Consider the following 57,671-nt stretch of genomic DNA (forward strand, 5'->3'; position numbering starts at 1 on the left):
GACGATCGCCGAAGTCCTGCGGGACCGTCCGGAGGTGACGGGGCTGCGCTACCCGGGACTGCCCGACGACCCCTCGTACAAGATCGCCTCGCAGCAGATGCGTCGTTTCGGATGCGTGGTCTCCTTCACGCTGCCCTCGCGCGAGCGTGCGGAGCGCTTCCTGGACGCGCTGCGCCTGGTGGACGACGCCACCAGTTTCGGCGGGGTGCGGTCCACGGCCGAGCGGCGCGGCCGGTGGGGCGGCGACGCCGTCCCGGAGGGCTTCATCCGCTTCTCCGCCGGCGCCGAGGATCCCGAGGACCTCGTGGCGGACATCCTGCGGGCCCTCGACGCATCTGCGGAGTAGGGCGTCCGTCGCGGCGGGATCGGTACCCCCGCTACGTACAACGGACGGTCCGAGCCTCCCCCCTCGTGGCTCGGACCGTCCCGGTTCTGCGCGCGAAGAACCGCGCGAACAAGGCTAGTTGACTCTGTGTCAGTGTCCAATCACAGTAGCGACAGAGACCTATCGACTTATTTATAGTTGGGCTCGCGCGGGGTGCTGAAAGGGAGGGGCATGCACCATGGACCTGGCCTTGTTGCGCACGTTCCTGACCGTGCACCGGGCCGGTTCCTTCACTCGTGCCGCCGCACTGCTCGGCCTGTCCCAGCCGGCCGTCACATCGCAGATCCGCACGCTGGAGCGCCAGTTGGGGCGGCCCCTGTTCCTGCGCCAGGCACGTGGGGTGACGCCCACGACCATCGGCGACGAACTCGCCCACAAGGCGGCGCCACATCTCGATGCCCTCGTGGAGATCACCGAGACCGGCCTCGACGAGGACTCGTCCCTTCGCACGCTGCATCTCGCCGGCCCCCCTGAGTTCACCGCGGAACGCGCACTGCCCGCTCTCACCGAACTGACCGGCGACGACGGACAGGGCTTCGCCCTGCGCGTCTCCTTCGGTAACGCGGAGGAGACGATGGAGGGGCTCGCCGCCGGACATCACGATCTGGCCATGACGACGGCCCAGCCACGGGGTGCGCTTCTCACCGCGACTCCGCTCTGCGACGAAGAGCATGTCCTGGTCGCCGCTCCGCGCTGGGCCGCCGAGATCGGCCCGGGCAAACTCCGCCGCAAGGGCGCCCACGCTCTCGAGGACTTCCCCATCGTCGAGGTCCACGAGTCGTTGCCGCTCGTCGCCCGCTACTGGGCCTCGGTCTTCGACTGCCGCCCCGCCGCCTCCGGCACGGTGATAGTCCCGGATCTCCGAGCGGTCCTCGCCTGCGCCTCCGCCGGAGCGGGCCTCGCCGTCCTGCCCAAATATCTTTGCTCCGACGCCATCGAGCGCGGAGACGTCGTGTCGCTCCTCGACCCCGCGGTTCCCCCGCTGCGTACGTACTTCCTGGTCGTACGGACCGGAACGCTGGCGATGCCTCACATCGCCCGAGCGCACGAATGGCTGCTGCGGGCAGCCTCCGGCTGGAGCTGAGGCCGGCACGGACGGGAAGATTCTTCGGGGCTTTCACGCGGAATCGCGGCCGCACGATGTTTCACGTGGAACCAGCCGGGCCACATTTCTCCCATGACCGTCCGACCCGTGGTCAAGCGCACCGCACGTGCCGTCCTGCTCGACGGTGACGACCTGATCTTGATCAAGCGCACCAAGCCCGGCGTCGATCCCTACTGGCTCACACCGGGTGGCGGGGTCGAACCGGAGGACACAACTGTCGTCGAGGCACTCCATCGTGAGGTGCACGAGGAACTCGGCGCCAAGATCGTCGATGTCGTGCCCTGTTTCGTCGACACAGTCGAGCACATCGGCGACGACGGCGGCGCGACCGGTGTGAAGGTCCAGCACTTCTTCGTCTGCCGACTGGAGTCCATGGACCCGTCGCTGCGGCACGGTCCCGAGGTGGACGAGCCCAGCGGCGAGTACGAGATCGTCCGCGTCCCGTTCACCCGGGTTGGAATCGCCTCCGTCCACCTCGTACCACTGTCGCTGAGGCACTATCTCGACGGAAACATCGAGGGTGTACGCGCCATGCACGCACCCGACCTGGGCTGACCCGGAAGGCACCGGCGCGGGCCGACCGCCCATGGCTACCCGGTGCGGCAGACCAGTTGATAGGCGGCACCCAGGTCCCGTCCCACGTAGGAATGCGTGGCGAGGCTGCGCAGATGCTGGTTCGCGTTGACCGCGACGGACACCGGTACGACGCCGAAGAGATCCTTGTCCGAGCCTGAGTCGCCATACGCGACGCAGTCGGCTCGGCTCACCCCGAACTCCGCACAGAGCAGATCCGCGATCTGTACCTTTGCCGCGGCGCTGAGAACGCCCGCCGGGTCCAACGGCTCCACGAACGGCACGGCCGGAAAACGCGAGCCGTGAGCCGCGTGCGCTCCCCATGACAGCAGGCGCTCCACAAAGAAGGACGGCGACAGAGAGACGACGGCGCAGTAGTCGCCGTTCCGCCGGATCTCCCTCCAGACGTCCTCGATCCCTGACATCCATGGCGCACCGTCGAACGCCGCCGTCACATGCGCCTCGGTGAGATCCGTCCACAGAGCATGCACCTGCGCCGCATACTCCGGAGGGCCTATGCGGCCCTCGGAGATGGCCGTTTCGAGCGCGATGGTCTCGGCCTGCAGGCCGAGTTGCCGGGAGATCTCCAACGGCGCGGTGCTGCCGTGGAGCAGCGTCCCGTCGAGGTCGAAGAGATGAAGTCTCGCCATGTCTGTCGAGGCTACTCGGGCAACCGGCCTTCAGAGGCGGGGGTTTCACGTGAAACCCCGGTCACGCGCCACTGTGATGCGCAGCTTGACCAAAAGCCGGTAGGAGTACCGGGAAAGCGGTGGACGGCAGAGCCCCACCTCGGACAGCCTGACCTGCGTGTCGACTCATTCCCTCACCGCTCTGCCCATTCGCCGTCTGACGCCCCGCGACCTCGTCGCCTGCGCCGACTTGTCCGAGGACCGGGGCTGGCCCCGTGAGGAGCACAAGTGGGGTCTGTTGCTCGCCGGGGGGACCGGTTACGGCATCGACGACCCCTCCGGCGGTCTCGTCACCGCGTGCGTGGTGACGGACTACGGACCACGCGAGCGTCCAGAACTGGCTGCGATCGGCATGGTCCTGGTTGCCGAGCGATACGCGCGCCAGGGTGTCGGCCGACGTCTGATGCGGTACGTCGTCGACGAGATGGGCGCGACCCCGCTGGCCTTGCACGCCACCGAGTACGGGCGCCCGCTCTACGAGGAGCTGGGATTCAAGGTCACCGGCCGGGCTGAGATGGTCAGTGGAGTCTTCGCGCCCGACGGCTCCGAGTCCAAGGTCTTCACCCGCCCGGCCACGGCAGAGGATCTCGCGCCCGTCCTGCGGCTGGACGAGGAGGTCTTCGGCAGCGACCGCACCCACATGATCACGCGGCTGCCCGCCTTCGCCGACCAGCTGCGCGTGGCCGAGGAGAACGGCCGGATCGTCGGCTATGCGGCTGCCTGGCCCAACATGACCACCCACGTCGTGGGCCCTCTGATCGCCCGGGACACGAAGACCGCGAAAGCGCTCGTCTGCTCGCTCGCCGCCCACACCGACCGTCCCCTGCGCACCGACATCGACACGCGGCACGAGGACCTGCTGAGCTGGCTGAAGGAACGCGGGCTGGCCTCCGTCGGCTTCAACGCGGTCATGACGCACAAGATCCCGGAACTGCCCGGTGACTGGACCCGCCGCTTCGCGCCGCTGACCGTGGCCGCCGGCTAGAGATCCGAGGGCTCCGGAAACACCGAGTGCCGGTCCCCCTGTACATGGGGGACCGGCACATCCGGAGGGTCGTCCGGCGGACGACCGCCGCGGCCGGTGGGATCAGACGAGGGACTCGACAGCGGCGACGGCGAAGCCGTGGTCCTGGTCGGGCATACCGCCGCCGACCCCGATCGCGCCGATCAGACGGCCGTCGCGGCGGACCGGAACGCCGCCCGCGATGAACAGCAGGGGACGGTCCAGCGCGGTGGGCAGGGTGTGGAAGAGACCGCCGGGCTGCACCGCGTCGACGAGATCGGCGGTGGCCGAGTCGAGCTGGAGTGCCGTGTAGGCCTTGCGTGTGCTGGTCTCTCCCGAGATCAGCACGGCCTGGTCGTCCCGCCGGAAGGCGAGCAGGTGGCCGCCCGCGTCGAGAACGGTGGCGCTGATCCGGACACCGGCGGCTTCGGCGGCGCGTCGGGCCGCGGCCACGAGGACCTCGGCGTCCTCGATGGTCAGGGGGGCGACGGCGGTGGTGGTGCTCATCAGGGTCTCTCCTTGTGGGGGTGTTCTGTGTCGAGTCGGGTGCGTGCTGGATCGAGTCGCCGCGGGAACGGCCCTGATTCTGCGGCGGCCCGGTCGGTCAGTGGTGGACGGCGGTCCGCGGTTCGGCGGGGACGCCTCCGGCGACCACGACGCCGGGGCGGGACGTGCGGCGTTCCAGAGCGGCCGAGATGACGGCCAGGACGAGCGCGCCGGCGGCGAGAACCGCACCGACCCAGTTGGGGGCGGTGTAGCCGAGGCCCGCGGCGATGACGACGCCGCCGAGCCAGGCCGCGAGGGCATTGCCGAGGTTGAAGGCGCCGATGTTCACGGCCGAGGCCAGGGTGGGGGCACCGTGCGCCTGGTCGAGAACGCGCTTCTGGAGAGGGGGCACGGTCGCGAAGCCCAGAGCGCCGATGAGAGCGATCGTGACGGCCGCCAGGATCTTGTTGTGGGCGGTGACGGTGAAGAGGGCGAGCACGACGGCGAGGCCGCCCAGAGAGGCGTACAGCATCGGCATCAGCGCGCGGTCGGCGAGCCTGCCGCCGATCAGGTTCCCGCCGACCATGCCGAGGCCGAAGAGGACCAGCAGCCAGGTGACCGATCCGTCGGCGAAGCCGGCGACGTGCGTCATCATCGGCGCGATGTAGGTGACGGCCGCGAAGACGCCGCCGAATCCGAGCACGGTCATCGCCATCGCCAGCAGGACCTGGACGTTCTTGAAGGCGGCCAGCTCATGGCGCAGACGCACGCCCTCGGGCTTCGGCATCTCCGGGACCAGCTTGGCGATGCCCAGCAGTCCGATGACGCCGAGCGCGGCGACTCCCGCGAAGGTGACGCGCCAGCCGGCGGACTGCCCGATCAGCGTGCCCAGGGGGACGCCGACGACATTGGCGATCGTGAGCCCGCTGAACATCATCGCGATGGCGCCAGCCTTCTTCTCGGGTGCGACCAGTTCGGCGGCGGCCACCGACCCGATGCCGAAGAAGGCACCGTGCGCGAGGGAGGCGACCACCCGGCCCGCGAACATCAGCCAGAAGGCCGGGGCCGCGGCGGAGATCAGATTGCCGAGGACGAACAGCCCCATGAGCACCATGAGCATCCGCTTGCGGGACACCTTCGTGCCGAGCGCGGTCATGATCGGCGCGCCGATGACCACCCCCAGGGCGTATCCGGTCACCAGCAGTCCGGCCGTCGGGATGGAGACCCCGAAGTCTCCGGCGACCTCGGGCAGGACACCCATGATCACGAACTCGGTCGTTCCGATTCCGAAGGCCCCGATCGCGAGGGCCAGAAGCGCGAGAGGCATGGTGGGTGCACCTTCCAGAAGATTGCATGGGCGCTTTGCCTGCGTTCACAATAGTTGCAGACGCGGGTTATATGCAACAGCGGGCTATTGCGCCTGTGCTCTATCCTGGTTTCAGCCGCTCCGGGACGGAGGAAACGCCATGACAGCCACGGACCCCGCGCTCACCGCCCTCTCCCAGGGATGGTGCGCACTCTCCCTGCTGCACGGGAGGATCGAGGCCCACATCGAGCGAGCTCTGCAGGCCGAGCACGGTCTCAGCGTGCGCGAGTACTCCCTGCTCGACGTGCTCAGCCGACAGCACGACGGCGTGGGCGGCCATCTCCAGATGAAGCAGGTCGCGGACGCGGTCGTACTCAGCCAGAGCGCCACCACACGGCTGGTCACCCGCCTCGAGGACCGCGGGCTGCTCGCCCGCTACCTCTGCCCGACCGACCGGCGCGGCATCTACACGAATGTCAGCGACGCGGGACTGAAGCTCCTCGCCGAGGCGCGGCCCACCAATGACGCCGCCCTGCGCGATGCCCTGGACGACGCGGCCAAGAACCCTGAACTGGCGCCCCTGGTCCGGGCCGTGGAGTCGGCCAGCATGCCCGTGCACCCTGTGCCTCCCATGAGCGTGCCCTCGTAGGCTGCGCTCATGGCAGATCTTGAGATACGAGCCGCGGACGTCGATGACGTGCCCGTCATCGTCGCGATGCTGGCCGACGACCCGCTGGGTGCCCGACGGGAATCCCCCGACGACCTGAGCCCGTACCTGGACGCCCTGGAGCGTCTGCGCCGGGACCCGAACCAGCACCTGGTCGTCGCCGTCCGCGACGGCCGTGTCGTCGGCACCCTGCAGCTCACCGTGATTCCCGGACTGTCCCACAGAGGGGCCACGCGCTCGGTCATCGAAGCCGTACGCATCCACGCCGACGAGCGCGGCAGCGGTCTGGGGACGGAGCTCATCGAGTGGGCGGTCGCGGAATCCCGCCGTCAGGACTGCCGATTGGTCCAGCTGACATCCGACGCCTCCCGCACCGACGCCCACCGCTTCTACGAGCGGCTCGGCTTCAAGGCTTCACACGTCGGCTTCAAGCTCCCGCTCTGAGGCAAGGCCGCCGACGGCCGCACGCCGGCCACGTCGTTGAAGGCTGTTCCCCACCGGTGCGAGGCGGTCTGTTTCACGTGAAACAGACCGCCTCGCACCGGTGGCGCCTACTGAATTCCTCGCCAGCCTTCCGGGTCCACCCCACCGGGCACCGGAGCGTCCTCGTCGTACGGCTGCCGCGTGAACACGAACGAGCCGAGGTCCAGATGGCTCACGGAGCCGTCAGTCCTTCGAACGGGCCGCAGAAGCTCGCCCGCGTAGTAGCCGTCGAGTCCTGTCCACGTCCCGTCGCCGTTCGCCCGGAAGCGGGCACCCCGGCCGACACCCGAGAGCGGACCCAGCACCAGCCCTCCGTCGGCAGGCAACCGCAGTCCGAATCCCTGAGTCCCCCAGTACCACTGACCCGCCAACTCCAAGGAGCTCTGGTCCACTTCGGTCATCGGGTGCCAGGGTTCGGGGATTCGCGGCTCCGCCTCGGCGACGATCCGCACCAGATCGGCGGCCACGGTGAACACGGGCGGCCCCGAGGTGCAGTTGGCCAGCACCACCGCCGCCACGTCGTCCTCGACGCTGATCACCAGTCCGGCGAGGAAACCCGGCAGGGAACCGGAATGCCCGACGAAGGTCCGGCCGTCACGGTGCAGGATCTGCAGGGCAAGCCCGTACGACGACCCCGCCGCCAGCTCCGCGGTCTCGGGCGGAGCGGCAGGCGCGCGCATCTCCCTGACGGACTCCGCGCTCAGCACCCGATCGTCACCATGGGCGAGAAAGACGGCGAAGCGGGCCAAGTTCCCCGTGGTGGACCACAATTGCCCGGCCGGAGCCATCCGTCCGAGGTCCTCGGACGGTTCGGGCATCATGGCGTCCGCCCAGGGGTGGACCGCCCATCCCCCCGCGTGCGGCGCCTGCGGGTGAGCGCTCGTACGGTGCAGGCCGAGCGGTTCGAGAATCTCGCGGCGCAGCACTTCGTCCCAGGGCGCGCCGCGCAACTCCTCCACCAGCGCCCCGAGCAGTGTGTAGCCGGGGTTCGAGTAGTGGTGCCGCCGTCCAACTGGATGCCGGAAGGGCTGCCGGCCCAGCACGTCGGCCAGTTCGGGACGCAGGGAGCCGGAGGTGCGCTCCCACCACGGCGCGGGCGACTCGGCGGCCAACCCTCCGGTGTGGGCGAGCAGTTGGGAGATGGTGACCTCCCCCGCACCAGTGCCCGGCACATGCTTCTCCAGCGGGTCACCGAGGTCCAGGACGCCCTCGTCGCGCAGCCGCAGTACCAGAACAGCGGTGAAGGTCTTGGTGATGGAGCCGATCCGGTACTGCACGTTCTCGTCCGGGCCGTGACCGGCCACCGAGGTCCGCGCCCCGTGCCATACCGCCTTCCCGCCCCGGACCACGGAAGCGACGAGTGACGGAGCCCGTCCCTCGCTCTGCGCGACGGCAATGCGGTGCAGCAGGGCCCGGCGCGTACCGGGGAGCAGATCATCGTGGGATGTCGTCATGACACCAGTCCACCCGCCGCGGCGCCGGACGTCGAGCGGATTGAACCGAAGCCCCCCGTGGGGCGGCGCTTGTAGGGTCTCGCCGCTCATGACATGTCGATCTTGCGTGCCCTGAGCGTTCTTGGCTGCCTCACGGCCTTGTCACCCATGATCAGTCTCAAATCCGTGGCATTTCCTCGCAAGGCCGAGGTCGAGATCAGGCGGCTTGCCCGAGTCGGCCGAGTACACCACGCTGAGCCCCAAGCACGAGGACGACCGGCGAGCCCAGATCGCGCACCGATGAGTTTCCCGCGCCGCGCTGGTCTATACGCCGGACACCCAAGGACGGAAGGCTGGGCCATGCGGAAACTGATCTACGGCATGAACCTGACCCTGGACGGCTACATCGCCGCGCCCGGCGACGACATCGGCTGGGGCGTGCCGAGCGACGAGCTGTTCCAGTTTTGGTCCGACCAGTTGCAGGCGACCGACCTGTCGCTGTACGGGCGCAAGCTGTGGCAGACGATGAGCTCCCACTGGCCGACCGGCGACCAGCAGCCCAATGCCACCTCGGCGGAGATCGAGTTCGCGCGCCGCTGGCGGGACATGTCGAAGGTGGTGTTCTCCTCGACGATCGACAAGGTCGACTGGAACACCCGCCTGGTCACCGGCGACGCGGTCGCCGAGATCACACGGCTCAAGGCCGAGGACGGCGGCCCGATGGACATCGGCGGCGCGACACTCGCAGGGGCGGCCATGCGGGCCGGGCTGATCGACGAGTACGTGCTGGCCACCGCGCCGGTCCTGGTGGGCGGCGGCACGCCGTTCTTCACCGCGCTGGACAACTGGGTGAACCTGAACCTGGTCGAGACGCGGACGATTCCCGGCGACGTGGTCCTGACCAGGTACGAGACGAGGCGCTGAGCAGCAGCACTCACGCGCCAATCTCACGGTGATGCCGTATACGACATCGGTACGACACGGCCCGTGAGATAACGGCATCAGCCGCGAGACCCTACGGGGCGCCCGATCAGGTCTGTGCCATGTCCACGAAGCGCGAGTAGTGACCCTGGAAAGCCACCGTGATCGTCGCCGTCGGGCCGTTACGGTGCTTGCCGACGATGATGTCGGCCTCACCGGCGCGGGGGGACTCCTTCTCGTACGCGTCCTCACGGTGAAGCAGGATGACCATGTCCGCGTCCTGCTCGATCGACCCGGACTCACGCAGGTCGGAGACCATGGGCTTCTTGTCCGTACGTTGCTCGGGTCCACGGTTGAGCTGCGACAGCGCGATGACCGGCAGCTCCAGCTCCTTGGCCAGCAGCTTCAGGTTTCGCGACATGTCGGAGACCTCCTGCTGGCGGCTCTCGGAACGCTTCCCGCCGGACTGCATCAGCTGGAGGTAGTCGATGACCACGAGCTTGAGGTCGGCGCGCTGCTTGAGGCGGCGGCACTTGGCGCGGATCTCCATCATCGACAGGTTCGGGGAGTCGTCGATGTACAGGGGGGCGGCCGAGACGTCCGGCATACGGCGGGCGAGCCGGGTCCAGTCCTCGTCCGTCATGGTGCCGGACCGCATGTGATGCAGGGCCACGCGCGCCTCGGCGGACAGCAGGCGCATCGCGATCTCGTTGCGGCCCATTTCGAGCGAGAAGATCACGCTGGGCATGTTGTGCTTGATCGAGCAGGCCCGCGCGAAGTCCAGGGCCAGCGTCGACTTACCCATGGCGGGTCGGGCAGCGATGATGATCATCTGTCCGGGATGCAGACCGTTGGTCAGCGAGTCGAGGTCGGTGAAGCCGGTCGGTACACCGGTCATCTCCCCCGAACGCGATCCGATCGCCTCGATCTCGTCGAGCGCGCCCTCCATGATGTCGCCGAGCGGCAGATAGTCCTCGGTGGTGCGCTGCTCGGTGACCGCGTAGATCTCGGCCTGGGCACTGTTGACGATCTCGTCGACGTCGCCGTCGGCCGCGTACCCCATCTGAGTGATCCGCGTGCCGGCCTCGACCAGGCGGCGCAGGACCGCGCGCTCGTGCACGATCTCCGCGTAGTACTCGGCGTTCGCGGCGGTCGGGACCGTCTGGACCAGCGTGTGCAGATACGGCGCGCCGCCGACCTTGGTGATCTCGCCGCGCTTGGTGAGCTCGGCCGCGACCGTGATGGGGTCGGCCGGCTCGCCCTTCGCGTACAGGTCGAGGATCGCTCCGTAGATCGTCTCGTGCGCCGGCCGGTAGAAGTCGTGACCCTTGAGCACTTCGACGACGTCGGCGATGGCGTCCTTCGACAGGAGCATGCCACCAAGGACGGACTGCTCGGCGTCGAGGTCCTGCGGCGGCACTCGCTCGAAGGCCGAACCGCCGCTCTCCCAGGACCCGTTGTCCCGGTCGTGCTGCTCGTCGCGGCCTCGGCCGCCGTTCCCGCGCCGGCGGGACGGGGGCAGACGATCACTGGGCCCACTGTCCGCCCAGGGGTCGTCCAAGGGCTCGGAAATAGTCACCGAGCCACCTCCTCCCGTCCGCAGAGCGGACCTAGCAGTGCCTTCAATTTCTACGGCACGGCACTGACAAGTGAGCGGCCCGACTCCGGATCTCGCGCGTCGGTTTTGCGTGCTTTCCGAGGACGGAAAGGAGAAGGGGCGCCGCACCACGTTAGGCCCGCGGGCACCGTCAGCCAATCCGGTTATCCACAGGCCATGTGGACGACGGCCCCGATGCTGTGGAGAACTCCGCGAAACCTGTGCACGACCCGGTGGACAGCCCTGTGAACAAGCCCTCAGCCCTTCTGAAGAACACGCCCTGACCTGGCGTTTTCCCGTCCACCGGCTGTGCAGAAGAAAAACTTCCCCAGCAGGATCAAGATCGCCTCGAACAGTGCGCCAGAACACACCCCGCACGCCTCGCGGTAAGGGTCTTTCTGCTTTTGCATCTCTTACCTGTGGAAGATTAGATTGATGCCCATGACACAGGCTCCCGCGGCACCCAGCGCCGCCCGACGCCGGCACGACCGAGAGATCGTCGCACTGGCCGTTCCCGCGTTCGGCGCACTCGTGGCCGAGCCTCTCTTCGTGCTGGCCGACAGTGCCATCGTCGGCCATCTCGGCACCGCGCAGCTGGCCGGACTCGGCGTCGCCTCGGCCCTCCTCATGACAGCCGTCGGAGTCTTCGTCTTCCTCGCCTATGCCACGACCGCCGCGGTCGCCCGCAGGGTCGGCGCCGGCGATCTTCGGGCTGCGATCCGTCAGGGCATGGACGGCATCTGGCTCGCCCTGCTCATCGGCGTGGCCGTGATCGTCGTCGCCCTGCCCGCCGCGCCCTCCCTCATGGAACTGTTCGGCGCATCCGACTCCGCCGCCCCGTACGCGACGACCTATCTGCGGATCTCGGTGTTCGGCATCCCCGCCATGCTCGTCGTACTGGCCGCCACAGGCGTACTGCGCGGACTCCAGGACACGAAGACCCCGCTGTATGTCGCCGTCGGAGGATTCGTCGCCAACGCGGTCCTCAATACCGTCCTCGTCTACGGCGCCGGCCTCGGCATCGCCGGGTCCGCCTGGGGCACGGTCATCGCCCAGTGCGGCATGGCCGCCGTCTATCTCCACGTCGTCCTCCGCGGAGCGCGCAGACACGGCGCCTCCCTGCGGCCGGACGCCGCCGGCATACGAGCCTGCGCCCAGGCCGGCACCCCCCTGCTCGTCCGGACGCTGTCACTCCGGGCGATCCTCCTGATCGCCACCGCGGTCGCCGCCCGGCTCGGGGACGCCGACATGGCGGCACACCAGATCATCCTGTCGCTCTGGAGCCTGCTCGCCTTCGCGCTCGACGCCATCGCCATCGCGGGACAGGCCATCATCGGGCGCTACCTCGGTGCGGACGACCCCCGTGGTGCCCGTGAGGCATGCCGCCGCATGGTGCAGTGGGGACTCGTCACCGGGCTCGTGCTCGGTCTGCTGGTCATCGCCGCTCGTCCCTTGTTCCTTCCGCTGTTCAGCGGCGACTCCGGTGTGCGGGACGCGGCGCTGCCCGCCCTGGTGATGGTGGCCGCCTCCCAGCCGATCTGCGGGATCGTCTTTGTGCTGGACGGAGTGCTGATGGGCGCGGGGGACGGACCGTATCTGGCCCGGGCCATGCTGCTCACCCTGGCGGTGTTCGCCCCCGCCGCCCTGCTCGTTCCCGTCCTCGGCGGCGGGCTGACCGCGCTGTGGGCAACGATGACGCTGATGATGACGATGCGGATGCTGACTTTGTGGCTGCGCTCCCGCTCGGGCCGGTGGATCGTCACGGGCGCGACCCGCTGACGTACGCCGGACGGATCCCGGGAAACGCACCAAACGCCTCCTGGAAGAAGCACCGGATGTTTCACGGGAAACACGGGCGCCGGTTTCACGTGAAACGACGGTCCCCGGCATCCACAGAACGACGCCTCCGCTCAAGCGCTCAGGGCAAGCAGAAGGGCCGCACCCGAGGGGTGCGGCCCTTCCTCTCAGCTATGCCGAGTGCTGCACTCAGGCAGCGACAACCTCGATGCTGACCTTGGCGGCAACCTCGGGGTGCAGACGCACGGACGTCTCGTGGGCGCCCAGGGTCTTGATGGGCGAGCCCAGCTCGATGCGGCGCTTGTCGACCTCGGGGCCACCGGAAGCCTTGATCGCCGAAGCGACGTCAGCCTGGGTGACGGAACCGAAGAGACGACCGGCGTCGCCGGAGCGAACGGCCAGACGGACCTTGACACCCTCGAGGCGGGCCTTGATCTCGTTGGCCTGCTCGATGGTCGCGATCTCGTGGATCTTGCGAGCACGACGGATCTGCTCGACGTCCTTCTCGCCACCCTTGGTCCAGCGGATCGCGAAGTTCCGCGGGATCAGGTAGTTGCGAGCGTAGCCGTCCTTGACGTCGACGACCTCGCCGGCGGCACCGAGGCCGGAGACCTCGTGGGTAAGGATGATCTTCATGTGTCGGTCACCCTTCCTTTATCGCGCGGTGGACGTGTAGGGCAGCAGCGCCATCTCACGGCTGTTCTTCACAGCCGTGGCGACGTCACGCTGGTGCTGCGTGCAGTTGCCGGTCACGCGGCGGGCACGGATCTTGCCGCGGTCGGAAATGAACTTCCGCAGCATGTTCGTGTCCTTGTAGTCCACGTACGTGACCTTGTCCTTGCAGAATGCGCAGACCTTCTTCTTCGGCTTGCGCACAGGCGGCTTCGCCATGGTGTATCTCCTGTGTGATCAAGAAGTGGGAGTACGGCCCACCCTCGGCCCTGAGGCCTAGAAGGGGGGCTCGTCCGAGTAGCCGCCGCCGGAAGAACCGCCGGAGCCGCCGGAGCTTCCGCCCCAGCCGCCGCCACCGCCGCCGCCACCCTGGTTGCCACCGGCGGGAGCGCCGGTCGCCCAGGGGTCGTCGGCCGGAGCGCCGCCGCCCTGCGGAGCACCGCCGGAGCTTCCGCCCCAACCGCCGCCCTGCTGGCCGCTGCCCTGCTGGCCGCCGCCGTAACCACCCTGTCCGCCGCGGCCCGTGGTCTTGGTGACCTTGGCCGTGGCGTTCTTCAGGCTGGCGCCGACTTCCTCTACGTCCAGTTCGTAGACCGTGCGCTTGACGCCCTGGTTGTCCTCGTAGGACCGCTGCTTCAAGCGGCCCTGCACGATGACGCGCATGCCGCGCTGGAGCGACTCGGCGACGTTCTCCGCCGCCTGACGCCAGACCGAGCAGGTCAGGAACAGGCTCTCGCCGTCCTTCCACTCATTGGTCTGACGGTCGAAGGTGCGGGGAGTGGACGCGACACGGAACTTCGCGACCGCCGCACCGGAAGGGGTGAAGCGCAGCTCGGGGTCGTCGACAAGATTGCCGACGACCGTGATGACGGTCTCGCCTGCCATGGGGGAACCTCTCGGCGGGTTTGCTGCTGGCTGCTGGTGCTACTCGATGCCCGAGTTCAGCTGAGCTGGAAGCTCAGTGGGTCTCGGGACGGAGGACCTTGGTCCGGAGGACCGACTCGTTCAGGTTCATCTGGCGGTCGAGCTCCTTGACGACCGCAGGCTCGGCCTGCAGGTCGATGACCGAGTAGATGCCCTCGGGCTTCTTCTTGATCTCGTACGAGAGACGACGACGGCCCCAGGTGTCGACCTTCTCCACCTTTCCGGCGCCCTCACGGACGACGGAGAGGAAGTTCTCGATCAGGGGGGCGACAGCGCGCTCCTCCAGATCGGGGTCGAGGATGACCATCACTTCGTAGTGACGCATGTGGAACCCACCTCCTTTGGACTCAGCGGCCACGGTCGTTCCGTGGCAGGAGGGTTGTGATGCGTACGCAACGGTATCGGCCGCCACTGACAATCGGCCCGCCGATCGGTTGAACCGAACGGCGATCCCTGTCGTGACCTGGCCATGAGCCTGGGCAGACACCGGTGCAGAGGGTACAGACTACCTGCACACCTGCTTCCGGTTGAAATCCGACCGGGTTGGCCGTCAATCTGTACACATCGGGTGTGTATGGCGCTACGATGCGCCGCCTTCCGCAGGAGGTGCCCTATGGCACAGGTAATGCGTCCCAGCACGACCGGCTCACTCTTCGCCACGGACGGCAAGCCCCATCCGCTCCAGGACACCCTGCTCGCGGTGACCCTGGTGTTCGGAGTCCTCGCCTTCGTCACGTCGATGTTCCACAGCCTCCATCTGCTCAGCTCATGGGCCGGCCTGATCGGGATCCTCGCCGGCGCCTACGGCCAGTTCATCTCCGAGACGACCCGGGAGCGCTTCGGCCTGATCGTCGGACTCGGTCTCTCGGGCGTCGGTTTCTACCTCGGCCTGGCCCACGGCGGCCTCTTCGGCGGTGTGATCTGAGTCGAACGTCCGTTTTCCCCTGGCCTCGGGACGCTTCACACCGCACCCCCGGGGCCAAGGTTCCATACGGCCATTCGGGGCGCTCGCAGGGCGCAGTAGGCTTCGGCGCGAGAGCCGGAGCCCTTGTACCCATGGGGACACACCAGCCCGAGGAGCGCCCCGAATGAGCCTGACCCTGAGGACCATCAGCCGAGAGCAGCATCTGGCATACATCCAGAGCCTGCCCGCGGCCAGCCACATGCAGGTCCCCGCATGGGCGGACGTGAAGGCCGAGTGGCGCTCAGAGAGCCTCGGATGGTTCGACGACAAGACCGGCCAGATCGTCGGCGCGGGCCTGGTCCTGTACCGCCAGTTGCCCAAGATCAAGCGGTACCTCGCCTACCTGCCCGAGGGCCCGGTCATCAACTGGTTCGCGCCGAACCTCGACGACTGGCTCCAGCCGATGCTCGCGCACCTCAAGCACCAGGGCGCCTTCTCCGTGAAGATGGGCCCGCCGGTGATCATCCGGCGCTGGGAGGCCACGTCCATCAAGGGCGGCATCCAGAACCCGGACGTGAAGCGCCTGCGCGACATCGAGGCCGACTTCATCGAGCCGCGCGCCTTCGAGGTCGCCGACAAGCTGCGCCGTATGGGCTGGCAGCAGGGCGAGGACGGCGGTGCCGGCTTCGGTGACGTCCAGCCCCGCTACGTCTTCCAGGTGCCGCTGGCCAATCGTTCCCTCGAAGAGGTCCACAGGAACTTCAACCAGCTGTGGCGCCGCAACATCAAGAAGGCCGAGAAGGCGGGCGTCGAGGTCGTCCAGGGCGGTTACCAGGACCTGGAGGAGTGGCAGCGGCTCTACGAGATCACCGCGATCCGCGACCACTTCCGGCCCCGCCCCCTCTCGTACTTCCAGCGCATGTGGACGGCCCTCAACACCGAGGACCCCAACCGCATGCGGCTCTACTTCGCGCGTCACAACGGGGTGAATCTCTCGGCCGCGACGATGCTCGTCGTCGGCGGACACGTCTGGTACTCCTACGGCGCCTCGGACAACATCGGGCGCGAGGTCCGGCCCTCGAACGCGATGCAGTGGCGCATGCTGCGCGACGCGTACGCCCTGGGAGCCACGGCCTACGACCTGCGCGGCATCTCCGACTCGCTGGACGAGACCGATCACCTCTTCGGTCTGATCCAGTTCAAGGTGGGCACGGGCGGAGAGGCCGCCGAGTACCTCGGCGAGTGGGACTTCCCGCTCAACAAGCTGCTCCACAAGGCTCTCGACATGTACATGTCCCGCCGCTGAGCCGTCCGGAACCGCGTCCTGGGCCGCCGATCCGCCCCGAATCGCATTCCGGGCCGCCGAACCGGCCCGGGACAGCCCCATCGGCCCGGCGAATCAGCGACAATTCCTTTTCATACCTCTGATACACGGCAGTCACGAGAAAGGTTCCGGGACCGGCCATGGCGCTCACGCTCTACGTCGACACCGCGCGCTGGCGGGCACACCACAAGCAGGTGTCCGAGCAGTTTCCGGGGCTCGTCCCCGTCTGCAAGGGCAACGGCTACGGCTTCGGCCACGAACGGCTCGCGGACGAGGCCACCCGCCTGGGCTCGGACATCCTCGCCGTCGGCACCACGTACGAGGCCGCCCGGATCAAGGACTGGTTCGGCGGCGATCTGCTGGTCCTGACGCCGTTCAGGCGCGGCGAGGAGCCCGTACCGCTGCCCGACCGCGTCATCCGTTCCGTGTCGTCCATCGACGGCGTGTACGGCCTCGTGGGCGCCCGCGTCGTCATCGAGGTGATGTCCTCGATGAAGCGGCACGGCGTGAGCGAGGACGATCTGCCGCATCTGCACTCCGCGATCGAGAACGTCCGGCTGGAGGGCTTCGCGATCCACCTGCCGCTGGACCGCACCGACGGCTCGGACGCCGTCGAGGAGGTCATCGGCTGGATGGACCGCCTCCGCGCGGCCCGGCTGCCCCTGCACACGATGTTCGTCAGCCACCTCAAGGCCGAGGAACTGGCGCGGCTCCAGCGGCAGTTCCCGCAGACCCACTTCCGCGCCCGCATCGGGACGCGGCTGTGGCTGGGGGACCACGAGGCCACGGAGTACCGCGGAGCCGTCCTGGACGTCACGCGCGTCTCCAAGGGCGACCGCTTCGGCTACCGGCAGCAGAAGGCCGCCTCGGACGGCTGGCTCGTGGTCGTGGCGGGCGGTACGTCGCACGGGGTGGGCCTGGAGGCCCCCAAGGCCCTGCACGGCGTCATGCCGCGCGCCAAGGGCGTCGCACGCGCCGGCCTCGCGACGGTCAACCGGAACCTTTCTCCGTTCGTCTGGGCGGGCAAGCAGCGCTGGTTCGCCGAGCCCCCGCACATGCAGGTCTCGATCCTCTTCGTGCCGCACGACGCCTCGGAGCCGAAGGTGGGCGACGAACTGGTGGCCCATCTGCGGCACACCACCACGCAGTTCGACCGCGTCGTCGAGCGCTGACCCCGGACCGGGCGCGCCCCGGACCGACGAAAGGCCGTACACGGACACCGTGTACGGCCTTTCACGTGGCCCTTCCCTGCCCCGTTCGCTCAGAGCGAACGGTCTCCGGGTGCCGCGTCCTCACGCCAGTCGGCCTGGGGGACCGCGTCGAAGTGCGCCGCGTGCCGCGCCGGATGCCCGGCCGGGCCGAGAACGAAGACGTCCTCCGCGCCGTCGAGAATCCCGCCCGACGGGTCGTCGTCGCCCGGGCGCCGCACCACGTCACGCTCCGGCAGGAAGATGTCCCGCACGACCACCGCGCACAGGTACAGCGTCCCCAGCAGGTGGACGGCGATGGCGACCTGGTACCCGTCGGTCGGCAGACCCTTGTGAGCGTCGCCGCTGGTCGTGTACGCGAGGTACATCCAGATGCCGAGGAAGTACCCGACCTCGCAGGCCTGCCAGATCAGGAAGTCCCGCCAGCGCGGCCGGGCCAGCGCGGCGAGGGGGACCAGCCAGAGCACGTACTGCGGCGAGTAGACCTTGTTCGTGAGGATGAAGGCCGCGACGATCAGGAAGGCGAGCTGGGCGAAGCGGGGGCGGCGGGGGGCCATGAGCGTGACGGCGCTCAGCCCCGCACAGATGATCACCATCAGGACCAGCGCCCAGGTGTTGGCCGTGTCGGGCGTGATCGCGATCTTCAGCCACTGCGAGAGGAACAGGAAGACCGAACCGAAGTCGACGCCGCGGTCGTGGCTGAAACTGTAGAACTTCGCCCACCCCTCGGGCGCGAGGTACATGACGGGAAGGTTCACGGCCAGCCAGGCACCGACGGCACCGAGCAGCGCCGTACCGAACTCGCGCCATCTGCCGGTGCGCCAGCACAGCAGGAAGAGCGGCCCGAGCACCAGGAACGGGTAGAACTTGGCGGCGGTGGCGAGCCCGATCAGGACACCGAAGGCCAGGACGCGCCCGCGGGACCACATGAGCATCGCGGCGGCCAGCAGGGCCACGGCGAGGAGATCCCAGTTGATCGTGGCCGTGAGCGCGAAGGCGGGCGCCAGGGCGACCAGGAGGCCGTCCCAGGGGCGACGGCGGTGGGTGCGCGCGGTGCATACGGCGATGACGGCCGCACACGCCATCAGCATCCCCGCGTTGACCATCCAGTAGATCTGTTCCTGGTGCTGGATGCTCCCGCCGCCCGGGGTGAGCCAGGCCGCGACCTCCATGAACACACCGGTCAGCACCGGGTACTCGAGGTACTCCATGTCGCCGGGGATCTTGTCGAAGTACGGCACGAGGCCGTCGGCGAAACCTCGCCCCTGATAGAGGTGCGGGATGTCCGAGTAGCACGCGTGCGTGTACTGCGAACTCGCGCCGAAGAACCAGCCGCCGTCGTAGCAGGGCAGCTTCTGGACCATACCGAGGGCGAACATGCCGATCATCACCAGCGCGACGACCCGCACGGGCGTCCACCAGGACGTCCCGAGCAGGGCCCGCCGCCCGATGGGACCGCCGATCAGCTCACTGCCGCCGGCGGCGATCTCGTCATCCCTGGTCGGCCGCACCAGCTCCGGCTCGTGAACGCTCGCTCGCGTCGTCTCTGCACTGGGCATGCCGCACATCCTGCCGTACGTGCCTGAGAACGGAAGCAGGGACAACCCTTGAAGTCCGGCTCACAGGCTCTTGCCCACCTGGCCGGACAGCAGGGCCCCGCGACGGGACCAGGAGCCGGAAACAGCTTCGCGCGTGCGCCCCGAGGGTGCGCACGCGCGAAGCTGGTCGGCGACTGTCAGCCGGAGCCGAAGAGGCCTCCGTTGCCGTTTCCTCTGGTGGTCCCGGTGGAGGCGGTCGCCGACGGCGAGGTGCTCACGCCGCCGTCCGTACCGCCGGTGTCCGTACCGCCGGTGTCCGTCCCTCCGGTGTCCGTCCCTCCGGTGTTGTTGCAGGTGAAGTCGAACTTCTTGCAGGTCTCGGTCGCCGAGGGCGTGGGAGACGTGAGCGTCGCACTCGGGGTCGGGGTCGGGCTCGGGCTCTCGGTCGCGCTCTCGGTGGCCGAGGGCGTCGGCGTCGGGCTCGGGGCGTCGTTGAGGATCTCACCGATCTCTTCGGGCACCGGGAAGGACTCCGCCTTCTCCCCCTTGAGCGCCACCATCATGTAGTCCCGCCAGATCTGGGACGGGAACGAGGCGCCGTGGATGGTCTCCTCGCCACCCGTGCCGTACATCTGCAGGAACTCGCGGTTCTTCTTGGTCTCGTCGTCGTCCAGGCGGTACATGCCGATCGCCGTGGAGAGCTGCGGGGTGTAGCCGACGAACCAGGCGGACTTGTTGCCGTCGGTGGTACCGGTCTTGCCGGCCACCTCGCGGCCTGGGAGCTGGGCGTTGGTACCGGTGCCCTTCTCGACCACGGTCTTCAGCACGTCGGTGACGTTGTCGGCGACCTTCGGGGTGAAGGCCTCCACGGTCTTCGCGATCTTGTCGTGCTGGAAGACGGTGCCGTCCTTGCTGGTCACCTTCTCGACCGAGTACGGGTCACGCTGCTTGCCGCTGGCCGCGAAGGTGGCGTACGCCCCGGCCATGCGGATCGCGCTCGGGGAGGAGGTGCCCAGGGAGAACGACGGGAACCTGGCGCTGGCGAGGCTCGACTCCTTGATGCCCGCGCGCAGGACGGAGTCCTTCACCTTGTCCAGACCGACATCCATGCCCAGCTGGACATAGGCGGAGTTGACGGACTCGCGCATCGCCTCACGCAGGTCGATCTGGTACGTGGGCGGGTTGAGGGACTGGCCGCCGTCGTTCGTCTGCAGCCACTCCTTGCCCTTGTCGTCCGTCCAGTCGGTTTTGTTGTAGTCCTTGATCTTGAGCTTGTTCTTGCCGCTGTACAGGCTCTTCGGCGAGACGATGGTGCGTTCGTCCTGCGCCTGGGCCGGGTCCCCCTCGGGGTCCCTGACTCCCCACGTCATGGCGGCGGCCAGCACGAAGGGCTTGAACGTCGAACCCACCTGGGCACCGGTCTGGTCGGCGTTGTCGGTGAAGTGCTTGGTCGCGTCCTCACCGCCGTAGATCGCCTCGATGGCACCGCTGGCCGGGTTGACGGACGCCCCGCCGAACTGGACGTACTTGTCGTTCTTCGGCCGCAGCTTGGGCTTGATGTTCGCCTTCTGGACCTTCTTCACCGCGTCTTCGAGCGCGTCGACCTTCTTCTTCTCGAAGGTCGTGTGGATCTCGTAGCCACCCTGGCGAAGCTTGGTCTCGGTGATCCCGGTCTTGTCGCTGTTCTGGGTCAGGTACGCGTTGGCCAGGTCGATCAGGTAACCGACCTGCCCGCCGAGCGCCGCGTTGGACCGCGGGGACTGGATCTCGGGGAACTTCGTGTACTTGGCGCGCTGTGCCGCGGTCAGGCGGCCGTCCTGGACCTCCTGGTCGAGGATCCAGCCCCAGCGTTCCTCGGCACGCTTGCGGTTGGCCTGCGGCGAGGCCGCGTCCCCGCCGATCGCCGCATTGCCCGCGGGGTCGTAGTACGTGGCGCCCTTGAGCACGGCCGCCAGGAAGGCGCACTGGTCCGGCTTCAGGTCCGTGGCCTTCTTGTTGAAGTACGCACGCGCCGCGGCCTGGATGCCGTAGGCGTTGCGCCCGTAGTACGCGGAGTTCAGATAGCCGGCCATGATGTCTTCTTTGGGCACCTTGGCCCCGACCTTGATCGAGACGAACAGCTCCCTGAGCTTGCGGGAGACCGTCTGCGACTGGTCCTCGAGCATGGCGTTCTTCACGTACTGCTGGGTGATGGTGGAACCACCCTGCGTCTGACCGCCCTTGGCCATGTTCACGAAGGCACGGGCGATACCCATCGGGTCGACGCCGCTGTCGGTCTCGAACGTCTTGTTCTCGGCCGACATCACCGCCCAGCGCATCTCCTTGGGGATCTCGGCGTAGCCGATGATCTGGCGGTTGGCCTCACCACCGGTGGCGACCATCTGGCTGCCGTCGGCCCAGTAGTAGACGTTGTTCTGTGCCTTGGCGGTCTTGCCAATGTCCGGGATGCCCACGAGGGCGTAGGCAACGCTGGCGGCCGCGACCATGCTGCCCAGGAAGCCGATGAACAGGCCCGACACGAGCTTCCAGGAAGGCACCCAGCGCGCGGCGCCGTACCTGCCCGCGCGCGGGTAGTCGATGATGCGTTTCTTGGCAGGCTCGGGAGCGCGGCCTCGACCGCGTCCGGGACCGCCCGGACCCGGGGGACCACCACGTCGGCCGCCCCCGCCTCCGGGACCGCCGCCGTGACCCGCGCCCTCGGCGGCTCTGCGACGGCTTCCGCCGTTTCCGCGCTGCGTGGCACGCCGCGCGTCGGCACGGCTGCCGTACGGACTCTCTTCACCCCCCGGGCCGTATGGATCGGAAGGAGACCCGGTGGCGTCTCGCGGTGCATCGCGGCGGCCTGCGGACGGGCCTGCCTGCGGCTGGCCGCGCCGGGCCGCGGCACGTCCGCCGCCCTGCGGCTGCGGCGGTTTGCGACGGTGCTCGCTCATCGAACGATTACTCCTCGGGCAGGCGCACCTTTGCGCGCCTGGAAACGGCGGCTGGTTTCCGGTCCCCCCGAAGTACGGATGCGGTCGATCGCGCATTCACCCGTACTGCACCAAAGACGTTGACGTACTCAGACGTCACTCGGTTCCCGGTGGTGTCCATCCCGCACAGACTACGCATCGCCAAAACCTGACTAACACCGAAGTTCACCCCAAATCAGGCAACTTGCTTCGTATGAATCGGTGATGTGACGCCGTTCACTCCGCTCCCTCTTGTCGCATCCGCAGGGTCGTTCTATCGTGCTGATGTATCGAGTCGATACATCAGCCCGGCATAAAGCCCGTGCCGACGAGACAGCGACAGGGAGGGGGCGACGATGAGCCGGCGTGCCGGGATCCTCGAGTTCGCCGTACTCGGCCTGCTCCGCGAGTCCCCGATGCACGGCTATGAGCTGCGCAAACGACTCAATACGTCACTGGGTGTGTTCCGTGCCTTCAGTTACGGAACGCTCTACCCGTGCCTCAAGACGCTGGTCGCCAACGGCTGGTTGATCGAGGAATCAGGATCCACACCCGAAGACGCCCTGTCGGCAACACTCGCGGGACGTCGCGCCAAGATCGTCTACCGATTGACGGCGGAAGGTAAGGATCACTTCGAGGAGCTTCTCGCGCAGACGGGTCCCGACGCGTACGAGGACGAGCACTTCGCTGCTCGCTTCGCGTTCTTCGGGCAGACGTCACGCGATGTACGCATGCGCGTACTGGAAGGTCGCCGCAGCCGTCTGGAGGAGCGCCTCGAGAAGATGCGCGCCTCGCTGGCGCGCACCCGGGAGCGCCTCGACGACTACACGCTTGAGCTCCAGCGCCACGGAATGGAGTCCGTGGAGCGCGAAGTGCGCTGGCTGAACGAGCTCATCGAGAGCGAGCGGGCCGGACGGGACGTCAAGCGTCCCGGTACGGATGGCTCCGCTCAGCAGGACAACACATCTGGAGAGACGGGCGGCCTGCCCCGGCACCGGGACAGCCCCCGGCCGGATCCGTCCGACGACACCGCCACGTGAGGCCCCGTTCGGGGTTTCACCGATAGACACAGGGAGCAACCGGAATGGGTTCGGTTCGCGTAGCCATCGTCGGCGTGGGCAACTGCGCCGCCTCGCTGGTTCAGGGCGTCGAGTACTACAAGGACGCCGATCCGGCGGCCAAGGTACCCGGCCTGATGCACGTCCAGTTCGGCGACTACCACGTCGGTGACGTCGAGTTCGTCGCCGCGTTCGACGTCGACGCGAAGAAGGTCGGCCTCGACCTCTCCGACGCCATCGGTGCCAGCGAGAACAACACCATCAAGATCTGCGACGTCCCGAACAAGGGCATCACGGTCCAGCGCGGTCACACCCTGGACGGTCTCGGTAAGTACTACCGCATGACCATCGAGGAGTCCGCCGAGGCGCCGGTCGACATCGTCCAGATCCTCAAGGACAAGCAGGTCGACGTCCTCGTCTGCTACCTGCCCGTCGGTTCCGAGGCCGCGGCGAAGTTCTACGCCCAGTGCGCCATCGACGCCAAGGTCGCCTTCGTCAACGCGCTCCCGGTCTTCATCGCCGGCACCAAGGAGTGGGCGGACAAGTTCACCGAGGCGGGCGTCCCGATCGTCGGCGACGACATCAAGTCGCAGGTCGGCGCGACCATCACGCACCGTGTGATGGCGAAGCTGTTCGAGGACCGCGGTGTCCGTCTTGAGCGCACCATGCAGCTCAACGTCGGCGGCAACATGGACTTCAAGAACATGCTGGAGCGCGACCGCCTCGAGTCCAAGAAGATCTCGAAGACGCAGGCCGTCACCTCGCAGATCCCCGACCGTGAGCTGGGCGAGAAGAACGTCCACATCGGTCCCTCGGACTACGTGGCCTGGCTCGACGACCGCAAGTGGGCGTACGTCCGCCTCGAGGGCCGTGCCTTCGGCGACGTCCCGCTGAACCTGGAGTACAAGCTCGAGGTCTGGGACTCCCCGAACTCGGCCGGTGTCATCATCGACGCCGTGCGCGCCGCGAAGATCGCCAAGGACCGCGGTATCGGCGGCCCGATCCTCTCCGCGTCGAGCTACTTCATGAAGTCCCCGCCGGTCCAGTACTTCGACGACGAGGCCTTCGCCAACGTCGAGAAGTTCATCAAGGGCGAGGTCGAGCGCTAAAGCACGCCTGCTTGCTCGCTGTCGAGGGTCCCCGGGCTTACCGCCCGGGGACCCTCCTCGTATGTGAGGCTGTGCCCCATGGCCGTCGTGCGTGACCTGCGCGTCCTCCTGCGCTTCCAGGGATTCAGACGCCTGCTCGGTGTACGGCTGCTGTCCCAGGGCGCCGACGGCGTCTACCAGGTCGCGCTGGCCACCTACGTGGTCTTCTCGCCGGAGAAGCAGACTTCGGCGGCCTCCATCGCCTCCGCCATGGCCGTGCTCCTTCTCCCGTACTCCCTCGTCGGCCCCTTCGCGGGCGTCCTGCTGGACCGCTGGCAGCGTCGGCAGGTCTTTCTGTACGGCAACCTGCTGCGCGCGGCACTGGCGTGCGTGACGGCGCTTCTGATGCTGAGCCCGGCGCCCGACTGGCTCTTCTACACCTCCGCGCTCTGCGTCACCGCCGTCAACCGCTTCGTCCTGGCCGGGCTGTCGGCCGCGCTGCCCCGTGTCGTCGACAGGGACCGTCTGGTGGTGGCCAACTCGCTCTCACCGACCGCGGGAACGCTCGCGGCCACCGTGGGCGCGGGTCTCGCGTTCGCCGTACGGCTGGTCGTCGCGGACTCCGACGCGGCGGTGGTCCTCGTGGGAGCGGGGCTGTATCTGTGCGCGGCCCTCGCCTCGCTGCGTATCGCCCCGGGAATCCTCGGGCCCGACCAGGAGCTGGTCCGGCCGTACGTGGGCACGGCCCTCGCCGGCACCGCGCGAGGCCTCGCCGGAGGCGTGCGCCATCTCGCGGAGCTCCCACGGCGGGAGGCTGCCTGGGCTCTGACGGCGATGACCCTGATGCGCTTCTGCTACGGCGCCTTGACGGTCATGGTGCTCATGCTCTGCCGCTACGCGTGGGCGTCCGGCTCGGACGACGGGCTCGCGCTCCTTGGACTGGCCGTGGGCGTCTCGGGAGCCGGCTTCTTCGTCGCTGCCGTGGTGACGCCCTGGGCGGCCGGGCGGCTGGGGCCGGGCCGTTGGATCGCCGTCTGCGCCGGCACCGCCGCGGTCCTGGTACCCGCGCTGTGCCTCCTGTTCGCCCCCTCACCCACACTGGGCGCCGCCTTCATGCTGGGCGTGACCACACAGGGCGCGAAGATCGCCACGGACACCATCGTGCAGTCCGCCGTGGACGACGGCTTCCGCGGCAGGATCTTCTCGGTCTACGACGTCCTGTTCAACGTCGCCTTCGTCGGAGCGGCCGCAGTGGCCGCGCTGATGCTGCCTTCTGACGGACGGTCCGTTTCCCTCGTCCTCACCGTTGCGGCGGTCTACGCATCAATTGCGGCCGCTATGGCCCGCTTTGAGACTCGGTGAGTGTCACATCAGGGACACAGAGCCACTTCTGACTACTGAGTTGTCACAGGGGCCCGATAACTTACGTGCGTCTTACGTTCGTGTCGCGCATCTATGTTCCAGGGGGAACTCCAGTGACAACTCCGCCGCCTCAGGGCCAGAACCCGTTCGCGCAGGGGCAGCCGCCGCAGGGCGAGAACCCGTTCGCGCAGGGGCAGCCGCCGCAGGGATACCCGCAGCAGCCGGGCGCCGACTTTGCCCCGGTCCCGCCGCAGCGCCCGAAGCGCAGCATCAAGCAGTACCTGCGCGGCGGCGTCGTAGTCGTTGCCGTCATAGCCGCCGGCGTGGGTTACCTGGCGAGCCGGCACGACCCGGAGACTGCCAAGGTCGGCGACTGCATGAGCATCAGCAACCCGGACAGCAGTACGGACCCGGGCCTGAAGGTCGTGGACTGCGGCGACGCCAAGGCGAAGTTCAAGGTCGCCCAGAAGAAGACCGACGACTCCGGCTGCGACCGCACCAAGTACGCCGAGTACACCGAGACGGGCAAGAACGACTTCACTCTCTGCCTGGAGGAGCTCGCCTCCAAGTAGGACCACGCACAGGCGCGAAGGGGCGGTGTTTCACGTGAAACACGCCCCTTCGCGTTGCCGCCCGTCATGTTTCACGTGAAACATGACGGGCCGGCCACCTCTCAGTCCTGCTCGGCCCACCACTCCTTGAGCGCCGCCACCGCAGCGTCATGCCCCATCGGCCCGTTCTCCAGCCGCAGCTCCAGCAGGAACTTGTAGGCCTGGCCGATCGCGGGGCCGGGTCCGATTCCCAGGACCTCCATGATCTCGTTGCCGTCCAGGTCGGGACGGATCGCGTCGAGCTCTTCCTGCTCCTTGAGCTGGGCGATGCGCTCCTCCAGCCCGTCGTAGGCGCGGGAGAGTGCGGTCGCCTTGCGCTTGTTGCGCGTGGTGCAGTCGGAACGGGTCAGCTTGTGGAGGCGGTCGAGGAGCGGGCCCGCGTCACGCACATAGCGGCGGACGGCGGAGTCCGTCCACTCTCCGGTGCCGTACCCGTGGAAACGCAGATGCAGCTCGACCAGACGGGACACGTCCTTGACGAGGTCGTTCGAGTATTTGAGCGCCGTCATCCGCTTCTTGGTCATCTTGGCGCCCACCATCTCATGGTGGTGGAAGGAGACCCGCCCGTCCTGCTCGAAGCGTCGCGTCCGCGGCTTGCCGATGTCGTGGAGCAGCGCGGCGAGCCTGAGCGTCAGATCGGGCCCGTTCTCCTCCAGCGCCATCGCCTGTTCCAGCACGATCAGCGTGTGCTCGTAGACGTCCTTGTGCCGGTGATGCTCGTCCCTCTCCAGTCGCAGGGCGGGAAGCTCGGGAAGCACGTGCTCCGCGAGCCCGGTGTCCACGAGCAGCGTCAGGCCCTTGCGCGGGTGGGCGGACTGGATCAGCTTGTTCAGCTCCTCCCGCACCCGCTCCGCGGAGACGATCTCGATACGCCCGGCCATGTCCGTCATGGCGGCAACCACCTCGGGCGCCACCTCGAAGTCGAGCTGCGCGGCGAACCGTGCGGCGCGCATCATCCGCAGCGGGTCATCGGAGAAGGACGCTTCCGGGGTGCCCGGGGTACGCAGAACGCGAGCGGCGAGATCGTCCAGACCTCCGTACGGGTCGATGAACTCCTTCTCCGGCAGCGCGACGGCCATCGCGTTCACCGTGAAGTCGCGACGCACGAGGTCTTCCTCGATGGAGTCGCCGTAGGAGACCTCCGGCTTGCGCGAGGTCCGGTCGTACGCCTCGGAGCGGTACGTCGTGATCTCGATCTGGAACGACTGCTCCGCATCGCCCACTCGGGCGTCCTTCTGCGCACCGACCGTGCCGAAGGCGATCCCGACCTCCCACAGGGCGTCCGCCCAGGGCCGGACGATCTTCAGTACGTCCTCGGGCCGGGCGTCCGTCGTGAAGTCCAGGTCATTGCCGAGCCGACCGAGGAGCGCGTCCCGGACCGAGCCGCCGACCAGGGCGAGCGAGAACCCAGCCTCCTGGAAACGGCGGGCGAGCTCGTCGGCGACAGGGGACACCCGCAGCAGTTCACTCACCGCGCGGCGCTGCACCTGGCTCAGGGCACTGGAATTGTCTTCGTTGGCGTTCGGCACAACAGAAAAGGGTACGTGGCCGAGGCGCCGGGAAGCGCCTGGATAAATCCCACACCTGTGCCCCACATTTTTTCGCGGGCAGAATACACGTACATACAGGACAGTCGGCACTCATCCCTGATCTTGTGGACCACTCCGCGGCACTTACGCTCAGCGCACCTCGTTACCATGCGTGGACGCACATTCCGACGACCACTGACGACGACGAGGGACGGGCGAGCGCGTGGCCGAGGCGGCAGACTTCCAAGGGACGAGTCCCTCACCTGCCCGCCGGTGGCTCCGGCGCAGCGGTGCACTGCTGGCCGGGGCGCCGCTGCTGGCCGGGCTGCTCCAGCTGCCCTTGAGTACGCCCTCCCAGGCCGCAGAGAAGGCTTCCGCCGCCACTGGCACAGGGTCCGTGGCCACCGCTTCGGGATCGTCCGGCCCCGTGGACGTCAGCCTCGACTCGCTGGCCCCCAGCGCCCCCACCGACGGTGACACGGTCACGGTCTCGGGCTCGGTCACCAACACGGGCAAGCAGACGGTCACCGACGCCCACGTGGGCATCCGGGTGGGACCGTCCCTGAACACCCGCTCCGCCATCGACACGGTCGCGAAGCGCACCAGCTTCCAGCCGGGCCTCGACACGCTGGAGGTCGGGGGCAAGTACGTCGCCAATGTCACCAAGCTCACCGCGGGCAGCTCGCAGCACTTCAGCATCTCGGTCCCGGTCAAGGATCTCGATCTCGGCTCCGAGGGCGTCTACCAGCTCGGCGTGTCGCTCACGGGCCGGACCACCGCTCAGCCGTGGGACCAGGTCCTCGGTATCGAGCGGACGTTCCTGCCCTGGCAGCCCGAGGCGGCGGACACGAAGACGAGGACGACGTACCTCTGGCCGCTCGTCTCCACCGTCCACCTCACGGCGGAGACGGGTTCGGACGCCCAGCAGACGCCCGTCTTCAAGAACGACGACCTGGCCAAGGAGATCTCCCCGGGCGGCCGCCTGGACCAGCTCCTGTCGCTGGGGAACGAGATCGATGTCACCTGGGTCCTCGACCCGGACCTGCTGGCCTCCGTCGACGCGATGAGGGGCGGTTACCGGATCCAGCAGGAGAACGGCACGACCGTCGCCGGGCGGAACCAGGCGGTGGCCAACGCCTGGCTCGACAAGCTGGAGAAAGCGGTCCAGGGCCAGAGCATCGTGGCCCTGCCGTTCGCCGACCCCGACCTCGCGTCGCTGGCCCACCACGGCAAGGACGTCACCGGTTCCCTGAGCCACCTCAAGGACGCCACCGATGTGGCGGCCGACACGGTGGAGACGATCGTCCACGTGAAGCCGAGCACGGAGTTCGCCTGGCCGGCTGACGGCGCGGTGGACCCGTCGATCATCAAGGTGGCCACGTCGGCCGGCGCGGACAAGGTGATCGCCCGCAGCGACAGCCTGCGTGAGACCGGCGGACTGCCCTACACGCCCAGCGCAGCCCGCCCCATCGGCGGCGGAACCACGGCGGTGGTCGCCGACGAGCGGCTGTCGACCGCGTTCCAGGGCGACATGATGAAGGCGGACGCCTCGACACTCGCCGTTCAGAAGTTCCTCGCGCAGAGCCTGATGATCAACCTTCAGGAGCCGAAGAACGAGCGCAGCATCGTCGTCGCTCCGCAGCGCATGCCCACGGCCAGCCAGGCGCAGTCCATGGCCGAGGCACTGCGGGCGCTCCAGCAGGGGAACTGGTCGCAGTCCCAGGGGCTGACCGAGGCCGCCAAGGCCAAGCCGGACCCCGGCGCCACCACGAAGGTGCCGTCCACGTCCTCGTACCCGCCGGCGCTGCGCAAGCGGGAGCTGCCGCGCTCGGCGTTCGAGAGGATCCAGGCGACCCAGGCCAAGCTCGACAAGTTCCGGATGATCCTGACCGACGAGTCCCGTGTGGTCACGCCGTTCGGACGGGCCATAGAGCGGGGGATGTCGGCGTCCTGGCGCGGTCGGACCACGGAGGCGGCGGCCTTCCGGCAGGGTGTGGAGACCTACCTCGACGGGCTCATGGGCCTGGTGCATCTCATCCAGAAGTCGGACGCGAAGCTGTCCGGGCGCAGCGCCACCATCCCCGTGACCGTCCAGAACAACCTCGTGCAGGGCGTCGGCCATCTGGTGCTGCGGCTCACCTCGCAGCAGCCCACCCGCCTCGAGATCGGCGATGACCCGTACGACGAGCAGCCGATCCAGGTCGCGGGCGAGCACAGCCAGTCGGTCAAGTTCACGACGTCCACCAAAGCCAACGGCCCGGTTCAGGTCGTCGCCCAGCTCTACACGGAGGACGGGCAGCCGTACGGAGACCCGGTTCCCTTCGAGGTGAAGGTCACCGAGATCACCTCCACGGTGATGCTCGTCATCGGCGGCGGCGTCCTGCTTCTCGTGCTCGCCGGTTTCCGGATGTACACGCAGCGTAAGCGCGCGGCGGCCCGGAACGCCGAGGAGGACACGGCGAACGGTCCCGAAGCGGGGGGCGACAGCGAGGTCGCCGAGGGCACCGTGGACACTGACTCCACCGAAGACTCCGAGGCCGGTCCCGAACGGACTTCCGGCCCGGAGTCCGGGGCAGACGACCCGGAGCAGCCGAGTGACCCGACACCGGACACCGCACCGGAAAGCGCCGACCCGTCCGGCACGGGTGAGAGAGTGGACCGTTGAGCGATGTCGTGGCCGGTGGGCCCGGGGACGATGAGGTGGGGTAACCATGAACGCGCCGTACGACGGTGACCGCGGCCAGGGCGCGGGATCCTCGGGCTACCCCGAGGACTACCCGGACCGGGCCGCGGACCGCTCCGGCCGCCCCGAGGGCATGCCGGAGACCGCTCAGATGCCGCCAGGGTCTCCCGCGGACATGTACCTCCAGGACGCCTACGACCAGGATCCGTACCGGGCTCAGGACCTCTCGGCCCAGGACCCGGTGACGGAGGCGCTGTACGACCGTGCCGCGCACCCCCCGCCGGCGCCCGGCACGTACGCCCCCCAGCAGCCTCTGTACGCCCAGCCGCCCGCGTCGCAGTACGCACCCGACCCGCGGCTGTGGGCCCAGACGCCTCCTCCGGAGCCGTCCGGGCCGACGCGTCACCTGCCCTACGGCGACGACGCCCGGACCACCCAGTACGTGGGCGTGGACGATCTGGTCACGCAGGCCGGCGAAGAACAGCATGAGCCCGACGCCTTCGCTCATCTCTTCCGCGATCAGCAGCAGGGTGGCGTCCGTCCTGGCTACGCCTCCCCCGCGGTCCCGGCACCGGCTCCCGAGCCGGCTCCGGCCGCCGCTCAGCCGCCCGCGGCCGCTCCGGCGAAGTCCGGCGGCCGAGCCTCCGGTTTGCTGAAGTCGAGCGCGGTGATGGCGGCGGGCACGCTGGTGTCCCGTCTCACCGGCTTCGTACGGACCATGATCATCACCGCCGCTCTGGGTGCGGCGACACTCGGTGACGCCTGGACGGTCGCCTACACCCTGCCGACGATGATCTACATCCTCACCGTCGGCGGCGGCCTCAACTCGGTCTTCGTACCCCAGCTCGTGCGGTCCATGAAGGAGGACGACGACGGGGGCGAGGCCTACGCCAACCGCCTGCTGACGCTCGTGATGGTCGCCCTCGGTGTGATCGTCACCGCCGCGGTCTTCATCGCGCCGCTGCTGATCCAGCTGATGTCGTCGCCCATCGCGAGCGACCCCGCGGCCAACAACGTGGCCGTCACGTTCGCCCGCTACTGCCTGCCCACGATCTTCTTCATGGGCGTGCACGTGGTCATGGGCCAGATCCTCAACGCCCGCGGCAAGTTCGGCGCGATGATGTGGACCCCGGTCCTGAACAACATCGTCATGATCTTCACGTTCGGCATGTTCCTCTGGGTCTACGGCACCGCCCGGCACTCCGGGATCTCGGTGACCAACATCCCGCCGGACGGCATCCGCCTGCTGGGCATCGGCACCCTGCTCGGTCTGGTCGTCCAGGCCACGGCGATGGTTCCGTATCTGCGCGAGGCAGGCTTCCGGTTCCGTCCGCGCTTCGACTGGCGGGGCCACGGCCTCGGCAAGGCCATCAAGCTCGCCAAGTGGACCGTGCTCTTCGTGCTCGCCAACCAGGCCGGCGTCCTCGTCGTCACGCAGCTGGCCACGGCGGCAGGCAAGGCCTCGGGCAAGAGCGGCGCGGGCATCATGGCCTACGCCAACGCCCAGCTCATCTGGGGCATGCCGCAGGCGATCATCACGGTCTCCGTCATGGCGGCCATGCTCCCGCGGATCTCACGAGCGGCCCACGACGGAGACCCGGGAGCCGTCCGTGACGACATCTCGCAGGGTCTGCGGACCTCGGCCGTCGCGATCGTCCCGGTGGCCTTCATGTTCCTCGCCCTGGGCATCCCCATGTGCACCCTGCTCTTCGGCTCCAGCGGCCTCGAGTCCGCCGAATCCCAGGGCTACGTCCTCATGGCCTTCGCCCTCGGCCTGATCCCGTTCTCGGTGCAGTACGTGATCCTGCGCGGCTTCTACGCCTACGAGGACACCCGTACGCCGTTCTACAACACGGTCATCGTGGCCGCCGTCAACGCGGCGGCATCGGCCGTCTGTTACATGATCCTGCCCGCGCAGTGGGCGGTCGTCGGCATGGCCGGCGCGTACGGCCTGGCGTACGCCGTGGGCGTCGGAGTGGCCTGGCAGCGACTGCGCAGGCGGCTGGGCGGCGACCTGGACGGTGCCCGCGTGCTGCGCACGTACGCCCGTCTGTGCCTGGCCTCCGTCCCTGGCGCCGTGGTGGGCGGCACCGTAGGCTTCGCGATCACCCAGGTCCTCGGACATGGCGTGATCGGTTCGATCGCGGCGCTCGTCTTCGGATCGGTCGCCCTGCTCGGTGTCTTCTACGTCGCGGCGCGCAAGATGCGCATCGAAGAACTCAACTCAATGGTCGGAATGGTCCGCGGGCGCCTGGGGCGCTGAGGCGGGGGTACGCGCACAACCATCGTCCGTCGCCGTGTGTCGTGCATAGCGTCGGACTGTGGGCACAATTGGTTTCTGCGTCGGACAGCACGCAATGGATGGGGAGGCAGGGACGACGGTGGCGGAACGGAGCACGGCTGCCGTCGACGTGGCAGACAACAGCGGTGACGAACCGCTGACCGCCAAGGCGGACCAGACCACGTCCGACGGGGTGGCCCTCAACCGGGAGCGGGAAACGGACAGCGAAGAGGCACAGGGGAGCGGCGGGACCGAGGGTCCCGGAAAGGCCTCACCGCCCGAACTGCACAGCGGTCACAAACTCGCCAGGCGCTACCGCCTCGAAGAGTGCGTCACCCGACTGGACGGTTTCAGCAGTTGGCGCGCGATGGACGAGAAACTCCGTCGCGCCGTCGGGGTGCACCTGCTGCCCGCCGATCATCCGCGTGCCCGCTCCGTACTGGCGGCGGCCCGTTCCTCCGCCCTGCTGGGCGATCCCCGGTTCGTCCAGGTCCTGGACGCGGTCGAGGAGAACGATCTCGTCTACGTGGTGCACGAGTGGCTGCCGGACGCCACGGAACTCACGGCTCTCCTCGCCTCGGGTCCCCTCGAGGTGCACGAGGCCTACCAGATGGTCAGTCAGGTCTCGGGGGCCATGGCCGCCGCACACCGCGAGGGCCTCGCCCATCTCAAGCTGACCCCGGGCGCCGTGCTGCGCACGTCCACCGGCCAGTGGCGCATCCGCGGGCTCGCCGTGAACGCGGCACTGCGCGGCATCAGTTCGGACACCCCGCAGCGCACCGACACCGAAGCGATCGGCGCACTCCTGTACGCCGTCCTCACCCAGCGCTGGCCGTACGAGAGCGATGCCTACGGCCTGTCAGGACTGCCCAAGGGCGTCGGTCTCATCGCACCCGACCAGGTGCGTGCCGGAGTCCACCGGGGCCTGTCGGAGCTCGCCATGCGCGCGCTCGCCAACGACGGTGCGACCGCCTCCCGCCACGAGTCCCCGTGCACCACGCCGGAGGAGCTCGTGAAGGCGATCAGCGAGATGCCCCGCATCCGCCCGCCGGAGCCCGCCTTCACCGCACCGCCCGAGTACCAGCGCACGACGTACCAGCAGGGCACGTACGGGCGTCAGTCGCCCCGTCCGGGCGCCACCCAGCCCTTGCCGACTCCGCCGCCCCCGCTGCAGAGCCGTACCGGTACGGCCCTGAAGTGGGCCGTGTCGGCTCTCCTCATCGCCGCACTGGGCCTGGGCAGTTGGCAGCTCGCGGACGCGCTGATGGACCACGACAAGGCCGACGACACCAAGCAGACCCAGACGACGGACGGCAACGAGAAGGACGGCACCAAGCCCGAGCCGGCCAAGCCGATCGCTATCAGCGGTGCGCGCGACTTCGACCCGTTCGGCGACGGTTCCGAAAAGCCTTCTGACATAGACAAGATCTACGACAGCGCTTCGGGTACGTACTGGCAGACGGACTTCTACAAGAGCGCAGACTTCGGACGGTTGAAGCCGGGGCTCGGCGTCATCCTCGATCTCGGCAAGGCCCAGCAGGTCGGGAAGGTGACCGTCTCCTTCGTGGGGGCCACTTCCGTTGAACTCCGCGCCGCCTCAGGTGACACAGCTACGGAGCCGCCCTCCTTCAACAGCTACACCAAGGTCGCCAACGGCTCGGGGACGGCCGTGTCACTCAAGCCCGTCAAACCCCTCAAGACACGGTACTTGCTGGTCTGGCTGACACAGCTGCCGCAAACGGATGACGGCACGTACCGAGGCAGAGTGGTGGACGTCAAGGTGACCAGCTAGAACGCTTGTCGACGGAGGGGAGGGGGTCCGATGGCCGATGAAGCCACACAGGGTGAAACAAGCGATCAGGACCTCCTGGCCCGCCACGTCGAGGGCGATCCAGACGCCTTCGGTGAGCTTGTACGGCGCCATCGCGACCGCCTGTGGGCGGTGGCCCTCCGGACGCTGGGAGACCGCGAGGAGGCCGCTGACGCGGTCCAGGACGCGCTCGTCTCGGCCTATCGAGCCGCCCACACCTTCCGGGGCCAGTCGGCTGTCACGACCTGGCTGCACCGCATCACGGTGAACGCCTGCCTGGACCGAGCCCGCAAGGCCGCTTCCAGGAAGACGTCCCCCATCGATGACACCCAGCGCCTGGAGCAGCTTCTCGAACCGCACGAGTCCGCCGCCGCTCCGGCCGAACGCAACGACCTCCACCGGGAGCTCATATCCGCCCTGGGCACGCTCCCCGCCGACCAGCGCGCCGCCCTCGTCCTGGTGGACATGCAGGGCTACCCCGTGGCGGAGGCGGCCAGCATCCTCGATGTGCCGACCGGCACGGTGAAGAGCCGCTGTGCACGCGGCAGAGCCAGACTGCTTCCCCTGCTCACCCATCTCCGCACGGAGAACCCGGGCGGCGAGGAGACGAAGAAGTCGGGCGGCGGACGGAACCGGACGCAGGGGACATCCGTCCCACCCGCAGCGGGACCTCACGCATCGGGTCCCCACGACGCGGGGCCAAGCGATTCAGCTGCTGTGAAGGGCGGAGGTGGGCGGGCGTGACATCCACGACGGACAAGGCCGAGCACCCGGACGTCGCGGAAATTTCCGACCTCACCGAAGGTCTGCTCTCGCCTACCCGTACCGAGGACGTGCGGCAACACCTCGATGGGTGCGCGCTCTGCACGGACGTGTACGACTCCCTGGAAGAGATCCGTAGCCTTCTCGGCACCCTGCCCGGCCCCGTGCGCATGCCTGACGATGTCGCCGAACGCATCGATGCCGCCCTGGCCGCGGAAGCTCTGCTGAGCGCCGCAGTTCCCGACGAGGCGCCCGACGCCGAAGCCGACCGTGCTCATGTTTCACGTGAAACGTCGACTGCCTCGACTGCCACCAGTCCTTCGGGACATCCTCGTGGGGTCACCGGCCCCGGTCGCTCCCACCGAGCACGTCGTGGCCGCCGTAGGACCGCCCTCCTCGGCACTGCCTTCGCGGCCGCGGCACTGGGGCTCGGCGCGATCCTCGTTCAGTCCCTGGACAGCGCCAGCTCCAGCAAGACCCCCCAGACAGAAACCCGGCACGAGTCGGGGTCACGGACTGCCTTCTCCGAGCAGACTTTGAAGGGCGAGGTCTCGGACCTTCTCGCGAAGAACAAGAAGTCGGGTGGCGGCTCAGCCAGCGCCAAGCCCTGGGGTATCGCGTCACAGGACACCGGAACCGACTCGGGCGGCGTGCAGACCTTGATCACCCCCACACCCGCGGTTCCCCAGTGTGTCGAGCTGGGGACCGGAGACCCCGGGGTGCTCCTCGCCGCCAAGGAGGGCTCGTTCCAGGAGAAGAAGGTCTATCTCCTCGTGGTGTCCGATGCCTCCGACACGGCGAAGGTCACGGCCTACATCGTCGACGCCTCCTGCGAGAAACAGTCCTCTCCGTCGCCCGGCAAGCTCCTGCTGACCCGGTCGTACGCGCGTTCCTGAACCCACCTCTTGCCGGCTCTCCGGTACATCGGCCACGACTGTCCCGAGCCTCCCATCAGCACGCCCTGCCGCTGTGAAGTACAGAGGCCTGTCGCCCCGACGCCCCTTGGCGTCTCCGTCCGACACCTGGTCTCCGTGTGCCCTGACACAGCGGGAATTGAAGCCCCTTAGGATCCGTTGGGTGGGGTGAGAGTACTGACAGATGCTCCCACCGGTACGCAGCAGTCTCCAGAGACGAGGAATCAAGCCGTGAGCGACGTCCGTAACGTGATCATCATCGGGTCTGGGCCCGCCGGCTACACGGCGGCGCTCTACACCGCGCGCGCGTCGCTGAAGCCGCTGGTCTTCGAAGGCGCCGTCACCGCGGGCGGTGCCCTGATGAACACCACCGAGGTCGAGAACTTCCCCGGCTTCCAGGACGGCATCATGGGCCCCGAGCTCATGGACAACATGCGCGCCCAGGCCGAGCGCTTCGGTGCCGAGCTGGTCCCGGACGATGTCGTCGCCGTCGACCTGTCGGGCGAGATCAAGACGGTCACGGACACCGCCGGCACCGTGCACCGTGCCAAGGCCGTGATCGTCACGACGGGCTCGCAGCACCGCAAGCTCGGCCTCCCCAACGAGGACACCCTCTCCGGGCGTGGCGTCTCCTGGTGCGCGACCTGTGACGGCTTCTTCTTCAAGGACCACGACATCGCCGTCATCGGCGGTGGCGACACCGCGATGGAGGAGGCCACCTTCCTCTCGCGCTTCGCCAAGTCCGTCACCATCGTTCACCGCCGGGACAGCCTCCGGGCCTCCAAGGCGATGCAGGAGCGGGCCTTCGCGGACCCGAAGATCAAGTTCATCTGGGACAGCGAGGTCGCCGAGATCAAGGGCGACCCGAAGCTGGCCGGTCTGACGCTGCGCAACCTCAAGACCGGCGAGACCTCGGAGCTCCCGGTGACCGGTCTGTTCATCGCGATCGGTCACGACCCGCGCACCGAGCTCTTCAAGGGCCAGCTCGACCTGGACGGCGAGGGCTACCTGAAGGTCGCCGCGCCTTCGACCCGCACCAACGTGACCGGCGTCTTCGGCGCCGGTGACGTCGTCGACCACACCTACCGCCAGGCGATCACCGCGGCCGGTACCGGCTGCTCCGCCGCCCTCGACGCCGAGCGCTACCTCGCAGCCCTTGCGGACAGCGAGACCGCGGCCGCCACCGTCTGATCACCCAGCTCTCCCCACCGCACCAACAAGTTAAGGAGCCCGCCGTGGCCGGCACCCTCAAGAACGTGACCGACGACTCCTTCGAACAGGACGTCCTCAAGAGCGACAAGCCCGTCCTGGTGGACTTCTGGGCCGCCTGGTGCGGCCCCTGCCGCCAGATCGCCCCCTCGCTCGAGGCCATCGCCGCCGAGCACGGCGACAAGATCGAGATCGTCAAGCTCAACATCGACGAGAACCCGGCGACGGCCGCCAAGTACGGCGTCATGTCGATCCCGACCCTGAACGTCTACCAGGGCGGCGAGGTCGCCAAGACCATCGTCGGAGCGAAGCCGAAGGCCGCGATCGTGCGCGACCTGGAGGACTTCATCACCGAGTAGTCGGCGACGGTGCCGTACAGGCGCCGTGTGTTTCACGTGAAACACGAATGGGCCAGCCCGAGCGGGCTGGCCCATTCGCTTTCCCGGGGGATGCCGGGCGCTGAGCCGAGGATGCCGGGCCGTCGGAAGGACGCGTCGGTCCCGGGACACGAACGGTGCGGGCGGCCGCCCCTCACAAAGGACGGAGCGCAGGCTCCTTCTGCACGGCTCCGAGAAGCCGGTCCAGCGCCAACTCCACGTCTTCCTTCCAGGAGAGCGTCGTCCGCAGTTCCAGGCGCAGGCGGGGATGCCTGGGGTGAGGGCGCACGGTCTTGAAGCCCACCGCGACGAGATGGTCGGCGGGGAGCACACAGGCGGGTTCTTTCCACCGGGCATCTCCGAAGGCCTCGATCGCCTTGAATCCCCGGCGGAGCAGATCCTTGGCCACTGTCTGGACCAGCACCCGGCCCAACCCTTGTCCCTGATAGCCCGGCATGATGAACGAGGTCATGAGCTGAACCGCGTCCGGCGCCACGGGGCTTGTGGGAAACGCCGTGGAACGGGGGACGTAGGCCGGCGGCGCGTAGAGCGCATAGCCCACCGGCACATCGTCCACGTAGGCGACTCGGCCGCAGGATCCCCAGTCCAGCAGAACCGAGGAGATCCACGCCTCCTTCTCCAGGGCGCTCGTACCCGCCTTTACCGCGGCTTCACCGCGGACAGGATCCAGTTCCCAGAAGACGCACGCCCGACAGCGCTGGGGAAGGTCCTGAAGGTTGTCCAGCGTGAGCGGTACGAGCCGACGCCCCATGAAGGCTGTTCCTCGCTTCCTTCGCCCGCGGCGTCACGGGCGGCTGTCAGATGGCTCCGCTCTCTGAGCAGGCTGCCGACGAACCCGCCGACCGCTCCCAGACCCAGACCTGCGGTCACCAGTCCGGTACGGCTCACGCTCTGCATGACCCTCGCCTCCCCGATGAAGGTGCTGCCAGGTGGATGCGCCATACCCATCGCATCGTATCCACGATGCGATTCCATCGATACCGCCAGAAAGCAAAGAGCGGGCCGTATTCCGGCACACGCCGGACACGGCCCGCTCTTCCGGTGAACCCGATCGGACATCGGGCCACCAGAAAGCCGTCTCAGCTTTCCACGTCGTCGGAGTCGTCGTCCAGAAGGCTCTTCTGAAGCACCGGACCCTCTCCCGGGGCGAGGGAACCGAGGATGCGCTCAAGGTCTTCCATCGAAGCGAACTCGACAGTGATCTTCCCCTTCTTCTGCCCCAGGTCGACCTTCACCCGGGTCTCGAAGCGGTCCGAGAGGCGGGTGGCCAGATCGCTCAGCGCCGGAGAGAGCCGACTGCCGGCCCGCGGCCCCTTGGAGCGCTGAGCCGTCTGCGGGCGGGACCCCATGAGGGTCACGATCTCCTCCACGGCCCGCACCGAGAGCCCCTCGGCGACGATGCGGTGAGCCAGGCGGTCCTGCTCCTCCGAGTCGTCGACGGCGAGGAGTGCCCGCGCATGCCCCGCGGAGAGAACTCCGGCAGCCACACGACGCTGAACCGACGGAGAGAGCTTCAGCAGACGCAGAGTGTTGGAGACCTGAGGACGCGACCGTCCGATCCGGTCCGCCAACTGGTCGTGCGTGCAGTTGAAGTCCTTGAGCAGCTGGTCGTAGGCCGCCGCCTCTTCCAGCGGGTTCAGCTGAGCCCGATGGAGGTTCTCCAGCAGCGCGTCCAGGAGAAGCTTCTCGTCCTCCGTGGCTCGCACGATCGCAGGAATGGCTTCAAGCCCCGCCTCACGGCAAGCCCGGAAACGACGCTCTCCCATGATGAGCTCGTAGCGCCCGGAACCCACCTGGCGCACGACGACCGGCTGGAGGAGTCCGACCTCCTTGATGGAGGTGACCAGCTCGGCGAGAGCGTCCTCGTCGAAGACCTCACGCGGCTGCCGCGGATTCGGCGTGATGGTGTCGAGGGGCAGCTCGGCGAAGTGGGCGCCGACGGGAGCCTGAAGCGTCTCCAGTGATCCGTTCGACGACACCTCCTCCGTTTCATGTGAAACAGACGGCAGCGTGGTCACCTTCGCCGCAGCCACCCCGCGCTCCGCCGTGAGCACGGGACCGGCGGTCGGCGAGGAGGGTGCCCCACTCGCCGAAACACCCGGTCGCTCACCTGTCGGAGCCGCAGGGATCAGCGCGCCCAGGCCCCGCCCCAGACCCCGTCGTCGGTCGCTCACTGGATCCCCTCCACCATGTTCTGATCGTTCTGTCCGCCCACATGGGCATGTTGCGCGTCGTACGCCACTCCGACTCCTCGCAGGGCGATTTCGCGCGCGGCCTCAAGATACGAGAGAGCACCGCTCGAACCCGGATCGTAAGTCAGAACCGTCTGCCCGTAACTCGGGGCCTCCGAAATACGCACCGAACGCGGAATGCTCGTCCGCAGCACCTCCTTGCCGAAGTGACTGCGCACCTCCTCCGCGACCTGGGACGCGAGGCGGGTCCGGCCGTCGTACATGGTGAGCAGAATCGTCGAGACGTGCAGGTCGGGATTGAGGTGCCCTCGCACCAGGTCGACGTTGCGCAGGAGTTGCCCCAGGCCTTCGAGCGCGTAGTACTCGCACTGAATGGGGATGAGCACTTCCGCGCCGGCGACCAGAGCGTTGACCGTCAGCAGGCCGAGCGACGGCGGGCAGTCGATGAGGATGTAGTCCAGCGGCTGCTCGTACGCCAGGATCGCTCGTTCCAGCCGGCTCTCACGGGCCACCAGCGACACCAGCTCGATCTCCGCACCGGCGAGATCGATGGTGGCGGGGGCGCAGAAGAGGCCCTCGACATCAGGGACCGGCTGAACGACCTCGGAGAGCGGCCTGCTGTCGATCAGCACGTCGTAGATCGATGGAACCTCTGCGTGGTGGTCGATCCCCAGCGCCGTGGAGGCATTGCCCTGAGGGTCGAGGTCGATCACCAGGACCCGGGCGCCGTGCAGGGCCAGCGAAGCGGCAAGGTTGACCGTGGTCGTGGTCTTACCCACCCCGCCCTTCTGGTTGGCGACCACCATGACTCGGGTCTGCTCGGGCCGTGGCAGGCCCTCACCGGCGCGACCTAGCGCCTCCACAGCCAGTTGGGCAGCACGACCGATGGGAGTGTCGTCCATCGGGGGCGGTGTTTCACGTGAAACATCCTCCCCCATCGACTCGGTACGGGGACCGGGGACCGGATCGGTCATCGGTCCCGCGATGTTGGCGTCGGACCGCAAGGATTCACTCTCCTCGACTTCAGGCTCGCAATGAACAGAGCCTCCCATGCCATTGGGGTCGTGAACCAGCGAGGCCCGTTCTTCTGTGGAGAAATCCACCTCTGTGGACAACTCCACACCCCCTCCGAGTGACCCGAGCGGCCTCCGATCGCGAGGTTCGGCCGCAGCTCGGCCGCGACTGATGATGCCGTGCAACAGTGAGCGACGTTTCACGTGAAACACGATGCCGAGCCACTCGGGTCATCGCGGCGCGACACTCCGATACGTACAGGTTTGTCAGCTTTTGTCGAATAGACCTCACCATCGAGACCGATCCCATCGGAGTGAGAAACAACTCCTGGCCCCGAACGGAAAACTCCCGACCCTCTCGCGAGAGAACCGGGAGTAGTGATGCTCACATCGACCAGGATCAGCGTCGGCGGCGCGTCCGGCCCGTCCTGGCGGCCTTGGCCCGCTTCGCCGCGAAGCGAACACCGCCGGGGCTCTCGCCGACCTCCACCCGCACCACGGTGGACATCGGATCCACGATGCCCTCACCGACATGGAGGATGGAGGTCTCCACGGCACCGAGCTTGCTCAGCGCCGCGGCAGAGGCTTTGAGCTCCTCCTCGGCCGTGTCGCCCTTGAGGGCCAGCATCTCGCCGTACGGGCGCAGCAGCGGGACACCCCACGTCGCCAGCCGGTCGAGCGGAGCGACCGCCCTGGCGGTCACCACATGAACCGGCTGGAGCGTGCCCATGACTTCCTCGGCGCGGCCGCGTACGACGGTCACGTGGTCGAGGCCGAGCAGTTCCACGACCTCGGTGAGGAAATTGGTCCGGCGCAGCAGGGGCTCGAGCAGTGTGATCTTGAGGTCCTCCCGGACGAGCGCCAAGGGGATGCCGGGCAGCCCCGCACCGGAACCGACGTCGCATACGGTCACGCCCTCGGGCACGACCTCCGAGAGCACCGCGCAGTTCAGCAGGTGCCGCTCCCACAGCCGGGGCACTTCCCGCGGGCCGATCAGCCCACGCTGCACTCCCGCCTCGGCCAGCAGTTCCGCGTACCGGACCGCGTCCGCGAAGCGATCACCGAATACCTCGCGCGCCTGCTCGGGCGCGGGGGGAAGCTCCGCTGCCTCCGTCACGGGGGACCGTCCTTCCGTACCGCTTGAGCGCACTGAGCGCTGATCACCAGGACTATCAGGCTGACAAAATTCGGCCCCGTCTGCGCAACAGACGGGGCCGAAGGAACGTACGTACCAATCAGGCGGGGAGCACGACGACGAAGCGCTGCGGCTCCTCGCCCTCGGACTCGCTGCGCAGGCCGGCGGCCTTGACCGCGTCGTGCACGACCTTGCGCTCGAAGGGCGTCATCGGGTCCATCTTGACCGGCTCACCGGAGCTCTTGACCTCGGCGGCGGCCTTGGCGCCCAGCTCGGAGAGCTCCTCGCGCTTCTTGGCCCGGAATCCCCCGATGTCCAGCATCAGCCGGCTGCGGTCCCCGGTCTCCCGGTGCACGGCCAGGCGAGTGAGCTCCTGGAGCGCTTCCAGCACCTCGCCGTCACGGCCGACCAGCTTCTGCAGGTCGCGGCCGCCCGAGTCGCTGATGATCGAGACAGCGGCGCGGTCGGCCTCGACGTCCATGTCGATGTCGCCGTCGAGATCGGCGATGTCGAGCAGACCCTCGAGGTAGTCCGCCGCGATCTCGCCTTCCTGCTCCAGGCGGGTCAGGGTGTCGCCCTCAGCGGCGGCGGAGGTGGTGCCTTCCGTCACGGGATGGACTCCTTCTTACTTCTTGGACGGGGACTTGGGCCGCTGCGGGCCCTTGCGCTGTCCGGACTGGGCCTTGCTGCGGGTACCGGTGCCGGGCTTGCTACCGCTTCCAGAGGCCGGCTTCGCGGCGGAGGAGGGCTTGGCATCCTGCGGCTCGTCGGACTTGCTCAGCGACATCTTCGGCTCCGCGTCGTCCGCCGGCGCGCTGCTGGACGCCACGCCCGACTGACGCTGCGCCTTGGTCTGGCGCTTCGGCTGCTGACGCTTGGGAACGGCGGCCGCGGTGGTCGTGGTGCCGTCCTCGGACTCGACGACCGTCGTGTTCTCGCCGGCCACCACGAGGCCGTCGGGCTGCGCCACGAGACCCGCCTTGGTCAGGCCGTTGATGAACTTGCGCTCGAACTCGTTGCGGTCGCGGCCCTTGGCGACGATGGCCTTGACGATCGCCTTCTCGCCACGTCCGCGGGTCTTGCCGTGCTGCGTGACGTGCTTCTGCAGGCGCTCCAGGTACGCGGCCTGAGCCTTCGAGCCCGGGGTCGGGTTGTTGCGGATGACGTACATCTGCTGGCCCATGGTCCACACGTTGGTGGTCAGCCAGTAGACGAGGACACCGACCGGGAAGTTGATGCCGAAGACGGCGAACATGACCGGGAAGACGTACATCAGCATCTTCTGCTGCTGCATGAAAGGCGTCTTCACCGTGGTGTCGACGTTCTTCGTCATGAGCTGACGCTGGGTGTAGAACTGCGACGCCGACATCAGCACGATCATGACCGCGGTGACGACACGGACGTCCATCAGCGAAGCACCGAGCGCCTCGACCGTGCTCTGGCTGTCCGTGAACTTCGCGGCGAGGGGGGCACCGAAGATGTGCGCCTTACGGGCACTGGCCAGCAACGAATCGTTGATGACACCGATCGTCGAGCCCGTGGCGATGGCGTTGAGCACGTGGTACAGCGCGAAGAAGAACGGCGACTGGGCCAGGATGGGAAGGCACGAGGAGAGCGGGTTGGTACCCGTCTCCTTGTACAGCTTCATCATCTCTTCGGACTGGCGCTGCTTGTCGTTCTTGTAGCGCTCCTGGATCTTCTTCATCTCGGGCTGCAGGGTCTGCATGGCCCGAGTGGCCTTGATCTGCTTCACGAAGAGCGGGATCAGGCAGATTCGGATCAGGATCACCAGGGAAACGATGGACAAGCCCCAGGCCCAGCCCGTGTCGGGACCGAAGATCTCCCCGTACACGGCGTGGAACTGGACGATGACCCAGGAAACGGGTGTCGTGATGAAGCTGAAAAGGCCGGCAATCGTGTCCACTAATCAAGCTCCTTGAGCATGGGACGGGGTCTCAGCGGCCGGGCTCGGGGCAGTGGTGTCCCCGGTGGCCGGTTCGGCGGAGGTCCCGCCCTTGCGTGCACGCCAGGCGTTACGCAGCAATTCGTGCCACCGCGGTCGCTTGCGTTGCGGAACATGGTCCACACCGCCCAGCGACCACGGATTGCACCGGAGGATGCGCCAGGCGGTGAGTGCCGTTCCCTTGATCGCACCGTGCCGGTCAATGGCTGTGTAGCCGTATCGGGAGCACGACGGGTAGTACTTGCAGACCGGCCCGAGCAACGGGCTGATCGTCCACTGGTACAGCTTGATGAGAGCAAGCAGTGGGTACTTCATCGCGCGCCCCCTCCCAGCAGCCGCTGCAGGGCGGCATCCAGGTCTCGGGCCAGCTGTTCATGGTCGGCGTCACCCGCACCGGGCAGCGCTCGTACGACTACCAGGCTACCGGGGGGCAACAGGGCGACTCGGTCGCGCATCAGATGGCGAAGTCTGCGCTTCACCTTGTTGCGTACGACGGCTCCGCCCACGGCTTTGCTCACGACGAAACCCGCACGCGTCGAGGGAGCGCTCTCCCCAGGCGCGTGCGGGTCCGTTGCACCGCTACGTAGATGGACGACGAGAAGCGGGCGTCCGGCCCGGCGTCCTCGGCGTACCGCGGTCGCGAAGTCTTCGCGCCGCCTCAGCCGATGCTCGGTAGGCAGCACGAGATCATGACCTGTAAGTAATCAGGCGGACAGGCTGGCGCGACCCTTGCCACGGCGGTTCGCGAGAATCGCGCGGCCGGCACGGGTGCGCATCCGCAGGCGGAAGCCGTGGGTCTTGGCGCGACGACGGTTGTTCGGCTGGAAGGTGCGCTTGCTCACTAGGGGGCTCCAGAAAGAATCGGTGGTGGCGGGGTGCCGCCCTGGCTGTCACCGTGCGCCCACGAGGAAACTCGCATTACGCCCGAGTGCACCGCTTCCCGATCACGCTTCGCGATCTGTGCCCATCGGAGGCAGGCGGCAGCAGCCATCGACAACTCGACCTGGTTACGGTACGCGCGGCTACGCCATCCGGTCAAACCAACCGCCGACGGGGGACACTATCCACAGGCTGGGGACAACAACTTGAACCGCACCCGTCGCCCTGACTACCGTGGCTGAACTCCGTTTCGTTCACTTCTCGCCGCCCCAGCGGTTTTGTTCCCCCCGCCCCAAGCGACTGAAATTCCCAACCTGTTCCCAGAACCACACGTTCATGGGACCCGTGAGAGAGCGTGCCCCGTGGCTGACGTACCTGCCGATCTTGCCGCAGTGTGGCCACGCGTACTGGAACAACTTCTGGGCGAGGGCCGCGGACAGGGTGTCGAGGTGAAGGACGAGCACTGGATCAAGCGGTGCCAGCCCTTGGCCCTGGTGGCGGACACCGCTCTGCTCGCCGTCCCCAACGAGTTCGCCAAGAACGTACTGGAAGGCCGTCTCGCTCCGATCGTGAGCGAGACGCTGAGCCGTGAGTGCGGGCGACCCATCCGCATCGCCATCACCGTCGACGACTCCGCGGGCGAGCCCTCGATGCCCGCGCCGCCCCGCTACGAGGAGCCCGAGCTCCCCGCCGGACCGGTCCAGGGCCGTGACCCCTACGAGGGCCAGGGTCGTGACGACCGCGGCGGCTACGACAGCGGCGCGTACGACGGCACACAGACCCGGGACGACCGCGGGGGGTACGAGGGCCAGGGACGGGAGGACCGCGGCGGCTACGACGCCGGCCAGGGCCGTGACGACCGCGGCACGTACGAGCCGCAGGGCCGTGACGACCGCGCTCCGTACAACTCCCGCCGCGACGGATACGAGGGCTACGGCCGCCACCGCGCCGACGACCACCGCGGCGGCCGCGCCGAACAGCTGCCCGGTGCCCCGGGCGACCAGCTGCCGACCGCCCGTCCCGCGTACCCGGACTACCAGCGCCCGGAGCCGGGTGCCTGGCCGCGCCACTCCCAGGACGACTACGGCTGGCAGCAGCAGCGCCTCGGCTTCCCCGAGCGGGACCCCTACGCCTCGCCGCAGGACTACCGGCCCCAGTCGGTGGAGCGCTCGCCCTACGAGCAGCGCCAGGACTACGACCAGCGCTCCGACCGCCGCGATCTGCCGGACCCGTCCGACAGCGGTCAGGGGCGCAGGGGCGGCCCCTCACTGCCGTCCGTGGGCGGTGCCCCCGGGTCGAAGTCCGCGCAGCCCGCGCCGTCGCCGGGCCCGGGCGAGCCCACCGCGCGGCTGAACCCGAAGTACCTCTTCGACACGTTCGTGATCGGCGCCTCGAACCGCTTCGCGCACGCCGCCGCCGTGGCCGTCGCCGAGGCACCGGCGAAGGCGTACAACCCCCTCTTCATCTACGGGGAGTCGGGGCTCGGCAAGACGCACCTGCTGCACGCGATCGGGCACTACGCGCGCAGCCTCTATCCGGGCACCCGGGTGCGGTACGTGAGCTCGGAGGAGTTCACCAACGAGTTCATCAACTCCATCCGCGACGGCAAGGGCGACAGCTTCCGCAAGCGGTACCGGGAGATGGACATCCTGCTCGTCGACGACATCCAGTTCCTCGCGGACAAGGAGTCGACGCAGGAGGAGTTCTTCCACACCTTCAACACGCTCCACAACGCGAACAAGCAGATCGTGCTCTCCAGCGACCGGCCGCCCAAGCAGCTGGTCACCCTGGAGGACCGGCTGCGCAACCGCTTCGAGTGGGGTCTGATCACCGACGTCCAGCCGCCCGAGCTGGAGACCCGTATCGCCATCCTCCGCAAGAAGGCGGTGCAGGAGCAGCTCAACGCCCCGCCGGAGGTGCTGGAGTTCATCGCGTCCCGGATCTCGCGCAACATCCGCGAGCTGGAGGGCGCGCTGATCCGGGTGACGGCGTTCGCGTCGCTCAACCGGCAGCCGGTGGACCTCGGTCTGACGGAGATCGTCCTCAAGGACCTGATCCCCGGCGGCGAGGACTCGGCCCCCGAGATCACCGCGACCGCGATCATGGCGGCCACCGCCGACTACTTCGGCCTCACGGTGGACGATCTGTGCGGGTCCTCGCGCAGCCGCGTCCTGGTGACGGCACGGCAGATCGCCATGTACCTGTGCCGTGAGCTCACCGATCTGTCCCTGCCGAAGATCGGCGCGCAGTTCGGCGGCCGCGACCACACGACCGTGATGCACGCGGACCGCAAGATCCGCGCGCTGATGGCCGAGCGCCGCTCCATCTACAACCAGGTCACCGAACTCACGAACCGCATCAAGAACGGCTGACGGAGGCCGGCGCCGACCGGCGCCGTCCGTGCCCGAGGGCGCCCAGGGACATCGTCCCTGGGCGCCCTTCGCCGTTCCCGCCCGCCTTTTCCGCCCACCCGGTCCCGGCCCTCCCGGGCCTCGCTCGGGCACCGGGAGGCCGGGACCGGGGCCGAGGACCGCGCGCCCTGCGACGTCCGAAGGCGCTCCCCGAGGGCTCCGGAGCCGTGTTCCGAGGGCTTCGAAGCCGTGTTCCGAGGGTTCCGGCATCGGTGTCGGCGCTACCGACCCGACACCTGCTGTTCGAATCCGAGCCGGGTTACGGCCGCTCTCCACAGATGTGGTGACTTTTTTCCGTCCACATCCTGGGGACTGGGAAGTTGTCCAGATTGTTTCCACAGGTAGCACTGTTGAAAGGTCATCAGGCCAGGTCAGCAGCCTGTGGATTCGTGGATGAAGACTCTCCACAGCCTGTGGACAAAGAAAAGATCCACCGGCTGTGCGCAAGGTTGTCCACCGGCGGCCCACAGGCTGAGGTCAGTTGTCCCCAGCGATCTCCAGCTTCTCCACATCACTGTCCACTGTTCGGCAACGCGCCACGCCATCTCACCGCGTCGAGTGAAAGGCGTCACACCGAGGTGCCGGATTGGCCTGTGGGGAACGTGGGTAAAGCTGGGGACGACGTTGGGGAGAAGTCGCCCCCGGCTGTGGACCGAGTGTGCAGAACTTTTCGTCGTCCACAGATACCCCAGGTTGTCCACCGCCTCTACCCACAGGGTCGGTGGACAAAAAATCGCCTCTGAGCTGCGAAAACGGGGTTATCCACGGTTTCCACAGGCCCTACTACTAAGACCAACTAGAGAGAGCCTGGAAACCGTTTCGAAGTGGGGGCTGTGCACAACTCGCTCTCGGACGCTCGACTGCCGCTCGGCACGACTTGACCCCGAGGGGCAACGACTGTCAGCGCGGTGCGTCAGACTGGTCCCCGGTGTCCTTCCCCTCAGCGGTCGGAGCGACACCGAGTCAGACGACGAAGGCCAGCAGGGCGAGAGCGCCGGCAACAGACGGAGGCGGCAACGGTGAAGATCCGGGTGGAACGCGACGTACTCGCGGAGGCAGTGGCCTGGGCGGCACGCAGCCTCCCGGCCCGTCCGCCGGCTCCTGTGCTCGCAGGCCTCCTCCTGAAGGCCGAGGAGGGCGCACTGAGCCTCTCCAGCTTCGACTACGAGGTCTCGGCGAGGGTCTCCGTGGACGCGGAGATCGACGAAGAGGGCACGGTTCTCGTGTCCGGCCGGCTCCTCGCGGACATCTGCCGGGCGCTGCCCAACCGGCCGGTGGAGATTTCCACAGACGGTGTACGGGCGACGGTGGTCTGCGGCTCCTCGCGGTTCACACTCCACACCCTGCCTGTGGAGGAGTACCCGGCACTGCCCCAGATGCCGTCGGCGACCGGCACCGTCCCCGGTGAGGTCTTCGCCTCCGCCGCCGCCCAGGTGGCCATCGCCGCCGGGCGCGACGACACGCTCCCCGTGCTCACCGGTGTGCGCATCGAGATCGAGGGCGACAAGGTCACCCTGGCGTCCACCGACCGGTACCGCTTCGCGGTCCGCGAGTTCCTGTGGAAGCCGGAGAACCCCGAGGCGTCCGCGGTCGCCCTGGTGCCGGCCAAGACGCTCCTGGACACCGCCAAGGCCCTCACGGGCGGCGACAGCGTGATCCTGGCGCTGTCCGGCTCCGGCGCGGGCGAGGGACTGATCGGCTTCGAGGGCGCCGGGCGGCGTACGACCACCCGTCTGCTCGAAGGCGACCTCCCGAAGTACCGCTCCCTGTTCCCGACGGAGTTCAACTCCATCGCCGTCATCGAGACCGCCCCCTTCGTGGAGGCCGTCAAGCGTGTGGCCCTGGTCGCCGAGCGCAACACCCCGGTGCGGCTGAGCTTCGAGCAGGGCGTGCTGATCCTGGAGGCCGGCTCCAGCGACGACGCACAGGCTGTGGAAAGGGTCGACGCCCAGCTGGAGGGCGACGACGTCTCGATCGCCTTCAACCCGACGTTCCTGCTCGACGGCCTGAGCGCCATCGACTCGCCGGTGGCCCAGCTCTCCTTCACGACGTCCACGAAGCCGGCGCTGCTCAGCGGCAAGCCCGCGGTGGACGCCGAGGCGGACGAGGCCTACAAGTACCTGATCATGCCGGTGCGCCTGTCCGGCTGATCCCGGAGCCCGCCGGTCCTGGGGACCGGCGGGCACACCGCGGGCGGGGCATACGTCTGAGCGGGTATGCCCACAGATGTGCGTGAGTTCCACCGGTGCCCGAAAGGCGTGGGTGGTACCCCCCGGTCTAGGCTCGGACCAGGTACGAGAGTGCCCTCACGCCACGTCGCAACCCCTAAGGAACAACTGATGGAGCTCGGTCTCGTCGGCCTCGGCAAGATGGGCGGCAACATGCGCGAGCGGATCCGCCGCGCAGGTCACACCGTCATCGGATACGACCGCAACCCGGACCTCGCCGATGTCCACAGCCTGGAAGAACTTGTGGGCAAGCTCAAGGGCCCGCGCGTGGTGTGGGTCATGGTCCCCGCGGGCGCCGCGACCCAGGCCACCGTCGACGAGCTGGCCGCCCTGCTGGAGCCGGGCGACGTCGTCGTGGACGGCGGCAACTCGCGCTGGACGGACGACGAGAAGCACGCCGTCGAGCTGGGCATCAAGGGCATCGGCTTCGTCGACTGCGGCGTCTCCGGCGGCGTCTGGGGCCTGGAGAACGGCTACGCGCTGATGTACGGCGGCCACGCCGATCACGTCGCCCAGGTACAGCCGATCTTCGACGCGCTCAAGCCCGAAGGCGACTTCGGAGCGGTCCACGCCGGCAAGGTCGGCGCGGGCCACTTCGCGAAGATGGTCCACAACGGCATCGAGTACGCCATGATGCAGGCTTACGCCGAGGGCTGGGAGCTCCTGGAGAAGGTCGACTCCGTCACGGACGTGCGCGAGGTCTTCCGTTCCTGGCAGGAGGGCACGGTCATCCGCTCCTGGCTGCTCGACCTCGCCGTCAACGCGCTGGACGAGGACGAGCACCTGGAGAAGCTCAGGGGCTTCGCGCAGGACTCCGGCGAGGGCCGGTGGACCGTGGAGGCCGCCATCGACCACGCGGTGCCGCTGCCCGCGATCACCGCGTCGCTCTTCGCCCGCTTCGCCTCGCGGCAGGACGACTCGCCGCAGATGAAGATGATCGCGGCGCTGCGCAACCAGTTCGGCGGCCACGCCGTCGAGAAGGCCTGATCGACGCCCCGGGGTCTCCGCACCCGGGGTGACCCGGTTGTCCACAGCCGGGGGAAGAACCTGAGGACCGGGGTCCGCACGGACCCCGGTCGAAACCCGCAACACCCGAAACACCACGCTGGGGGAGGTCGGCGAACGACCATGCACGTCACGCATCTGTCGCTGGCCGACTACCGCTCGTACGCCCGGGTCGAGGTCCCGCTCGACCCGGGCGTCACCGCGTTCGTGGGGCCCAACGGGCAGGGCAAGACGAATCTGGTCGAGGCCGTCGGCTATCTCGCGACCCTCGGCAGCCACCGCGTCTCCTCGGACGCGCCGCTCGTCCGCATGGGCGCCGACCGGGCGATCATCCGGGCCAATGTCCGCCAGGGAGAGCGCCAGCAGCTCATAGAGCTGGAGCTGAACCCCGGCAAGGCCAACCGCGCCCGCATCAACAGGTCCTCCCAGGTCAGACCCCGTGACGTACTCGGCATCGTACGAACCGTCCTGTTCGCACCCGAAGATCTCGCCCTGATCAAGGGCGACCCCGGGGAGCGACGCCGGTTCCTCGACGAACTGATCACCGCCCGCTCCCCGCGCATGGCAGGCGTCCGATCCGACTACGACCGGGTCCTCAAGCAGCGCAACACCCTGCTGAAGTCGGCCGCGATGGCCCGCCGGCACGGCGGCCGCACCATGGACCTGTCCACGCTCGACGTGTGGGACCAGCACCTCGCGCGCGTGGGAGCCGAGCTGATGGCCCAGCGGCTCGACCTGGTCGCGGCGATCCAGCCGCTGGCCGACAAGGCGTACGAGCAGCTGGCGCCCGGCGGCGGGCCCGTCGCCCTGGAGTACAAGGCGTCCTCGCCCGGCGTCGTGGGTCACGCCCGCGAGGAGCTCTACGCACAGCTCATGGCTGCCATGGAGGAGGGCCGCAAGCCGGAGATCGAGCGCGGTGTGACCCTCGTGGGGCCCCACCGGGACGATCTGGTGCTCAAGCTCGGCCAGCTGCCCGCCAAGGGATACGCCTCGCACGGAGAGTCCTGGTCGTACGCGCTCGCGCTGCGCCTGGCCTCGTACGACCTGCTCAGGGCCGAGGGCAACGAGCCGGTGCTGGTCCTCGACGACGTCTTCGCGGAGCTGGACAGCCGCAGACGCGAGCGCCTCGCGGAGCTTGTCGCCCCCGGTGAGCAGGTCCTTGTGACAGCCGCGGTGGACGACGACGTACCGGATGTTCTGGCCGGGACGCGGTACGCCGTGTCCGAAGGCACGGTGGAGCGGCTATGACGGAGAACACATCGGGAACGGGTGGCGAGGGCGCGTCCGGCGCCGGGCCCCGCAAGAAGACCCCGGAGCCGTCCGGCGTCGACCTCGCGCGCGTGGCGCTGCGCGCCGCGAAGGAGCAGGCACGCGCGCGTGGGGACGCTGCCCAGCAGAAGAAGCAGGCGCGGCGCGGCGGTGGCCTGCGCTCCGGCTCCGGTGCCGACGGACGCGACCCCATGGCGCTCGGCGCCGCCATCAACCGGCTGCTCACCGACCGCGGCTGGGAGGCCCCGGCCGCGGTGGGCGGCGTGATGGGCCGCTGGCCGCAGATCGTCGGCGACGACCTGGCCAACCACTGCGTTCCGCTGCGCTACGACGACGACCCCGCCGAGCGGGTGCTCACGGTGCAGTGCGACTCGACCGCCTGGGCGACCCAGCTGCGCCTGCTGGCGCCGCAACTGGTGGCGCGGCTGAACCAGGACCTCGGTCACGGCACCGTGCGTCTGCTCAAGGTCCAGGGGCCGACGGGCCCCTCGCGCCGGTACGGGCCGCTGCGCGCTCCGGGCAGCACGGGTCCCGGCGACACCTACGGGTGACCGGCCCGCGTGGGTCAGCGTCGGCCGGTCCTGCGGACGGTGTACCCGCGCGCACGCCCCTCACAGGGTGGTGACCGGCGTCGTCGCGCCCGCGGGCGACCGTCGGACGATCGGCCGCGCCGGTCCCGAGCGCGGGCGATCCTGACCCCCTCCACGGACGGCTGGCGCGTCAGGGCGTCGACCGCGGTTGATGCAGGCGATGCCGATCGTCTTCGGACCCGGCGATCTCGACCGTTTCCGGGCCGGGTGTTCCACTGATCCGGGAGATCGTGACCGTGCCGGGCCGATGGCCATGGGCGAATTCCGGCCGTCGTCCGGGGCGGTGCCGGGCCCTGCCACGCCCGGGTTCGGGGCGTGTACCGCCGCCGCGGGGCACAGGAGGCGGCCGATCGCCGCAGCCCCGGATCCCTCACCGTTCCCGCCGGTGGATGCCCCTCTGTCCTCCGTGGTTCTCGGTGGCTGTCACCCATGGGGTGCGCCGCTCCGGGTCACCCCCCGCCCGGCAACCCGGAGAACCATCGATATCCGCTGGTCAGATGGGGTATCGATGACTGCTCGAAGGCCACCTCGGCCACCCTGCGGGACGCCGCTCGGCATGCTCCGGGCGACCTCCGCGGGCGACCACGCGCGACGGCGGACGGCGACCTGACCCGTCAGTAGCCGGGGGTTGACACTCGGAAGGGCTGAGTGCCGCTGTAAGCCTCTTTGGGCCCGGGTCCGCATATGGGGAGTCGGGCGAGACCGGTTCAGGGCGGCACATGCGGACTCAGGCACCGGCAAACCCCCATCACTGTCGGCGCTACCGGTAGACTGGAAGCTAATCCCGCCCCACTAGTGGGACGCACCGAGCAACGCTGACTAAGGCTTACCAACGCAACACGCCGCAGCCGCTCCGGCCACCCGCCGGGAGTTCGGCTTGTGCTGTGCCAGAAAGGGCGCTTCGTGGCCGATTCCGGCAACCCCAACGAGAACATCCCGTCCACCGACGCCGGCGCGAACGGCGAGGTCACATCCTCGTACGACGCCAGTGCCATCACCGTCCTCGAGGGTCTGGACGCGGTCCGCAAGCGACCTGGCATGTACATCGGTTCGACCGGTGAGCGTGGACTCCACCACCTCGTGTACGAGGTGGTGGACAACTCGGTCGACGAGGCGCTGGCCGGCCACGCGGACACGATCGAGATCACGATCCTCCCGGACGGCGGCGTGCGCGTCGTCGACAACGGCCGCGGCATCCCGGTGGGCATCGTCGCCTCCGAGGGCAAGCCGGCCCTCGAGGTCGTGCTGACCGTGCTGCACGCGGGCGGCAAGTTCGGCGGCGGCGGATACGCGGTCTCCGGCGGTCTGCACGGCGTCGGCGTCTCCGTCGTCAACGCCCTGTCGAGCAAGGTCTCCGTCGAGGTCAGGACCGACGGCCACCGCTGGACGCAGGACTACAAGATGGGCGTCCCGACCGCCCCGCTGGCCCAGCACGAGGCGATCGCCGACACCGGTACCTCGGTCACCTTCTGGGCCGACGCGGACATCTTCGAGACCACGGAGTACTCCTTCGAGACGCTCTCGCGGCGCTTCCAGGAGATGGCGTTCCTCAACAAGGGTTTGACGATCAAACTCACCGATGAGCGCGATTCGGCGAAGGCCGTCGCCGGGGCGGACGAGGCGGGCGCCGACGAGAAGGACGAGGTCAAGACCGTCACGTACCACTACGAAGGCGGCATCGTCGACTTCGTGAAGTACCTCAACTCCCGCAAGGGAGAAGCGGTGCACCCCACCGTCATCGACCTCGAAGCGGAGGACAAGGACAAGAGCCTGTCCCTCGAGGTGGCGATGCAGTGGAACAGCGGTTACAGCGAGGGCGTGTACTCCTTCGCCAACATCATCCACACCCACGAGGGCGGTACGCACGAGGAAGGCTTCCGTGCGGCGCTGACCTCGCTCATCAACAAGTACGCGCGCGACAAGAAGCTGCTTCGCGAGAAGGACGACAACCTCACGGGTGACGACATCCGCGAGGGTCTGACCGCGATCATCTCGCTCAAGCTGAGCGAGCCTCAGTTCGAGGGCCAGACCAAGACCAAGCTGGGCAACACGGAGGCCAAGACCTTCGTCCAGAAGGCGGTCTACGAGCACCTCAACGACTGGCTGGACCGCAACCCGGTCGAAGCCGCGGACATCATCCGCAAGTCCATCCAGGCGGCCACCGCGCGCGTGGCGGCCCGCAAGGCGCGTGACCTCACCCGCCGCAAGGGCCTTCTGGAGTCGGCGTCCCTGCCGGGCAAGCTCTCCGACTGCCAGTCGAACGATCCCATCAAGTGCGAGATCTTCATCGTCGAGGGTGACTCCGCCGGCGGCTCGGCCAAGTCCGGCCGGAACCCGCAGTACCAGGCCATCCTCCCGATCCGGGGAAAGATCCTCAACGTCGAGAAGGCGCGGATCGACAAGATCCTGCAGAACCAGGAGATCCAGGCACTGATCTCCGCCTTCGGCACCGGAGTCCACGAGGACTTCGACATCGCGAAGCTCCGCTATCACAAGATCATTCTGATGGCGGACGCCGACGTCGACGGCCAGCACATCAACACCCTGCTGCTGACCTTCCTGTTCCGCTTCATGCGCCCGCTGGTCGAGGCAGGGCACGTCTTCCTGTCCCGCCCGCCGCTGTACAAGATCAAGTGGGGCCGGGACGACTTCGAGTACGCGTACTCGGACCGTGAGCGCGACGCGCTGATCGAGCTCGGCCGCCAGGCCGGCAAGCGCGTGCGCGAGGACTCGATCCAGCGCTTCAAGGGTCTGGGTGAGATGAACGCCGAGGAACTGCGCGTCACGACCATGGACCAGGAGCACCGCGTCCTCGGTCAGGTCACCCTCGACGACGCCGCCCAGGCCGACGATCTCTTCTCCGTCCTCATGGGCGAGGACGTCGAGGCCCGCCGCGCGTTCATCCAGCGCAACGCCAAGGACGTCCGCTTCCTCGACATCTGAGTCGGTCTCAGCTGACCGCGTCAGAAAGGATCTTCACCAGCAATGACCGACGAGAACGCACCGAGCAATCCTGAAGCGGGCGACATCGCCATGCGCATCGAGCCCGTCGGGCTCGAGACCGAGATGCAGCGCTCGTACCTCGACTACGCGATGTCCGTCATCGTGTCGCGTGCGCTGCCCGACGTGCGGGACGGTCTCAAGCCCGTCCACCGCCGCGTCCTGTACGCCATGTACGACGGCGGCTACCGGCCCGAGAAGGGCTTCTACAAGTGTGCCCGCGTCGTCGGCGACGTCATGGGTACCTACCACCCGCACGGCGACTCCTCGATCTACGACGCGCTGGTCCGCCTCGCGCAGCCGTGGTCGATGCGGATGCCGCTGGTGGACTCCAACGGCAACTTCGGATCTCCCGGCAACGACCCGGCCGCCGCCATGCGGTACACCGAGTGCAAGCTGAAGCCGCTGTCCATGGAGATGGTCCGCGACATCGACGAGGAGACCGTCGACTTCACGGACAACTACGACGGCCGCAACCAGGAGCCGACGGTCCTGCCGGCCCGCTTCCCGAACCTGCTGATCAACGGTTCGGCGGGCATCGCGGTCGGTATGGCCACCAACATCCCGCCGCACAACCTGCGCGAGGTCGCGGCCGGCGCCCAGTGGTACCTGGAGAACCCCGAGGCCTCCCACGAGGAGCTCCTGGACGCCCTGATCGAGCGCATCAAGGGCCCCGACTTCCCGAGCGGCGCCCTGGTGGTGGGCCGCAAGGGCATCGAGGAGGCGTACCGCACGGGCCGTGGCTCCATCACGATGCGCGCGGTCGTCGACGTCGAGGAGATCCAGAACCGCCAGTGTCTGGTGGTCACCGAACTCCCGTACCAGGTCAACCCCGACAACCTCGCCCAGAAGATCGCCGACCTGGTCAAGGACGGCAAGGTCGGCGGCATCGCGGACGTACGGGACGAGACCAGCTCCCGTACCGGCCAGCGGCTCGTGATCGTGCTCAAGAGGGACGCGGTCGCCAAGGTCGTCCTGAACAACCTCTACAAGCACACCGACCTGCAGACGAACTTCGGCGCGAACATGCTGGCGCTCGTCGACGGTGTGCCGCGCACCCTCTCCCTGGACGCGTTCATCCGCCACTGGGTGACGCACCAGATCGAGGTCATCGTCCGCCGGACGAAGTTCCGGCTGCGCAAGGCCGAGGAGCGCGCGCACATCCTGCGCGGCCTCCTGAAGGCCCTGGACGCCATCGACGAGGTCATCGCGCTCATCCGGCGCAGCGACACCGTGGAGATCGCGCGCGAGGGCCTGATGGGCCTCCTGGAGATCGACGAGATCCAGGCCAACGCGATCCTCGAGATGCAGCTGCGCCGGCTGGCCGCCCTGGAGCGCCAGAAGATCATCCAGGAGCACGACGAGCTCCAGGCCAAGATCCGCGAGTACAACGAGATCCTCGCCTCGCCGGTGCGCCAGCGCGGCATCATCAGCGAGGAGCTCGCCGCGATCGTCGAGAAGTTCGGCGACGACCGCCGCTCCAAGCTGGTGCCCTTCGACGGTGACATGTCCATGGAGGACCTGATCGCCGAAGAGGACATCGTCGTCACCATCACGCGCGGCGGCTACATCAAGCGCACCAAGACGGAGGACTACCGCTCGCAGAAGCGGGGCGGCAAGGGCGTCCGCGGCACGAAGCTGAAGCAGGACGACATCGTCGACCACTTCTTCGTGTCGACGACGCACCACTGGCTGCTGTTCTTCACCAACAAGGGCCGTGTCTACCGCGCCAAGGCCTACGAGCTCCCGGACGCCGGCCGTGACGCGCGCGGCCAGCACGTCGCCAACCTGCTGGCCTTCCAGCCGGACGAGGCGATCGCCGAGATCCTCGCGATCCGCGACTACGAGGCGGCGCCCTATCTGGTGCTGGCCACCAAGGGCGGACTGGTCAAGAAGACGCCGCTCAAGGATTACGATTCGCCCCGCGCCGGCGGCGTCATCGCCATCAACCTTCGTGAGACGGAGGACGGATCCGACGACGAACTGATCGGAGCCGAACTCGTATCCGCCGAGGACGATCTGCTCCTGATCAGCAAGAAGGCGCAGTCGATCAGGTTCACCGCGACGGATGACGCTTTGCGACCGATGGGCCGCGCGACCTCGGGCGTCAAGGGCATGAGCTTCCGCGAGAGCGACGAGCTGCTCTCGATGAATGTTGTTCGACCCGGTACGTTCGTGTTCACTGCCACAGACGGTGGGTACGCGAAGCGGACCGCCGTCGACGAGTACCGCGTCCAGGGTCGCGGCGGCCTCGGTATCAAGGCCGCCAAGATCGTCGAGGACCGTGGTTCCCTGGTCGGCGCGCTGGTGGTCGA

At 68.2% G+C, this 57,671-nt stretch carries 50 protein-coding genes (2 of these 50 running past the window's edge); 29 read left to right on the forward strand and 21 right to left on the reverse strand.

What is annotated here, in order from left to right:
* The 3 genes from OG410_RS21150 to OG410_RS21160 all read left to right on the forward strand — a co-directional run.
* On the forward strand, positions 1 to 346 hold the end of the coding sequence (locus tag OG410_RS21150) for a cystathionine gamma-lyase (protein WP_329300616.1). It extends 854 nt beyond the left edge of the window; the window shows 346 of its 1,200 coding nt (coding positions 855-1,200); its start codon lies beyond the left edge, outside the window; the stop codon is at positions 344 to 346.
* 217 nt (positions 347 to 563) lie between these two features.
* Positions 564 to 1,469, forward strand: a complete 906-nt coding sequence (locus OG410_RS21155) for a LysR family transcriptional regulator (protein WP_329300617.1) — start codon at positions 564 to 566, stop codon at positions 1,467 to 1,469.
* Positions 1,470 to 1,562: 93 nt separating this feature from the next.
* Positions 1,563 to 2,045, forward strand: a complete 483-nt coding sequence (locus OG410_RS21160; protein WP_329300618.1) for an NUDIX hydrolase — start codon at positions 1,563 to 1,565, stop codon at positions 2,043 to 2,045.
* Positions 2,046 to 2,080: 35 nt separating this feature from the next.
* On the opposite strand, the gene OG410_RS21165 is transcribed toward OG410_RS21160, so the two are convergent.
* Positions 2,081 to 2,713, reverse strand: coding sequence for an HAD family hydrolase (locus tag OG410_RS21165; protein ID WP_329300619.1), 633 nt, complete (start codon positions 2,711 to 2,713; stop codon positions 2,081 to 2,083).
* Positions 2,714 to 2,870: 157 nt separating this feature from the next.
* Between OG410_RS21165 and OG410_RS21170 the strand changes: the two genes are divergently transcribed.
* The gene (locus tag OG410_RS21170) at positions 2,871 to 3,737 is read left to right on the forward strand and encodes a GNAT family N-acetyltransferase (RefSeq protein WP_329300620.1); all 867 of its coding nucleotides are present in this window, start codon (positions 2,871 to 2,873) and stop codon (positions 3,735 to 3,737) included.
* A gap of 102 nt (positions 3,738 to 3,839) precedes the next feature.
* Here OG410_RS21170 and OG410_RS21175 read toward each other — a convergent pair whose 3' ends face one another.
* Positions 3,840 to 4,262 carry a GlcG/HbpS family heme-binding protein gene (locus OG410_RS21175; RefSeq protein ID WP_326786782.1) on the reverse strand — a complete coding sequence of 141 codons (423 nt, stop codon included), beginning with the start codon at positions 4,260 to 4,262 and terminating at the stop codon, positions 3,840 to 3,842.
* 97 nt (positions 4,263 to 4,359) lie between these two features.
* The gene (locus tag OG410_RS21180; RefSeq protein ID WP_329300621.1) at positions 4,360 to 5,568 is read right to left on the reverse strand and encodes an MFS transporter; all 1,209 of its coding nucleotides are present in this window, start codon (positions 5,566 to 5,568) and stop codon (positions 4,360 to 4,362) included.
* 139 nt (positions 5,569 to 5,707) lie between these two features.
* On the opposite strand from OG410_RS21180, the gene OG410_RS21185 reads away from it, so the two are divergent.
* Both OG410_RS21185 and OG410_RS21190 read left to right on the forward strand, forming a co-directional pair.
* Positions 5,708 to 6,196 (forward strand): MarR family winged helix-turn-helix transcriptional regulator, encoded by a 489-nt coding sequence (locus OG410_RS21185; protein ID WP_329300622.1) that lies wholly within the window; start codon positions 5,708 to 5,710, stop codon positions 6,194 to 6,196.
* A gap of 9 nt (positions 6,197 to 6,205) precedes the next feature.
* Positions 6,206 to 6,658 carry a GNAT family N-acetyltransferase gene (locus OG410_RS21190; RefSeq protein ID WP_329300623.1) on the forward strand — a complete coding sequence of 151 codons (453 nt, stop codon included), beginning with the start codon at positions 6,206 to 6,208 and terminating at the stop codon, positions 6,656 to 6,658.
* Between the two features lie 107 nt (positions 6,659 to 6,765).
* Here the strand turns inward: OG410_RS21190 and OG410_RS21195 are convergent, their stop codons facing one another.
* Positions 6,766 to 8,151: a serine hydrolase domain-containing protein gene (locus OG410_RS21195; RefSeq protein WP_329300624.1), complete on the reverse strand. Its 1,386-nt coding sequence runs from the start codon at positions 8,149 to 8,151 to the stop codon at positions 6,766 to 6,768.
* Between the two features lie 339 nt (positions 8,152 to 8,490).
* Between OG410_RS21195 and OG410_RS21200 the strand changes: the two genes are divergently transcribed.
* Entirely contained in the window at positions 8,491 to 9,054 is a 564-nt protein-coding gene (locus OG410_RS21200; protein ID WP_329300625.1) for a dihydrofolate reductase family protein, read from the forward strand.
* Between the two features lie 106 nt (positions 9,055 to 9,160).
* Here OG410_RS21200 and dnaB read toward each other — a convergent pair whose 3' ends face one another.
* The gene (gene dnaB / locus OG410_RS21205) at positions 9,161 to 10,630 is read right to left on the reverse strand and encodes a replicative DNA helicase (RefSeq protein WP_326786776.1); all 1,470 of its coding nucleotides are present in this window, start codon (positions 10,628 to 10,630) and stop codon (positions 9,161 to 9,163) included.
* A gap of 459 nt (positions 10,631 to 11,089) precedes the next feature.
* On the opposite strand from dnaB, the gene OG410_RS21210 reads away from it, so the two are divergent.
* Positions 11,090 to 12,427, forward strand: a complete 1,338-nt coding sequence (locus tag OG410_RS21210; RefSeq protein ID WP_329300626.1) for an MATE family efflux transporter — start codon at positions 11,090 to 11,092, stop codon at positions 12,425 to 12,427.
* A gap of 207 nt (positions 12,428 to 12,634) precedes the next feature.
* Here the strand turns inward: OG410_RS21210 and rplI are convergent, their stop codons facing one another.
* From rplI to rpsF, 4 genes are all read right to left on the reverse strand, one after another.
* Positions 12,635 to 13,081 carry a 50S ribosomal protein L9 gene (gene rplI, locus OG410_RS21215; protein WP_326786774.1) on the reverse strand — a complete coding sequence of 149 codons (447 nt, stop codon included), beginning with the start codon at positions 13,079 to 13,081 and terminating at the stop codon, positions 12,635 to 12,637.
* 18 nt (positions 13,082 to 13,099) lie between these two features.
* Positions 13,100 to 13,336, reverse strand: coding sequence for a 30S ribosomal protein S18 (gene rpsR / locus OG410_RS21220; protein WP_003949403.1), 237 nt, complete (start codon positions 13,334 to 13,336; stop codon positions 13,100 to 13,102).
* Between the two features lie 57 nt (positions 13,337 to 13,393).
* Positions 13,394 to 14,002: a single-stranded DNA-binding protein gene (locus OG410_RS21225; RefSeq protein WP_329300627.1), complete on the reverse strand. Its 609-nt coding sequence runs from the start codon at positions 14,000 to 14,002 to the stop codon at positions 13,394 to 13,396.
* 73 nt (positions 14,003 to 14,075) lie between these two features.
* Positions 14,076 to 14,366, reverse strand: coding sequence for a 30S ribosomal protein S6 (gene rpsF / locus OG410_RS21230; protein ID WP_037615007.1), 291 nt, complete (start codon positions 14,364 to 14,366; stop codon positions 14,076 to 14,078).
* A gap of 288 nt (positions 14,367 to 14,654) precedes the next feature.
* Here rpsF and OG410_RS21235 point away from each other — a divergent pair, with 288 nt between their 5' ends.
* From OG410_RS21235 to OG410_RS21245, 3 genes are all read left to right on the forward strand, one after another.
* Positions 14,655 to 14,966: a hypothetical protein gene (locus OG410_RS21235; RefSeq protein ID WP_329300628.1), complete on the forward strand. Its 312-nt coding sequence runs from the start codon at positions 14,655 to 14,657 to the stop codon at positions 14,964 to 14,966.
* A gap of 163 nt (positions 14,967 to 15,129) precedes the next feature.
* Positions 15,130 to 16,251: a lipid II:glycine glycyltransferase FemX gene (locus OG410_RS21240; RefSeq protein WP_329300629.1), complete on the forward strand. Its 1,122-nt coding sequence runs from the start codon at positions 15,130 to 15,132 to the stop codon at positions 16,249 to 16,251.
* A 158-nt stretch (positions 16,252 to 16,409) separates the two neighbouring features.
* On the forward strand, positions 16,410 to 17,441 hold the full coding sequence (locus OG410_RS21245) for an alanine racemase (RefSeq protein WP_329300630.1): 1,032 nt from the start codon (positions 16,410 to 16,412) through the stop codon (positions 17,439 to 17,441).
* An 89-nt stretch (positions 17,442 to 17,530) separates the two neighbouring features.
* Here OG410_RS21245 and OG410_RS21250 read toward each other — a convergent pair whose 3' ends face one another.
* Both OG410_RS21250 and OG410_RS21255 read right to left on the reverse strand, forming a co-directional pair.
* Entirely contained in the window at positions 17,531 to 19,036 is a 1,506-nt protein-coding gene (locus OG410_RS21250) for a glycosyltransferase family 87 protein (RefSeq protein ID WP_329300631.1), read from the reverse strand.
* A gap of 176 nt (positions 19,037 to 19,212) precedes the next feature.
* Positions 19,213 to 21,948 (reverse strand): transglycosylase domain-containing protein, encoded by a 2,736-nt coding sequence (locus OG410_RS21255; protein WP_329300632.1) that lies wholly within the window; start codon positions 21,946 to 21,948, stop codon positions 19,213 to 19,215.
* A gap of 374 nt (positions 21,949 to 22,322) precedes the next feature.
* Between OG410_RS21255 and OG410_RS21260 the strand changes: the two genes are divergently transcribed.
* From OG410_RS21260 to OG410_RS21275, 4 genes are all read left to right on the forward strand, one after another.
* Positions 22,323 to 23,006 carry a PadR family transcriptional regulator gene (locus OG410_RS21260; protein WP_329300633.1) on the forward strand — a complete coding sequence of 228 codons (684 nt, stop codon included), beginning with the start codon at positions 22,323 to 22,325 and terminating at the stop codon, positions 23,004 to 23,006.
* Between the two features lie 44 nt (positions 23,007 to 23,050).
* A complete protein-coding gene (locus tag OG410_RS21265) occupies positions 23,051 to 24,133 on the forward strand; it encodes an inositol-3-phosphate synthase (protein ID WP_329300634.1) in 1,083 nt (360 codons plus the stop codon).
* A gap of 78 nt (positions 24,134 to 24,211) precedes the next feature.
* Positions 24,212 to 25,474, forward strand: coding sequence for an MFS transporter (locus OG410_RS21270; RefSeq protein WP_329300635.1), 1,263 nt, complete (start codon positions 24,212 to 24,214; stop codon positions 25,472 to 25,474).
* Positions 25,475 to 25,587: 113 nt separating this feature from the next.
* Positions 25,588 to 26,046 (forward strand): LppU/SCO3897 family protein, encoded by a 459-nt coding sequence (locus OG410_RS21275; protein WP_329300636.1) that lies wholly within the window; start codon positions 25,588 to 25,590, stop codon positions 26,044 to 26,046.
* Between the two features lie 101 nt (positions 26,047 to 26,147).
* On the opposite strand, the gene OG410_RS21280 is transcribed toward OG410_RS21275, so the two are convergent.
* Positions 26,148 to 27,614 (reverse strand): CCA tRNA nucleotidyltransferase, encoded by a 1,467-nt coding sequence (locus OG410_RS21280; protein WP_329300637.1) that lies wholly within the window; start codon positions 27,612 to 27,614, stop codon positions 26,148 to 26,150.
* A gap of 223 nt (positions 27,615 to 27,837) precedes the next feature.
* Between OG410_RS21280 and OG410_RS21285 the strand changes: the two genes are divergently transcribed.
* The 7 genes from OG410_RS21285 (at position 27,838) to trxA (ending at position 37,632) form a co-directional block, all read left to right on the forward strand.
* Positions 27,838 to 30,279 carry a DUF6049 family protein gene (locus OG410_RS21285; protein ID WP_329300638.1) on the forward strand — a complete coding sequence of 814 codons (2,442 nt, stop codon included), beginning with the start codon at positions 27,838 to 27,840 and terminating at the stop codon, positions 30,277 to 30,279.
* A gap of 46 nt (positions 30,280 to 30,325) precedes the next feature.
* Positions 30,326 to 32,560, forward strand: a complete 2,235-nt coding sequence (murJ, locus tag OG410_RS21290) for a murein biosynthesis integral membrane protein MurJ (protein ID WP_329300639.1) — start codon at positions 30,326 to 30,328, stop codon at positions 32,558 to 32,560.
* A gap of 118 nt (positions 32,561 to 32,678) precedes the next feature.
* Positions 32,679 to 34,370, forward strand: coding sequence for a protein kinase family protein (locus tag OG410_RS21295; RefSeq protein ID WP_329300640.1), 1,692 nt, complete (start codon positions 32,679 to 32,681; stop codon positions 34,368 to 34,370).
* A 30-nt stretch (positions 34,371 to 34,400) separates the two neighbouring features.
* Entirely contained in the window at positions 34,401 to 35,132 is a 732-nt protein-coding gene (gene sigM, locus OG410_RS21300; protein WP_329300641.1) for an RNA polymerase sigma factor SigM, read from the forward strand.
* Positions 35,129 to 36,046 carry an anti-sigma factor family protein gene (locus OG410_RS21305; RefSeq protein WP_329300642.1) on the forward strand — a complete coding sequence of 306 codons (918 nt, stop codon included), beginning with the start codon at positions 35,129 to 35,131 and terminating at the stop codon, positions 36,044 to 36,046. Before sigM ends, OG410_RS21305 begins: the two co-directional genes overlap by 4 nt.
* A gap of 249 nt (positions 36,047 to 36,295) precedes the next feature.
* On the forward strand, positions 36,296 to 37,255 hold the full coding sequence (gene trxB, locus OG410_RS21310; RefSeq protein WP_329300643.1) for a thioredoxin-disulfide reductase: 960 nt from the start codon (positions 36,296 to 36,298) through the stop codon (positions 37,253 to 37,255).
* Positions 37,256 to 37,299: 44 nt separating this feature from the next.
* On the forward strand, positions 37,300 to 37,632 hold the full coding sequence (gene trxA / locus OG410_RS21315; protein WP_328670272.1) for a thioredoxin: 333 nt from the start codon (positions 37,300 to 37,302) through the stop codon (positions 37,630 to 37,632).
* 172 nt (positions 37,633 to 37,804) lie between these two features.
* On the opposite strand, the gene OG410_RS21320 is transcribed toward trxA, so the two are convergent.
* The 9 genes from OG410_RS21320 to rpmH form a co-directional block, all read right to left on the reverse strand.
* Positions 37,805 to 38,422, reverse strand: coding sequence for a GNAT family N-acetyltransferase (locus OG410_RS21320; RefSeq protein ID WP_329300645.1), 618 nt, complete (start codon positions 38,420 to 38,422; stop codon positions 37,805 to 37,807).
* 328 nt (positions 38,423 to 38,750) lie between these two features.
* Positions 38,751 to 39,845, reverse strand: coding sequence for a ParB/RepB/Spo0J family partition protein (locus tag OG410_RS21325; protein WP_329300646.1), 1,095 nt, complete (start codon positions 39,843 to 39,845; stop codon positions 38,751 to 38,753).
* Positions 39,842 to 40,915 (reverse strand): ParA family protein, encoded by a 1,074-nt coding sequence (locus OG410_RS21330; RefSeq protein ID WP_328674590.1) that lies wholly within the window; start codon positions 40,913 to 40,915, stop codon positions 39,842 to 39,844. The genes OG410_RS21325 and OG410_RS21330 overlap by 4 nt, the downstream gene beginning before the upstream one ends.
* Positions 40,916 to 41,276: 361 nt before the next feature.
* Positions 41,277 to 41,993 carry a 16S rRNA (guanine(527)-N(7))-methyltransferase RsmG gene (rsmG, locus tag OG410_RS21335; protein WP_329300647.1) on the reverse strand — a complete coding sequence of 239 codons (717 nt, stop codon included), beginning with the start codon at positions 41,991 to 41,993 and terminating at the stop codon, positions 41,277 to 41,279.
* Between the two features lie 118 nt (positions 41,994 to 42,111).
* Entirely contained in the window at positions 42,112 to 42,621 is a 510-nt protein-coding gene (locus OG410_RS21340) for a Jag family protein (protein WP_328670280.1), read from the reverse strand.
* Positions 42,622 to 42,636: 15 nt separating this feature from the next.
* On the reverse strand, positions 42,637 to 43,935 hold the full coding sequence (gene yidC, locus OG410_RS21345; protein WP_329300649.1) for a membrane protein insertase YidC: 1,299 nt from the start codon (positions 43,933 to 43,935) through the stop codon (positions 42,637 to 42,639).
* Between the two features lie 3 nt (positions 43,936 to 43,938).
* Positions 43,939 to 44,289 (reverse strand): membrane protein insertion efficiency factor YidD, encoded by a 351-nt coding sequence (yidD, locus tag OG410_RS21350; protein WP_326786749.1) that lies wholly within the window; start codon positions 44,287 to 44,289, stop codon positions 43,939 to 43,941.
* Positions 44,286 to 44,657, reverse strand: coding sequence for a ribonuclease P protein component (gene rnpA / locus OG410_RS21355; RefSeq protein ID WP_328554536.1), 372 nt, complete (start codon positions 44,655 to 44,657; stop codon positions 44,286 to 44,288). The genes yidD and rnpA overlap by 4 nt, the downstream gene beginning before the upstream one ends.
* A gap of 21 nt (positions 44,658 to 44,678) precedes the next feature.
* Entirely contained in the window at positions 44,679 to 44,816 is a 138-nt protein-coding gene (rpmH, locus tag OG410_RS21360; RefSeq protein ID WP_006381191.1) for a 50S ribosomal protein L34, read from the reverse strand.
* Positions 44,817 to 45,215: 399 nt separating this feature from the next.
* Here rpmH and dnaA point away from each other — a divergent pair, with 399 nt between their 5' ends.
* From dnaA to gyrA, 7 genes are all read left to right on the forward strand, one after another.
* Positions 45,216 to 47,225, forward strand: a complete 2,010-nt coding sequence (gene dnaA / locus OG410_RS21365) for a chromosomal replication initiator protein DnaA (protein ID WP_329300650.1) — start codon at positions 45,216 to 45,218, stop codon at positions 47,223 to 47,225.
* A 1,058-nt stretch (positions 47,226 to 48,283) separates the two neighbouring features.
* Complete coding sequence (dnaN, locus tag OG410_RS21370; RefSeq protein WP_326786746.1) at positions 48,284 to 49,414, forward strand: DNA polymerase III subunit beta; 1,131 nt, start codon at positions 48,284 to 48,286, stop codon at positions 49,412 to 49,414.
* Positions 49,415 to 49,603: 189 nt separating this feature from the next.
* A complete protein-coding gene (gene gnd / locus OG410_RS21375) occupies positions 49,604 to 50,479 on the forward strand; it encodes a phosphogluconate dehydrogenase (NAD(+)-dependent, decarboxylating) (RefSeq protein ID WP_329300652.1) in 876 nt (291 codons plus the stop codon).
* A 141-nt stretch (positions 50,480 to 50,620) separates the two neighbouring features.
* Positions 50,621 to 51,745 carry a DNA replication/repair protein RecF gene (gene recF / locus OG410_RS21380; RefSeq protein ID WP_329300653.1) on the forward strand — a complete coding sequence of 375 codons (1,125 nt, stop codon included), beginning with the start codon at positions 50,621 to 50,623 and terminating at the stop codon, positions 51,743 to 51,745.
* Complete coding sequence (locus OG410_RS21385) at positions 51,742 to 52,317, forward strand: DUF721 domain-containing protein (RefSeq protein ID WP_329300654.1); 576 nt, start codon at positions 51,742 to 51,744, stop codon at positions 52,315 to 52,317. The genes recF and OG410_RS21385 overlap by 4 nt, the downstream gene beginning before the upstream one ends.
* 918 nt (positions 52,318 to 53,235) lie before the next feature.
* Positions 53,236 to 55,299, forward strand: a complete 2,064-nt coding sequence (gene gyrB, locus OG410_RS21390) for a DNA topoisomerase (ATP-hydrolyzing) subunit B (protein ID WP_329300655.1) — start codon at positions 53,236 to 53,238, stop codon at positions 55,297 to 55,299.
* A 42-nt stretch (positions 55,300 to 55,341) separates the two neighbouring features.
* Positions 55,342 to 57,671 carry the 5' portion of a DNA gyrase subunit A gene (gyrA, locus tag OG410_RS21395; protein WP_329300656.1) on the forward strand. The gene runs 262 nt beyond the window's last position, so only the first 2,330 of its 2,592 coding nucleotides appear in the window; it begins with the start codon at positions 55,342 to 55,344; its stop codon lies off the right edge, out of view.

Source organism: Streptomyces sp. NBC_00659, from assembly GCF_036226925.1.
GTDB lineage: Bacteria > Actinomycetota > Actinomycetes > Streptomycetales > Streptomycetaceae > Streptomyces.

Excerpts from the sequence above, each read along its gene's own strand:
- OG410_RS21155 (WP_329300617.1), top strand. The coding sequence starts at position 564 with ATGGACCTGGCCTTGTTGCGCACGTTCCTGACCGTGCACCGGGCCGGT.
- OG410_RS21160 (WP_329300618.1), top strand. The coding sequence starts at position 1,563 with ATGACCGTCCGACCCGTGGTCAAGCGCACCGCACGTGCCGTCCTGCTC.
- OG410_RS21165 (WP_329300619.1), bottom strand. The coding sequence starts at position 2,713 with ATGGCGAGACTTCATCTCTTCGACCTCGACGGGACGCTGCTCCACGGC.
- OG410_RS21175 (WP_326786782.1), bottom strand. The coding sequence starts at position 4,262 with ATGAGCACCACCACCGCCGTCGCCCCCCTGACCATCGAGGACGCCGAG.
- OG410_RS21180 (WP_329300621.1), bottom strand. The coding sequence starts at position 5,568 with ATGCCTCTCGCGCTTCTGGCCCTCGCGATCGGGGCCTTCGGAATCGGA.
- OG410_RS21185 (WP_329300622.1), top strand. The coding sequence starts at position 5,708 with ATGACAGCCACGGACCCCGCGCTCACCGCCCTCTCCCAGGGATGGTGC.
- OG410_RS21190 (WP_329300623.1), top strand. The coding sequence starts at position 6,206 with ATGGCAGATCTTGAGATACGAGCCGCGGACGTCGATGACGTGCCCGTC.
- OG410_RS21195 (WP_329300624.1), bottom strand. The coding sequence starts at position 8,151 with ATGACGACATCCCACGATGATCTGCTCCCCGGTACGCGCCGGGCCCTG.
- OG410_RS21200 (WP_329300625.1), top strand. The coding sequence starts at position 8,491 with ATGCGGAAACTGATCTACGGCATGAACCTGACCCTGGACGGCTACATC.
- OG410_RS21210 (WP_329300626.1), top strand. The coding sequence starts at position 11,090 with ATGACACAGGCTCCCGCGGCACCCAGCGCCGCCCGACGCCGGCACGAC.
- rplI (WP_326786774.1), bottom strand. The coding sequence starts at position 13,081 with ATGAAGATCATCCTTACCCACGAGGTCTCCGGCCTCGGTGCCGCCGGC.
- rpsR (WP_003949403.1), bottom strand. The coding sequence starts at position 13,336 with ATGGCGAAGCCGCCTGTGCGCAAGCCGAAGAAGAAGGTCTGCGCATTC.
- OG410_RS21225 (WP_329300627.1), bottom strand. The coding sequence starts at position 14,002 with ATGGCAGGCGAGACCGTCATCACGGTCGTCGGCAATCTTGTCGACGAC.
- rpsF (WP_037615007.1), bottom strand. The coding sequence starts at position 14,366 with ATGCGTCACTACGAAGTGATGGTCATCCTCGACCCCGATCTGGAGGAG.
- OG410_RS21235 (WP_329300628.1), top strand. The coding sequence starts at position 14,655 with ATGGCACAGGTAATGCGTCCCAGCACGACCGGCTCACTCTTCGCCACG.
- OG410_RS21240 (WP_329300629.1), top strand. The coding sequence starts at position 15,130 with ATGAGCCTGACCCTGAGGACCATCAGCCGAGAGCAGCATCTGGCATAC.
- OG410_RS21245 (WP_329300630.1), top strand. The coding sequence starts at position 16,410 with ATGGCGCTCACGCTCTACGTCGACACCGCGCGCTGGCGGGCACACCAC.
- OG410_RS21250 (WP_329300631.1), bottom strand. The coding sequence starts at position 19,036 with ATGCCCAGTGCAGAGACGACGCGAGCGAGCGTTCACGAGCCGGAGCTG.
- OG410_RS21255 (WP_329300632.1), bottom strand. The coding sequence starts at position 21,948 with ATGAGCGAGCACCGTCGCAAACCGCCGCAGCCGCAGGGCGGCGGACGT.
- OG410_RS21260 (WP_329300633.1), top strand. The coding sequence starts at position 22,323 with ATGAGCCGGCGTGCCGGGATCCTCGAGTTCGCCGTACTCGGCCTGCTC.
- OG410_RS21265 (WP_329300634.1), top strand. The coding sequence starts at position 23,051 with ATGGGTTCGGTTCGCGTAGCCATCGTCGGCGTGGGCAACTGCGCCGCC.
- OG410_RS21270 (WP_329300635.1), top strand. The coding sequence starts at position 24,212 with ATGGCCGTCGTGCGTGACCTGCGCGTCCTCCTGCGCTTCCAGGGATTC.
- murJ (WP_329300639.1), top strand. The coding sequence starts at position 30,326 with ATGAACGCGCCGTACGACGGTGACCGCGGCCAGGGCGCGGGATCCTCG.
- sigM (WP_329300641.1), top strand. The coding sequence starts at position 34,401 with ATGGCCGATGAAGCCACACAGGGTGAAACAAGCGATCAGGACCTCCTG.
- OG410_RS21320 (WP_329300645.1), bottom strand. The coding sequence starts at position 38,422 with ATGGGGCGTCGGCTCGTACCGCTCACGCTGGACAACCTTCAGGACCTT.
- OG410_RS21330 (WP_328674590.1), bottom strand. The coding sequence starts at position 40,915 with ATGGGAGGCTCTGTTCATTGCGAGCCTGAAGTCGAGGAGAGTGAATCC.
- yidD (WP_326786749.1), bottom strand. The coding sequence starts at position 44,289 with ATGAAGTACCCACTGCTTGCTCTCATCAAGCTGTACCAGTGGACGATC.
- gnd (WP_329300652.1), top strand. The coding sequence starts at position 49,604 with ATGGAGCTCGGTCTCGTCGGCCTCGGCAAGATGGGCGGCAACATGCGC.
- recF (WP_329300653.1), top strand. The coding sequence starts at position 50,621 with ATGCACGTCACGCATCTGTCGCTGGCCGACTACCGCTCGTACGCCCGG.
- OG410_RS21385 (WP_329300654.1), top strand. The coding sequence starts at position 51,742 with ATGACGGAGAACACATCGGGAACGGGTGGCGAGGGCGCGTCCGGCGCC.